This window comes from Streptomyces sp. BK022 (assembly GCF_004217355.1).
Classification (GTDB): domain Bacteria; phylum Actinomycetota; class Actinomycetes; order Streptomycetales; family Streptomycetaceae; genus Streptomyces; species Streptomyces griseoluteus.
On the sequence record NZ_SHKU01000002.1, the window covers coordinates 1 to 57,326 of the forward strand.

Consider the following 57,326-nt stretch of genomic DNA (forward strand, 5'->3'; position numbering starts at 1 on the left):
GGTTGATAGGCCAGATATGGAAGCCTGGTAACGGGTGGAGTTGACTGGTACTAATAGGCCGAGGGCTTGTCCTCAGTTGCTCGCGTCCACTGTGTTGGTTCTGAAACCACGAACAGCCTCATGTGCCACACATGACGGTTTGATTGTTTCATAGTGTTTCGGTGGTCATAGCGTGAGGGAAACGCCCGGTTACATTCCGAACCCGGAAGCTAAGCCTCACAGCGCCGATGGTACTGCAGGGGGGACCCTGTGGGAGAGTAGGACGCCGCCGAACTAATTTTGAGGGAGACCCCCGCACCTTTTGGTGCGGGGGTTTTCTGCGTTCCGGGTCATTTAGGGTCGGAGATATGCGCTACGACCTCATCCTCTTCGACAACGACGGCGTCCTCGTGGACAGTGAACCCATCTCCAACCGGCATCTCGCCGCCTATCTGACCGAGCTGGGACACCCGACGACCTATGAGGAGTCCCTCCGGGACTACATGGGCTCGGCCATGCACCGCGTGCACGACATCGTGCTGGAGCGGACCGGGGAGAGGCTGCCCGGGGACTTCGACGACGTCTTCCACGCAAGGGTGTTTGCGGCGTTCGAGGAGGAGCTGCGGCCCGTGGCCGGCGTCGAAGGGGTGCTGGAGAAGCTGACCGCCGGCGGGGTGCCCTACTGCGTGGCCTCTTCCGGGAGTCATGAGCGGATCAGGGTCGGGCACCGGGTTACCGGGCTGGACCGCTGGTTCGACGACGACCGTATCTTCAGCTCGCAGGACGTCGGCCGGGGCAAGCCCGCTCCCGACCTGTTCCTGTACGCGGCCGAGCGGATGGGGGTCGCCCCCGAGCGGTGCCTCGTGGTGGAGGACTCCCCGCTGGGCGTACAGGCGGCCGTGGCGGCCGGGATGGACGTGTACGGGTTCACCGGGATGACCCCTGCCGAAAAGCTGGCGGACGCCACTCAACTCTTCTCCACCATGGGTGAGTTGGCTGACCTGCTGGTGTGACCGTGGCCACCGGGCGGACCTGACGGATGTCATGCCGACCTCTGGACGTTCGTTCCTGTCGGCCGGGCCCCCTCGGCCGCCAAGCTGAGGGCATGACGAAGAACACGGGGAACCAGGGCCGGGGCGGCCGACGCCAGGACCAGCACCGCCCGCCGAGCGCGCTGGAGAACTTCGAGCCGCTCCTCATCGACGTGGCGCTGCCGCTCGGCTCGTACTACGTCTTCAAGGAAGCCTTCGGGATGAGCACGTTCGCCGCGCTCGCCTGGAGCAGTGTCGGGCCCGCGCTGCGGACGGTGTGGAGCCTGGTGCGGAAGCGGTCGGCCAATGGGCTCGCGCTGCTCATCCTGACCGTGAACGTGGTCGGCCTGGCGCTCAGTTTCGTCTCCGGGGACCCGCGGCTGATGCTCGCCAAGGACGGGGCGGTCAGCAGTACGGTCGCCCTCGGCATCCTGGTCTCCGTGGCGCTGGGGCGGCCGATGATGACCGAGGGGATGAAGCCGTTCCTGGTGAAGGGGGACCCCGCCAGGGAGGGGGCCTGGCAGCGGCTCACCGCGGGGACGGTCGCCGGGTCCGCCGGCTTCCGGCGCAAGGAGCGGGTGTTCTCCCTGGTGTGGGGGGTGGCACTGTTCGTCGAGTGCGTGGCCCGGGTGGTGGGGGCCTACACCGTGCCGGTCGACACCATGGTGTGGCTCGGTGGGGTGCTGATGGCCGTGGTGATGGTGGGGACCTTCGTGGTGAGCGGCGCGGTCGCGGTCGTCCCGATGGAGTGCCTGCTGAGCGAGGAGGCCGCCGCGGAACGCGGTGATGCCACGAAGCCCGCCGAGCCGGCCGAGGACAGCCGTGGCGAGCTCGCCGCCGCAGCCTGACGCGACCCGGACCGGCCGAAGATGAGCACAACTCATCTTTGGCCGGATCTGTTCAGCGCACCATCCGGGGCCCTACGCTCGCCGCCATGACTGACGTGCTGCGGCGGGGCAGGGCCTCGCTGGCGTTCGGTTTCTTCGTGCAGGGCGTCGCCTTCGCCCTGCTGGTGACGCGCATCCCGGCCATGCAGGACCGGTACGGGGTGTCCGACGGGCTGTTGCCGGTGTTCCTGGCGGCCGTGCCGATCCTGGCCGGGGTCGGCAGCGTGACGACCGAGCGGCTGGTGCGCCGGGTGCGGCCCAGCCGGCTGCTGCGCTGGTCCCAGCCGGTGGTGCTGCTGGCGCTGCTCGGCGTCGGTGCCGGGGACCAGGTGGCCGAGCTGGCGGTCGTCCTGGGGGTGTTCGGGCTGTCCGTGGGGATGCTGGACGCCTCCATGAACATGCTCGGGGTGAGCCTGCAGCGGGCGTACGGGCGCAGCATCATGCTCAGTTTCCACGCGGCGTACAGCCTGGGCGGAATCCTCGGGGCGTCGCTCGCCTGGGTGGGCGCGCACGAGGAGTTGGCGCTGTGGGTGTCGTATCTGCCGGTCGTGGTCGTGCTGTTGCCGGCCGTGCTGGTGGGGAGCCGCTGGTACGTCGACGGCGAGGCGGAGCCGGCGGAGGGGGGCGAGGCCAGGGGGGTCGCCTTCCGGTTGCTGCTGCCGCTGTGCCTGGTGATGACGTTCGCGTACATCGGGGACTCGACGGTCAGCAACTGGAGCGCGAAGTACGTCAAGGACGTCCTGGGCGGGTCGGAGCAGTTGGCGACCGTTCCCTACAACGTGTACATGGTGACCACGCTGGTGGGGCGGGCCGTCGGGGATCTCGGGGTGCGGCGGTTCGGGGCCGTGGCGGTGGTGCGGCTGGGGGCGCTGGTGGCGGCCTGCGGGTTCGCGGTGGTGGCGGTGGCGCCGGGGGCGTGGGTGGGGATGCTCGGGTTCACCCTGCTGGGGATCGGGCTGTGCGTGCTGGTGCCGCAGACGTTCGCGGCGGCGGGACGGCACGCTTTTGAAGGACACGGCCGGGGGGCGTCGGACGCGGCGGTGGCCCGGCTCAACATCTTCAACTACGTCGGTTTCCTGGTCGGTTCGCCGTTGGTGGGGGCGCTCGGGGACGCCTGGAGCTACCGGGGCGCGATGCTCGTACCGATGGCACTCGTGCTGGTGACGACGGTGTACGCCCGGTCGTTCGCGTCCGGGGGCGACCGATACGGTGGCGGGCATGAGCGGCCGCGCACAGTTGATGTGGGACGAGGCAGTAACGGGCTATGACTTCGGCCCGGACCATCCGATGGCTCCGGTGCGGCTGGAGCTGACCCGGAAGCTGGTGGCGGCTCTCGGCCTGGACCGGGAGCTGGAGATCGTCGCGGCCAAGCCGGCCGGGGAGTCGACGCTGCGGCTGGTGCACCGGCAGGACTACATCGACGCGGTGCGGACCGCGTCGGCCGACCCGCGCGCGGCGGACGGGTCGTACGGTCTGGGGACGGTCGACGATCCGGCGTTCGCCGGGATGCACGAGGTGTCCGCGCTGATCGCGGGGCAGTCGGTGGCGGCGGCCGAGGCGGTGTGGCGGGGGGACGCGGACCACGCGGTGAACTTCGCGGGCGGGCTGCACCACGCGATGCCGGGCGGGGCGTCCGGGTTCTGTGTGTACAACGACGCCGCGCTGGCCATCGCCCGGCTGCTGGAGCTGGGCGTGGAGCGGGTCGCCTACGTGGACGTGGACGTGCACCACGGGGACGGGGTGCAGGCGGCGTTCTGGGAGGACCCCAGGGTGCTCACCGTCTCGCTGCACGAGCATCCCCGGACCCTTTTCCCGGCGACCGGGTGGCCGCAGGAGACCGGTGCGGGCGCGGGGGAGGGGGCGGCGGTGAACGTGGCGCTGCCCGCCGGGACCGGGGACGCCGGGTGGCTGCGGGCGTTCCACGCGGTGGTCCCGGAGCTGCTGGCGGAGTTCCGGCCGCAGGTGCTGGTGTCGCAGCACGGGGCGGACACGCACTTCGAGGACCCGCTCGCGCATCTCGCGGTCTCGCTCGACGCGCAGCGGGCGGTGCAGCTGGCCTGCCACGAGCTGGCGCACACCTACGCGGACGGCAAGTGGCTGGCGCTGGGCGGTGGCGGGTACGCGGTGGTCGACGTGGTGCCGAGGTCCTGGACGCATCTCGTGGGCATCGCGGCCGGGCGTGAGATCGCGCCGGAGACGGTGATCCCCGAGGGCTGGCGGCAGGAAGCGTACGCGCGCACCCGGCAGTTGGGGCCGCAGCGGATGACCGACGGGCGCTCGCCGGTGAGCTGGGCGTCCTGGGAGTCGGGGTACGACCCGGCCGACCGGCTCGATCAGGCGGTCCTGGCCACCCGGCGCTCGGCGTTCCCGCTGCGGGGTCTGCTGGCCTGAGCGGGGCGTGGCGAGTAATCGTTACGCCAACCGTGCGGTCTTTCCCGGTTCCCCCTCCGGCCGTCGGCCCGATGGGCCACGATCGCACCCGTGTTGGACACCGGTGCCCTGCGCGCGCACCTGCTCGCCGCCCGTCTCGCCGGGGAGGTCGCCACCGCGCGGGAGGACAGCCTCCGCAACTACCGGCTGTTCGCCGCTCGCGACCCCCGCGCGCTGATCGGGATCGATCCCGAACGGTCCTGGGGGCAGCGGGAACTGCTCGGTCTGATGGCGGACCGGTGCGGCGTCTCGGCCGATCCGCTGCATACTTCGGGCCGGGACGTGATCGACCCGGAGCGGACGCTGGCCGCGCTGGACGCCTTCGCGCTGGCGATCGCCGGCGCGGCCCGGCGGGGGGTGCCGGTGCTGTTCGGTACCGGGCACCCGCGGCAGCTCCTGGGGTTCTACGCCGCCCTCGCGGACGCGGTGTCGGCGGCGGGATGTGAGATTCTCACCCCCGCGCAGGGTCGCTGTGTCGACATATTGACCCGGTTCGGTCTACGTACGCACCACCTCGACTACGTACGAGGGGTTGCCCTGGTGCGGGAACCGGCGAGCGGGCGCCGGGGTGGTGAGCCGGGTGCGCACAGCCATTCCCCGCTCCCGGTTCGGCTCGCGCTGGCGGCCGCCGCGGAGTCCGGCGGCCCCCTTCCCGGGCTGGTGGTCGGAGATCACGGATGGGTCTGCGGCGCAGGTCAGTTGGGGTTCGAGGCGATCGGCCTGGCCGACTCCGACGACCCCGCGCCCTTCGTCGGCGAGGCCGAGGGAACGGTGTCCGTGGTCGTTCCGCTTGACGACGCCGTACGGTCTGGTCACTACCGCCCGCTCACCCGCTACGTACTCAAACGAGCGTGTCTGTCACAGTAGGCCGCCGATGGGGACACCTCTTCCCCATTCGCATCACCCGCCCCTAGTCTGGGGAGTGAGCACGCAACGACGAAGAGTCACCGGAAGGGGAAGCCGGTGGCCGTCGAGTGCGGAAGGTTCAGGTGTGTCATGGCTGGTGCAGGCGAGAGGCCGTTGAACGAGGTCCAGTTCCTCACCGTGGCGGAAGTCGCCTCGGTGATGCGAGTGTCCAAGATGACCGTGTACCGCCTGGTGCACAGCGGTCATCTGCCCGCGATCCGGGTGGGGCGGTCCTTCCGCGTCCCCGAGCAAGCGGTTCACGAGTACCTCCGGGAGAGCTACGTGGGGGTGGAAACGGCCTGACGGCGGTCCGGAAGATCCCGGAACAAGCCCTCGATTACGACCTCGGCGCTCGGGCGGGTAGGCTGACCCCTCGTAGGTCGTATGGGCCCATGGCGCCCAGCAACCGAGTCATGAGAAGTGAGCGAGGGTAGTCGTGGGCTCTGTTATCAAGAAGCGGCGTAAGCGGATGGCCAAGAAGAAGCACCGCAAGCTGCTCAAGCGCACGCGCGTTCAGCGCCGCAACAAGAAGTAAGCGGCACCGCGCGAAGACGCGTTCCCGGTGGCCCCCCGTCCGACAAGGACGGGGGGCCACCGGCATGTCCGGGTCACCTCCCGGTGACAGTGACCCGATAGGTTGGCCGCACACGGGGAACGCGGACGAGGACGCGGTCCTCGTGCGCGCTCCCGCGAGGTCGGAAGAGAGGCGCTGGTCTTGGGAAAGGTCGTGCTCGTCACCGGAGCCGCCCGGCAGCTCGGCGGCCGGTTCGTGCGGCGCGTCCAGCGGGACCCGGAAGTCGACCGGGTGATCGCCCTGGACGCCGTACCGCCCGCGCACGACCTCGGCGGGGCGGAGTTCATCCAGGCCGACATCCGGCAGCCGACCGTCGCCCGGGTGCTCGCGGAGACCGGTGCCGACACGGTCGTCCACATGGACGTGACCGGCACCGCCCTGGCCGGCGGCAGCCGGGCCACGGTCAAGGAGACCAACGTCATCGGCACCATGCAGCTGCTCGGCGCGTGCCAGAAGTCGCCCGCCGTCAGGCGGCTGGTGGTGAAGTCCAGCACCAACGTCTACGGCTCCGCGCCGCGCGACCCGGCCGTCTTCACCGAGACCACCCCCGCCAAGTCGCTGCCCAGCGGCGGCTTCGCCAAGGACGCCGTCGAGGTCGAGGGCTACGTACGCGGGTTCGCCCGGCGCCGCCCCGACGTCGCGGTGTGCGTGCTGCGGTTCGCCAACATCCTCGGGCCCACCCCGGACACCCCCCTCGCCTCCTATTTTGCGCTGCCCGTGCTGCCGACCGTGCTGGGCTACGACCCCCGGCTGCAGTTCGTGCACGAGGACGACGTGATCGAGGTGCTGCGGATCGCCTCGCACGAGCCGCGCCGGGGCACCCTCAACAGCGGCACCTTCAACATCGCCGGCGACGGGGTGCTGCTGCTCTCGCAAGTCTCGCGCCGGCTCGGCCGGCCCACCGTGCCGCTGCTGCTGCCCGCGGTCACCTGGGCCGGGTCGCTGGTGCGTACGCTCGGTATGACGGACTTCTCACCCGAGCAGATCCGGCTGCTCACCCACGGCCGGGTGGTCGACACCGGCCAGATGCGCGACACCCTCGGGTTCGTGCCCACGTACACGACGGCGGAGGCGTTCGCGGACTTCGCGCGCGGACAGGGTCCCGGGCTGCTGCCGCCCGAGACGCTCGCGGAGGCCGTCGACCGGGTCGCCGTGCTGACCGCCGGGAGCGGCGCCCGTGTTCCGCAGCCCGGCGCCAACTGAGGAGCGGCAACGATGGCGGACGCCAAGGTCATTCCGTTCGACGACGACCGGTCCCGCGGGGGCGCGGGGCAGCGGCCGCAGCGCCGCCGGAGCACGGGCGGCCGGCCCGGCGCGGTCCAGCCGCTGCCCACCAGAGGGGACGCCCGTGACGAGAAGCCCCCGGCCGAGGAGCGCGCGCGGGAGGCGGCCGACGCCCTGGAGCAGCGCGTCGCCCGCGGCCTCGCCTTCCTGCGCCGCCGGCTCACCGGGGACTACGAGGTCGACGACTTCGGGTACGACGAGGAGCTGACCGACCAGGTCCTGATGTCCCTGCTGCGCCCGGTGTACGAGAAGTACTTCCGGGTCGAGGTGAAGGGCATCGAGAACATCCCGGCCGAGGGCGGGGCACTGATCGTCGCCAACCACTCCGGGACGCTGCCGCTGGACGGGCTGATGATGCAGGTCGCCGTGCACGACCGGCATCCGGCCGGCCGGCATCTGCGGCTGCTCGCGGCCGACCTGGTGTTCGTGCTGCCGGTCGTCAACGAGCTGGCCCGCAAGCTCGGTCACACCCTCGCCTGCGCCGAGGACGCCGAACGGCTGCTGGGCCAGGGCGAGCTGGTCGGGGTGATGCCGGAGGGGTTCAAGGGGATCGGGAAGCCGTTCGGGGAGCGGTACAAGCTCCAGCGGTTCGGGCGGGGCGGGTTCGTCTCCACCGCGCTCAGGCAGGGGGTGCCGATCATCCCGTGCTCGATCGTCGGCGCCGAGGAGATCTACCCGATGATCGGCAACGCCAAGACGCTGGCGCGGCTGCTGGGCTTCCCGTACTTCCCGCTGACGCCGACCTTCCCCTGGCTCGGGCCGCTCGGGGCGATCCCGCTGCCGACGAAGTGGACCATCCAGTTCGGCGAGCCGATCCGGACGGACGGGTACCCGCCGGAGGCGGCCGAGGACCCGATGCTGATGTTCAACCTCACCGACCAGGTGCGCGAGCAGATCCAGCACACGCTGTACAAGCTGCTGGTGCAGCGGCGTTCGGTGTTCTTCTGAGCTCCGGCTGAGGCAATGACAACGGGGCGCCCCTGCTCGGAAAGGGGCGCCCCGCTGTCGTACGCGCTACTCGGCGTCCTTGCTGTCGATGCCCAGGCCGGGCAGGAGACCCGGCAGGAGCGGCGGCAGGGTGACGTCCGGCTTGCCCGACGGGCCGGACGACTTGCCCTCGGACGGCGAACCGCCCTCGGAGCCACCGGCCTTCGGCGGGTCCAGCAGACCGCCGGTGTTGCCGCCGAGGAGTCCGTCGCCGCTGTCGCCGGTGGCGGAGCCGCTCGGGGTGCCGGGGCTGCTGTCCCGGTCCTTGCCCGCCGGGGGGGAGCCACCGGTGCTCGGGGAGCCGGACCGGTGGCCGCTCGCGGGGCCGGACGGGGCCACGCCGGGACGCCCGCCGCCGTGACCCTCGTCGCCCTTGGTGGCGGGCGGCTTGGGCAGCAGGGACTCCAGCGGGGCGACCTCTTCGTCTATGGCGTCGAAGACGGAGGACACCTCGTCCTTCACATCGCCGAGCTGGACCGGGAGCCGGTCGCTCAGCGTGCTCCAGACCTCGCGGTGGGAGCGGGAGAAGGCGGAGAGGGCCTGGATCGGGCCGAGGGAGTCCGGGTCCGCCTCATAGGCCGCGTGCAGCAGGCGGTGGCCTTCGGTGACGTCGTTGCGCATGCCGGAGAGGGTGCGGCGGATCTCGCCGATGGACTCGTGGTCCAGTCGGCCGCTCCGGTCGCGCTCCATCAGCCTGCGGGCCTCGTTCAGCCGGGTGGAGGCGTGGTCCAGGTACGCCTGGCCGCGCTCCCCGTCGCCCTCGCTGAGGTAGTTGAGCTGGAAGTCCTCGATGCCGCGCTTCAGTCCGTACAGCGAATCGCCGGGCAGGGCCTCGGAGCTGGCGGCGGCCACTCCGCCGAAAGCACCGGCGGCCACGCCCACGCTGAGTCCGCCCGCGGTGAGCCCCTTGGCCAGCCGGGACCTGGGCCGCAGCTTGCTCAGCGGGCTGGCCCGGTGCGCGCCCCGGCCGGGGGAACGCTGCTCGGGTACCGACGCCGGAGCCGCTCCGCCCAGCACGCCCTCCTGGACCATGGCCTCCATCGCGGCCACCAACTGGGCCCGCTGGACGACCTTGACCTCGGGGTCGAGCTGGGGCCTGGGCAGCTCACCGAGTCCTTCCGCCAGGGCCAGCAGCTCGCCCTGATCGGATCTGTTCTCGGCGGGCGGTGGTTCCGCCCGGGGTGCGTGCTCGGCCGCCGTGTCCCGGTCGGACTGCTCCTCCAGGGCCTGGGCGAAGGCGTTCGCCCGCCGGTGCGCCGATACGTTCGCAATCACTGGCGGCACCTCCTCTCGTCATGACGGTCGACTCACAGGGAGCCTGTATCCCGCACAACGAGCGGCTCGGCACTTGGGTTACGGACGACGGGCCGTCGGATCGCAAAACCAACTCACTTTCACCAAGCGTGAGTTGGGGGTCGCTCTGCGTCGCGGGGCGGGCGGTCTCAGCGGGCGTCTTCCGGGAGGAGCCGGGCGAGCGTGCGCACGGCCCGGTACTGGAGGGTCTTGATGGCCCCCTCGTTCTTGCCCATCACCCGCGCGGTCTCGGCGACCGACAGGCCCTGGAGGAAGCGGAGCGTCACGCACTCCTGCTGCTGGGGGTTGAGCCGGCGCACCGCGTCCAGCAGCGCGGCGTTGGAGAGCGACTCCAGGACGGAGTCCTCGGGGGAGCGCGCGACCTCGTTGGCGTCGAGCATCTCGCCGGTGGTGACCTCCAGCCGGAAGCGGCTGGACTTGAAGTGGTCGGCGACCAGGTTGCGGGCGATCGTCACCAGCCAGGCGCCGAAGTCGCGGCCCTGCCAGGTGAAGGTGCCGATCCGGCGCAGGGCGCGCAGGAAGGTCTCGCTCGTCAGGTCCTCGGCCGTGGCCTTGCCGCCGACCCGGTAGTAGATGTACCGGTACACGGTGTCGCTGTACTGGTCGTAGAGGCGGCCGAACGCGTCCGCCTCACCTGCCTGGGCGCGTTCGACCAGGTCCATCATGCGGGCGCTGTCACTGTCCGCGGCCGGCCGGCGGGCGGCGGGCGCGCCCGTGGAGCGGGCTCGTCTGCCGACGGCCGCGCCGCGTTCGGCCAGTGCGTAGCACGGACCGAGGGGCGCGGCGCCGGCGCCGGCGAAGGCGGGGACGGTGTGCGCGGTGGGGACGAGGCCGCGCAGCGTGTCTTTGACCGTTGCGACAGTTGCGCGCAGCGTAGCCAGGCCCGAGGCGTCAACCCCGACGTGTGGGTACACGGGACTCCCAGAGGCAGAGCTTCCATCACGTGCAGTACGGGCCCTTTCACCCGTCGTAGCGACGGAGGGGTACCGGTTTGCGTCTGAGGAGAATAACGCTTCGTGTAGACCCTGCTACACCCAGTTGCTCAAATCGTCGATTAGGTCGCCTGTGTTAGCGATTGACGACCTTTCAACTTACGGAATGTGATCGCTTGTTGATCGAAACTGGGCTGATTTCTGTGAAAGCTGGGGCGTGTTCGAAGACCGGATGCATACTTCGGGCGCGCGGGAGCCGCGGCCGGATCAGCGCCGGCGGCGGCTGAGCGCGATCGCCGCGGCCGTGCCGCCCGCCACCGCGCCGACCCCGGCGGCCGCCGGGATGCCGACCTTGGCGGCCTTGCGGCCGGTGCGGTAGTCGCGCAGCCGCCAGTCCTTGTCGCGGGCGTGCCGGCGCAGCTTGGTGTCCGGGTTGATCGCGTAGGGGTGGCCGACCAGGGAGAGCATCGGGATGTCGTTGTGGCTGTCGCTGTACGCGGCGCAGCGGGAGAGGTCCAGTCCCTCGGCGGCGGCCAGCGCCCGTACCGCCTCCGCCTTGGCCGGGCCGTGCAGCGGCTCGCCGACCAGGCGGCCGGTGTAGACGCCGTCGACGGACTCCGCGACCGTGCCGAGCGCGCCGGTGAGGCCGAGGCGGCGGGCGATGACCTGGGCGATCTCCACCGGGGCCGCCGTCACCAGCCAGACCTTCTGGCCGGCGTCCAGGTGGGCCTGGGCGAGCGCGCGGGTGCCGGGCCAGATGCGGTCGGCCATGTACTCGTCGTAGATCTCCTCGCCGATCGTCTCCAGCTCGGCCACGCGGTGGCCCTTGACGATGGAGAGCGCCGAGTCGCGGGCCTCCTGCATGTGCTCGGGGTCCTCGACCCCGGCCAGCCGGAACCACGCCTGCTGCCAGGCGAACCGGGCCAGCTCGCGGGTCTCGAAGAACTTCCGCTTGTACAGACCGCGCCCGAAGTGGAAGAGCGCGGCGCCCTGCATCACGGTGTTGTCGAGGTCGAAGAAGGCGGCGGCGCGGTCGTCGCCGAGCACGGGGAACTCCGGTTCCCGCTCGGCGCCCGCGGGTTCCGGGTGTTCCTGCGAGGACTTGCGGGCGGCCTCCGCGGAAGCCTCGCCTGCCAACACGCTCCGCGCCGTGGCGGAGCGCCTACGGGGGGTGAGCCATCCAAGAGCGGCCATGGCGTGAGCATAGCCAGTCCGTTCGGCGGTTCCGGAGCCGAGAGGTTCGGAGTCTGTGAACTCCGGGCATACGTATCGCTCCGGGCAAGGGCCGGGGCGGGGGCGCGGGGCGGGACAATGACCCGTATGAGTCCCCTCTTCCGGCGCAAGGCCGCCCCCCAGGAGCGGTTGGTCACCCTGATCCGCAAGCCCGGCTGTCATCTGTGTGACGACGCGCAGGCCGTGATCGAGAAGGTCTGCGGCGAACTCGGCGTGCCCTGGGAGGGGCGGGACATCACCGAGGACCGCGCGCTGCACGACCAGTACTGGGAGCAGATCCCGGTCGTGCTGGTCGACGGCGAGCAGCACACCTTCTGGCGGGTGGACGCGGGACGGCTGCGCCGCGCGCTGACCGGGTGACGGACGGCGCACCAGGGGCCGTCGGGGGCGCGAGACGCGGTGAGTGTGTAGCTTTGCCCCCAGGTAGGGCCCCGCAACGGGCATGCGTGACCCCGGTCACGTTGGCCGGGCAAATCGGACACCATCTTTGTGCACACGTTCACAAAGACATAGCCTTCTTGTCGACGGGGCGGTCCGGGGAAGCATGACCGCTCGCAGCCCCGCTCTACCCGCAGGAGCACCGTGGCAACTGGCCGAACTCACCGACCGGCGACCCGCAGCCGAGGGATTCCCGAGGCCACCGTCGCCCGGCTTCCGCTGTACCTCCGAGCGCTGACGGCCCTGTCGGAGCGCTCGGTCCCCACGGTCTCCTCCGAGGAACTGGCCGCGGCGGCGGGCGTCAACTCCGCCAAGCTGCGCAAGGACTTCTCCTACCTGGGCTCCTACGGCACCCGCGGCGTCGGGTACGACGTGGAGTACCTCGTCTACCAGATCTCCCGCGAGCTGGGCCTGACCCAGGACTGGCCCGTCGTCATCGTCGGTATCGGAAACCTCGGCGCGGCCCTCGCCAACTACGGCGGCTTCGCCTCGCGCGGCTTCCGGGTCGCGGCGCTGATAGACGCCGATCCCGCGATGGCGGGCAAGCCGGTCGCGGGCATCCCGGTGCGGCACACCGACGAACTCGAGAAGATCATCGAGGACAACGGTGTCTCCATCGGCGTCATCGCCACCCCCGCCGGCGCCGCCCAGCAGGTCTGCGACCGGCTCGTGGCCGCCGGGGTGACCTCCATCCTGAACTTCGCGCCGACCGTGCTGACCGTCCCCGACGGCGTCGACGTGCGCAAGGTCGACCTCTCCATCGAGCTGCAGATCCTCGCCTTCCACGAGCAGCGCAAGGCCGGCGAGGAGACCGCCTCCGGCGACGGAGCCGTACCCGCCAAGCGCGCGAGCGCCGACGGCCAGGGACCCGACGGGGACGTGCCCGCCGTGATGCCGGCATGAGCCTCCTCGTCGTAGGGCTGAGCCACCGCAGTGCCCCGGTCAGCGTGCTGGAGCGAGCCGCGCTGAACGCGGACGCCCAGGTCAAGCTGCTCCAGGACACCGTCGCCGCCGACCCGGCCACCGAGGCCGCGGTGCTCGCCACCTGCAACCGCATCGAGCTGTACGCCGACGTCGACAAGTTCCACGCCGGTGTCGCCGAGCTGTCCACGCTGCTCGCCCAGCACAGCGGGGTGGGTCTGGAGGAGCTGACGCCCTTCCTCTACGTCCACTACGAGGACCGGGCCGTGCACCACCTGTTCTCGGTGGCCTGCGGGCTGGACTCCATGGTCGTCGGCGAGGGGCAGATCCTCGGCCAGATCAAGGACGCCCTCGCCCGTGCCCAGGACCTGCACACCGCGGGGCGGCTCCTGAACGACCTCTTCCAGCAGGCGCTCCGCGTCGGCAAGCGCGCCCACTCCGAGACCGGCATCGACCGCGCCGGGCAGTCCCTGGTCACCTTCGGCCTGGAGCAGCTCGCCGCGGACACCGACGTGCCGGGCTGGGCGCGGGGCCGTACCGCGCTGGTCATCGGCGCCGGGTCGATGTCCTCGCTGGCCGCCGCCACGCTGGCGCGGGCCGGGGTCGGCGAGATCGTCGTCGCCAACCGCACCTTCGAGCGCGCCGAGCGGCTCGCGCGGAACCTCGCCGACGCCGAGGGCGCCACCGCCCGCGCGGTCCGGATGGACGCCGTCGGGGCGGAACTTACACGTGCCGACGTGGTCGTCTCCTGTACCGGCGCGACCGGTCTGGTGCTGACGGCGGACGCCGTCGCCGAGGCCGTCGCCGGCCGCACCGGGGAGCCGGCACCCGACGTGAGCGCCGAGGCCCCGGCCCAGGCCACCGCCCTGCCGCCGGCCAGTGCCGGCACCGACGAGAACTGCCCGCTGGACCTGGCCTCCGTCCAGGGCACGCCCGGCTTCTCCGTGCACGGCGAAGCCGCCGTCGCCGGGATGGACGCGGCCACCCTGGAGCAGCACGCCGCCTGGGTCGGCGAGGGCACCTCCCTGCGGGAGCACGGCCGCGAGCACGACGCGGGCGGCCGCTCCACCCCCGAGGCCGACGCCGTGCTGATCGCCGCGCTCGCCGAGACCGTCGCCGCCTCGGGCCGCGTCCCCGAGTACCGCAGGCCCGAACCGGTCGCCGGAATCCCGCGCCCGGCCCCGGCCGTCTTCCTCCTCGACCTCGCCATGCCCCGCGACATCGACGCGGCCGTGCACCGGCTGGCCGGGGTGCGCCTGGTGGACATCGAGTCGCTGGCCGAGGCGTCCGCCGACGCCCCGATGGCGTCCGACGTGGACCAGGTTCGGCGTATCGTCTCCGACGAGGTCGCGGCGTTCGGCGCGGCACAGCGGGCGGCGCACATCACACCCACCGTGGTCGCGCTGCGCACCATGGCCGCCGACGTCGTCGCCGCCGAGATCGCGCGGCTCGACGGACGCCTGCCCGGCCTGGACGACCGCCTGCGCGGCGAGATCCGGCAGACCGTGCACCGCGTGGTGGACAAGCTGCTGCACGCGCCGACCGTACGGGTCAAGCAGCTCGCGGCCGAGCCCGGAGGCACCGGGTACGCGGACGCGCTGCGCACCCTGTTCGACCTCGACCCGGAGACGGTCGCCGCCGTCTCGCGGGCCGTGGACAACACAGACGAGAAGGACCGACCGGCATGACTGACAAGGCACTGCGACTGGGGACGAGGCGGAGCAAGCTCGCCATGGCCCAGTCCGGGCAGGTGGCGGACGCCGTGAGCCGGGTGACCGGCCGGCCCGTCGAGCTGGTCGAGATCACCACGTACGGCGACGTCTCCCGGGAGGCGCTGGCGCAGATCGGCGGCACCGGGGTGTTCGTCACGGCGCTGCGCGACGCGCTGGTGCGCGGCGAGGTGGACTTCGCGGTTCATTCGCTCAAGGACCTGCCGACCACGCAGCCCGCAGAACTCGCGCTGGCCGCCGTGCCGGAGCGGGAGGATCCCCGCGACGTGATCGTGGCCCGCGACGCGCTGAAGTTCACCGACCTGCCGCGCGGCGCGCGCATCGGCACCGGCTCGCCGCGCCGCATGGCCCAGCTCAACGCGTACGCGCGGACCCACGGGCTGGACATCGAGACGGTGGCGATCCGCGGCAACGTGGACACCCGCATCGGGTACGTCCACGAGGGACGGCTGGACGCCGTCGTGCTCGCGGCCGCCGGACTCAACCGGATCGGCCGGATCGACGAGGTGACCGACTTCCTGTCGGTCGACACGGTCCTGCCCGCCCCCGGCCAGGGGGCCCTGGCGATCGAGTGCGCGGCATCCGACGCGGAGCTCGTCGCGGCCCTCGGCGAACTCGACGACCCGCACACGCGGGCCGCCGTCACCGCCGAGCGGTCACTGCTCGCCGCGCTGGAGGCCGGCTGCAGCGCCCCTGTGGGTGCGCTGGCCGACCTCTTGACCGACGGGCCTGTAATCAAGGAAATGCGCCTGCGCGGCGTCGTCGGCACGACCGACGGCTCGCGGATGGTGCAGCAGTCCACCACCGGTTCCGTGCCCCTCACGCACGACGGGGCGATGGCACTCGGGCGCGAACTCGCCACCGAGATGCTCGCCCAGGGCGCGGCCGGTCTGATGGGGGAGCGAGCACATTGAGCCCCACCGCCTTTCCCGCCTGTCCCGAGCACGGGCACGTCACCTTCCTGGGTGCCGGACCCGGAGATCCGGGACTGCTGACTCTGCGCGCCGTGGAGGCGCTGTCCCACGCGGACGTCCTGGTCGCCGAGCCCGAGGTGCTCGACGTGATCCGGACGCACGCCCGGCAGGGCGTCTCCGTCGTGCCGACGGAGGCGGTCTCCTCCCCGGACGCGCTTGCGGGCGCACCGCAGCTCACGGTCGTTGACGGTGCGTCAACTCCCGCTGTGGCCCCGGCTCCCGCCCAGGATGCGGCTCATCTTGTCATGGAGGCCGCACGGGGCGGCAGGCGGGTGGTCCGTGCGGTCGCCGGTGATCCGGGACTGGACACCGACGCCGCCGAGGAGATGCTCGCCTGCGCCGCCGCCGGGGTGCCCTTCGAGGTCGTCCCGGGTGTCGCGGCCGCGACCGGCGTGCCCGCGTACGCCGGTGTCCCGCTGCGCGACGCGCAGGGCGCCGACGTGCGGTTCGTGGACGCGCGTACCGCCTCCGACCGGTGCTGGACGGAGGTGGGTGCCTCGGACGGCACGGTGGTCGTCTCCGCCTCGCTGGACTCCGTCGCGGCCGCCGCCGCCGAGCTGGTGTCGGCGGGCCGCAAGCCGGACACCCCGCTCACCGTCACGGTCGCCGGTACGACGACCCGCCAGCGCACCTGGACGGCGACGCTGGGCACGATCGCGCAGACGCTGAAGCAGGCCAAGGTGCTGCCGTCCCCGGACGGCGGCCGCCCGGTCATAGCCGTGGTCGGCGAGCGGTCCGCCGCCGCCCGCCGCGACCAGCTCTCGTGGTTCGAGTCCAAGCCGCTGTTCGGCTGGAAGGTCCTCGTGCCGCGCACCAAGGAGCAGGCAGCCTCGCTCTCCGACCAGCTCCGCTCCTACGGCGCGGTGCCGCACGAGGTCCCGACCATCGCCGTCGAGCCGCCGCGCACTCCGCAGCAGATGGAGCGCGCGGTCAAGGGCCTGGTCACCGGCCGCTACGAGTGGATCGCGTTCACCTCGGTCAACGCGGTCAAGGCGGTGCGCGAGAAGTTCGAGGAGTACGGGCTGGACGCGCGTGCCTTCGCGGGCATCAAGGTGGCCGCGGTGGGCGAGCAGACCGCCAGCGCGCTGATCGCCTTCGGTGTGAAGCCGGACCTGGTGCCCAGCGGTGAGCAGTCGGCCGCGGGCCTGCTGGAGGACTGGCCGCCCTACGACCCGGTCTTCGACCCGATCGACCGCGTCTTCCTGCCGCGCGCCGACATCGCCACCGAGACCCTGGTGGCCGGGCTGATCGAGCTGGGCTGGGAGGTGGACGACGTCACCGCGTACCGCACGGTCCGCGCGTCGCCGCCGCCGCAGGAGACCCGCGAGGCGATCAAGGGCGGCGGTTTCGACGCGGTGCTCTTCACCTCGTCCTCCACGGTCCGCAACCTGGTCGGCATCGCGGGCAAGCCGCACAACGTGACGGTCATCGCCTGCATCGGCCCCGCCACGGCCAAGACGGCCGAGGAGCACGGGCTGCGGGTCGACGTGATGGCCCCGGAGCCGTCCGTCCACAAGCTGGCGGAGGCGCTGGCCGCGTTCGGCATGAAGCGCCGCGCGTCGGCGCTGGAGGCGGGCGATCCGGTGACCCGGCCGAGCGAGCGGCGGCCGGGGGCGCGCAGGCGCCGGTCGACGACCTGATGCTCTCCACGGCATGAGCGGGGCGTCCCGTCACAGGGGGCGCCCCGCTCCGCTTTTCACGGACGACCCCATGTGACTGGCTCTTGATGTCCAGCCTCACCGGTTGTCTCAAACCCCTTGCCACTGTCGTGTGTTCATGTCATCCTGCAAGGCTTTGCGCATGACATGACGACCAGAGAGCTGGGGGAAAGCATGGTGTCGGCGGCAGCTGGGAGCCCGTCCGGTGGGGATGCCGATCAGGTAGCGCGATTGGCGGCGGGCTCAGCCAACTTCGGGCACCTGCTTCAGCATGAGCCGCTGTTGGTGACGCTGGGGTGTGCGGCGGAGTCGTACGTCCATACCGATCCGCACGCGGCCATGGTGAAGGCTCGCCTCTACGGCGAGATCATGGCGCGGCATCTCGTGACCCTGCTCGGGATCACCGTGCCCGGTAACAAGCAGGTCGACCGGATCAACGCCCTGACCAGGGCAGACGTCCTCGTGCCGCAGGTGCGTGCCTGGTTCGAGGCGATCCGTACGACGGGCAACCGAGCGGTCCACGAGTACTACGCCAACGTCCGTGAGGCACTCCAGTCCGTGGAGATGTGCTTCCGCCTCGGCGACTGGCTGCACCGCTCCCTCGACCAGTCCGACACGACCCACAGGGTCTTCCTGGCGCCCGCCCCGTCCGAGGCGGCCCCCGCGCCCGCGACCGTCGCCGACCAGCAGGAGCTGGACAAGCTTCGCACCGAGCTCGGCGCCTACCGCCGTCGGCTGGAGGAGGCCCGCCTTCGCTACGACGGCAAGCACAGCCGCCTGGAGCGGGAGCAGGCGGCGCGCGCGCAGGCCGAGGCGGAACTGGCTCGTGCCGAGAAGGAGCGGGCCGCTCTGCATGATCTGGTCGCCGAACTGAGCGACAAGATCACCGAACTGACGGCTCCGGCCGTGGAGTCCCGTACGGTCGCCCGCCCGCTGGACGGGGCCTCGCAGCGTGACGAGTTCATCGCTCATGCGCAGAAGGCCGCCAAGCCTCCCATGAGCGAGGCGCAGGTCCGTACGGAGCTGGACCGCCTTCTCGAGAAGGCGGGCTGGGCCGTCCAGGACGACAGCGCGAAGAACCTGTACGCAGGCCAGGGCGTCGCCGTCCGGGAGGTCTCCACCGCCGTCGGCCGCGCCGACTACCTCCTCTACGTCGACCAGCGCCTGGTCGGCGTCATAGAGGCCAAGAGGGAGGGCGCCGACCTGGAGGCCGCCATGCAGCAGGCCGCCCGCTACGCCACCGGCCTCACCCGCAGCCAGCAGCTCAGCGCCTGGCGCGCCAGCCTGCCCTTCCGGTACGTCGCCGACGGCAACACGGTCCGTTTCCACAACGACCTCGACCCGTCCCCGCGTACTCGTGAGGTGTTCGCGGTGCACCGCCCGGACACGATCGCCCGCTGGGTCGAGGAGGCCGAGGCGGACCCGACGGCGCCGACCCTGCGGGCCCGGATGCGGCGCCTTCCGCAGACCTTCCTCGACTCGAAGGACCTGCGTCCGGCGCAGGAGAAGGCGATCAACGGCCTGGAACTCTCCCTGGCCAAGGACGACCCGCGCGCCCTGATCCAGATGGCGACCGGTGCCGGCAAGACGTACACGGTGGTCAGTGAGAGCTACCGGCTACTCAAGCACGCGAACGCCAAGCGCATCCTCTTCCTCGTCGACCGGAACAACCTCGGCACCCAGGCCGCCACCGAGTTCGAGAACTTCGACACCCCGGACGACGGCCGCAAGTTCACGGAGCTGTACGTCGTGCAGCGCATGGCGGGGGACACCGTCCTTGGCTCCGCGCATGTCGTGGTGTCCACGGTGCAGCGGCTGTGGCTCGCGCTGACGGGCCAGGCGGTGCCGAGCGCGGACGACGAGAACGAGGCTCTCGACCGCTACGACCTCGTCGACGAGCCGGTGGCGGTCGGCTACAACCCGGCCCTGCCGCCGGAGTCCTTCGACCTGATCGTGGTCGACGAGTGCCACCGCTCCATTTACGGCAAGTGGCGCGCGGTCCTGGAGTACTTCGACGCGCACCTGGTCGGCCTGACCGCCACCCCGGTCGCCCAGACCTTCGGCTTCTTCTTCCAGAACCTGGTCAGCGAGTACCCGTACGAGCAGGCGGTCGCCGACGGCGTGAACGTCGACTTCGACGTCTTCCGTATCCGTACGGAGCTAGGAGAGAAGGGCGGCACCATCCCGGCGGAGACGGTCGTTCCCATGCGGGAGCGCAAGACCCGCCGCGAGCGGTACCAGGAGCTGGAGGAGGACCTGGAGTGGAAGGCGACCCAGCTGGGCCGCCAGGTCATCAGCAAGGGCCAGTTGAAGCTCGTCATCGAGACCTTCCGCAAGCACCTGTTCACGGACATCTTCCCGCCGGTGGGGGAGGGGGACGCCCAGCGGACGCGTACCCACGTGCCGAAGACGCTGATCTTCGCGGTGGACGACAACCACGCCGACGAGATCGTCCAGATGGTCCGGCAGGTCTTCGGCGAGAGCGACGACTTCTGCAGGAAGATCACGCACGCCGCGAAGAAGCCCGCCGAACTGATCAAGGCGTTCCGTAACAGCCCCGAGCTGCGTATCGCGGTGACCGTCGACATGATCGCCACCGGGACCGACATCCCGCCGCTGGAGTGCGTGTTCTTCCTGCGGGACGTGAAGAGCTGGGCCTACTTCGAGCAGATGAAGGGGCGCGGCTCCCGGACCGTGGACGCGGCGGAGTTCCAGGCGGTGACGCCCGACGCCGAGGTCAAGGAGCGGTTCGTGATCGTCGACGCGGTCGGCGTCACGGACTCGCCCCGCGTGGACGCGCGCCCGCTGAGCCGGATCTCCGAGCGGAAGATCCCGCTGGAGCGGTTGATGGCCAAGACGGCGGGTCTGGCGATGACCGAGGACGAGGTCGCCACACTGGCGGGTCGCCTGGCACGCCTGGACCAGCAGCTCAAGCCCGAGGAGCGGGAGGAGATCGAGGAACTCGCCGGCCAGCCGCTCCGGGAGATCGTCGGCGGTCTGGTCCAGTCCGTCGACCCCGACCAGCAGGAGCGGGCCCGGCGCATCGGCGGCCAGGAGCAGGTGCGGCGGGACATGATGGACGCCCTGAAGCCGATCGCCTCGAACCGCGAGCTGCGGGACCGGCTGATGGCCATGCGCCGGGCGCACGACATCGTGATCGACGAGGTGAGTGTGGACGAGGTGAAGGAGGCGCGCGGCATCACGGCGGACGAGCTGGCGATGCGGCGGGTGACCTCGTGGAAGCAGTACATCAAGGACCACCAGGACGAGATCGCGGCGTTCAACCTCGCGTTCAGCGAGCGGCGGGAGCCGAAGGAGGTCTACCGGCGGCTGCGGGACCTTGCGCGCAAGATCGAGCGTCCCCCGTTCCAGTGGACTCCGGCACGGCTGTACGACGCGTACGTACAGCTCGGCAAGGCGACCCGGCATCCGCGGGGCGCGGCTGGTGTCGTCGACCTGATCGGGCTGCTGCGCTTCGAGTTGGGGCTGGACCAGGAGGTACGGCCTTACCGGGCGCTGGTGGAGGAACGGTACGCCGCGTGGCGGGCCCGGCAGGAGCAGGCGGGGGCAGTGTTCACGGCAGACCAGGTGTGGTGGCTGGACCGGATGGTGGACGTGATCGCCACCGATGCGGCCATCGAGCCGGACCATTTGAAGGACGTACCCTTCATTGAGCGTGGCGGTGTGGACGGGTTCCTGCGGGAATTCGGGGCCGATCGCGGGGCTGAGATTTTGAGTGAGCTGGGACGGGAGTTGGGCGCGTGAGCGGGTTGCCTAGCGGATGGGTGCGAGTGAACCTCGACGAGATCGCCGAGGTTCAGGGAGGTATCCAGAAGCAGCAGAAGCGGCGTCCGGTCGATAACAAGTTCCCCTTTCTTCGGGTCGCCAACGTCGGCAGTGGGTCGCTTGATCTCCGGGAGGTGCATGAGGTCGAGCTGTTTGATGGCGAACTGGAGAGGTTCGTTCTCCGTCCCGGCGATCTGCTTGTCGTGGAAGGGAACGGTAGTGTTTCTCAGCTCGGCCGGGCTGCTCGCTGGGGTGGTGAGATTGAGAACTGCGTGCATCAGAATCATCTGATTCGGGTACGGCCGGGCCCCGCGATCTCGGCCAAATTCCTGGAGCTTCTATGGAACTCGCCGGAGGTATCTGCGCAGCTTCGAAGCGTAGCGGCATCGACTAGTGGATTGCACACCCTAAGTACGGCAAAGCTGAAGAGGGTGAGTATTCCACTGCCTCCGCTGGAGGAGCAGCGGCGCATCGTTGCCGCGCTCGAAGAGCACCTTGTCCAGATGGCTCGGGCGGAGGGGCTTCTGCAAGTGAACCTGCGAAAGCTCTCGGCGTATGGCGAGCGTCTGCTGCTTCAGGCATGCAACGGGCATTTGCTCGGACTGCCTCCTGCGACAGGCCAGCCGGTGCCCCCTGCCGCCGATTGCGTCGACGGAGAGCTCCCGGCCTTGCCAGCAGGTTGGATTTGGGGTCGCCTCGGTGAAGTCGCCGATGTTGTAGGCGGTATCACGAAAGATGCCAAAAAGCAGTCAGATCCGAAGCTTCCGGAGGTTCCGTACCTTCGCGTAGCGAATGTGCAGCGCGGACATCTGAACCTGGCGACAATCGCCACCATTCGAACTTCACATGAAAAGATTTCCGCGCTGACCCTCCAGGCAGGTGATGTTCTGCTGAATGAGGGAGGAGACCGAGACAAGCTTGGGCGGGGATGGATCTGGGAAGGTCAAATCGAGAGCTGTATCCATCAGAATCACGTTTTTCGGGCCAGGGTGCGTAATGGTCTCCTTGATCCGAAGATCTTGGCCTGGCATGCAAACAGCTTTGGGCGTCGCTGGTTCGAGGTGAATGGGAAGCAAAGCGTAAACCTGGCGTCGATCAGCCTGCGAAAGATTAAGCAATTTCCGGTACCGATTCCTCCCTCGGATCTTCAAAAGCAGATCGTGCAGGAGGTCGAACGGCAACTGTCGGTCGTGGAGAAGACGGAAACGGCTGTCCGAGCCGCTCTCGCCAGGGGGACTGTACTCCGACGATCCCTCCTCGCTGAGGCGTTCGCTGGCCGTTTGGTCCCTCAGGACCCTGCAGACAGGTCCGCCGACGCGTTGCTTGACGACATCCGAGTCGAACGAGAGGCGGCCGGCGCTGCTAAGCCCCGGCGCCGAAGCCCCCGCCGGGCACCCGCTCAGCACCAGCGCACCCCCGACGCCGCACCCATGCCGGACGCACCGCCGCCCCCCACGGACGTCCCTACCCTCGCCACCGCCACCCAGCCCACTCTCGACATGGAGATCCCCTCGTGACCACGACCGAGGCCCGTCGGCTTGTCGACAAGCTCTGGAGTTACTGCCACGTTCTGCGTGACGACGGTGTCTCCACCATCGACTACGTCGAGCAGTTGACGATTCTCGTGTTCCTGAAGATGGCGCACGAGGCGCAGACCCGGCCCCCGATGTTCCGCGAGCAGATCATGCCCGAGGGGTCGGTCTGGGAGAACCGTGGCTGGCCCGAGCTGCTGAAGAACGACGGTGCCGCGCTTGAGGCCGCGTACACCCAGCTCCTCGAAGATCTCGGAAACCAGCTCAAGGGCACCACGTTCCACCTGATCTTCAACGGGGCCAGGAACCGCATCCACGACCCCGCCAAGCTCAAGCGCCTGGTCAAGGACCTGATCGATAAAGAGAACTGGTCGGGTCAGAAGACCGACATCAAGGGTGACGCATACGAGGAGCTGCTCGCGCGCGGTGCGGAGGACGTCAAGTCGGGTGCAGGGCAGTACTTCACGCCCCGCCCGCTGATCCAGGCCATCGTCGACTGTGTCCGTCCGACTCCGGAGGACTGGATCACCGACCCCGCCTGCGGAACCGGTGGCTTCCTGCTCGCCGCCGCCGAGTACATCCTCCACGAGTACGGCAGCCAGCTCACTCCCGAGCAGCGCAAGCACCTCAGCGGCGGTGGCATTTGGGGCACCGAGCTGGTGAGGAACACCGCGCGTCTCGCCGCGATGAACCTCTTCCTGCACGGCATCGGGCAGCCGACTGGCAACGCGCTGGTGCACACCACCGACGCCCTCGCCGCCCCGCCCACCCAGCGCGCCACCCTGATCCTGGCCAACCCGCCCTTCGGCAAGAAGTCGTCCATCACCGTTTACGGCGAAGACGGTTCCGCCGCCCGCGAGGCGATCGCCTACGAACGGCGTGACTTCTGGGTCACCACGACCAACAAGCAGCTCAACTTCGTGCAGCACATCGCGTCTCTGCTGGAGATCGACGGCCGCGCGGCAGTCGTCGTACCGGACAACGTGCTTTTCGAAGGCGGTGCGGGCGAGACCATCCGCCGGCGCCTGCTCAAGGAGTACGACGTCCACACGATGCTGCGCCTGCCCACCGGCATCTTCTACGCGGGCGGCGTCAAGGCCAACGTGCTGTTCTTCGAGCGCAAGCGGGCCCGGCCCAACGAGCCGTGGACCGAGAAGCTGTGGGTCTACGACTTCCGTACGGCCCAGCACTTCACGCTCAAGCAGAACCCGCTCACCCGGGCGTCTCTTGAGGACTTCGTCCAGTGCTACCGCCCTGACGAGGACCGCTCCAAGCGCGTCGAGACGGAGCGCTTCAAGGCGTACACGTACGAGGAGCTGATCGCCCGCGACAAGGCGAACCTCGACATCACCTGGCTCCGTGACCCGAGCCTCGACGACGCGGACAGCCTGCCCGCGCCCGAAGTGCTCGCCGCCGAGATCGTCGAGGACCTCCAGGCCGCGCTGGAGGAGTTCGCCGCGATCGCTGAGACGCTTCAGCAGGCTCGCGAGCAGAGCACCGATGCGGAGGAAGTCTCTGACGAGGAATGACAAACGCGCCTGAGGGCCGCGCCAGTGGACTCGGGCGCGGGCCTCAGGCGTTCGCCATGTCAGCGTGGGGAGATGTACGGCAGGAACGTGGCCCAGGCCGCGGGGGTGAGGGCCAGGCGGGGGCCGTCTGGGTTCTTGGAGTCGCGGATGTGGATGGTGGCGGGAGCGGCTGCGATCTCTATGCAGTCGGGGCCCTCTGCGGTGCTGTAGCTGCTCTTTATCCAACCAAGCCCTGATCCGGCCTCGGCGGAGGGGATGCGATTCATGTGTCTCCCAGCACTTTCTCGATGAAGGCCAGTGACTCACGCGGTGCGAGAGCCTGCGCCCGGATGATCCCATAGCGCATATCCAGGACCTGTACGTGTTTTGGGTCGGCGATCACGCGGCTGATCTCATGGATCTCGACGTGACCCACGGTGCTGCCGTCCTTGAGTCTGAGCAGCCTGAACGAACCACCGAGACCTGAGTTTTCCTCCTGGCTCAGAGGGAGGATCTGTAGGTCCACGTTACGGAACTCGCCGACCTTCAGCAGTCGTTCGAGCTGCGCTCGCATGACTGTCCTGCCTCCGACGGGGCGGCGGAGCGTCGACTCGCACTGGACAAAGCTGAAGACCGGGCGCCCCGCAGACTCGCTCACGATCTCCTGCCGGGACATACGGGCGGCCACCCGCTGCTCCAGCTCGTCTTCCATGAAGGGAGGCCGGCTTCCGGCGAACACCGCTCGCGCGTACGCCTCCGTCTGCAACAGGCCATGGATGACCGAGTTGTTGTAGGCGTCCAGCTCAACGGCGTCTTCCTCCAGCTTCTTCAGGTCCCGCACCTTCTTCGGGTACCGGGCCTCCGCCACGTCCCGCTGCATGGCGGCGACGCGGCCACCCGCTTCCAGTACCCGGTCGGCCGCGTCCAGGTACTCCGGGCGCGGAATGCGCCGTCCCTGCTCCACGGAGGAGACGAGGTCCTCCCCGTAACCGATGGCCGTGGAGAAGTCGGCCCGGGTGAGGCCGGTCGCCTCGCGCCACAGCTTCAACTGACGGCCGACCGCCCGGATGACCGCACCGGACTCGTCGTCCTCCAGCCCCGCGTCCCAGTTCCTCACGCTCGCCGTCCCTTCGTGCACTTCCTGTGCCCAACAGGGCTTTTTCACAAGGTACGCAGGAGTGAACACGCTGGGTGACGTGATTCAGTGAAATCGCCTCGCCCGTCGGCCCACCGGCGCCAGGGAGCCCGTAGGGCGGTCGGGTGGGAGCCGGGGCCGCGGGACGTAAAAAGACCAAAGAACCGGGGAAAAGAACCTGCCTACCGGCCAAACCCCGAGTCGATCACTCGGCCGGGTGAAAAGGCGTGAACCGGCTGGCGCGGCGCAGCCGTTGGGGTGCAATCTCGCTCCGAGGCGTTGACGCGCCTCCACAACCCCACACATGCTTCGGCCCCCGCCGGGACGGCAATCCCAGTGCGAGGGCCTGACCAACGAGGAAGAAGCACCTTCCCTATGGCTGAGAAAAATCCTAACCCTGCCCCGCCCCGGATTCATGAGGTTCGGCGGACCGACACCCCGTCCGGTGTGACCCACGTACGGGCCGTCCACCCGGACCGGTTCACGGTCGTCGGAAACCACCTGGTCCAGCACCCCGTGCTGTCGCTGACCGCCATCGGCCTTGCCGCGCACATCCTGTCGCTGCCCGAGGGCGCCCCCGTCGACATCCGCAGCCTCGCCGAGCGGTTCCCCGAGGGCCGGGAGCGGATCGCCTTCGCCCTGCGCGAGCTGGAGACGCACGGGTACCTCCGGCGGGTGCGGGAGCGTACGGAGAGCGGGCGGATCGCCACCCGCACCTACGCTCACCACCTTCCGGTCCACGTACCCGCCGTACCCGGTCCTGCCACGGCGCCCCCAGCCCGCAGGCTGGTATCCCGGCCCTCACGGGACGCCCGGACAGCGCCGCAGGAGGAGGACCGGGGCGCGGGCCATGCGGACCCGGTGCCTCCAGGGACGACCACCGTTCCCTCGGCGCCCTCCGCACCCGAGGCACCCGTCGTGGCAGCCACGCCACCCGCCTCCCCCGCAGGGGCAGACCAGCCCGACCCACCCGGCGCCGATGCCACACCACGCCCCCGCGACGACAAGGCCGTCGCGCTTCTCGCGGGCCTGCGCCGCACCGACGCCAGGCTCACCCTGTCCCGCCGGGACGTGTACCGGCTCGCGCCCGCCGTCACCGCCTGGTTCGACGTCGGCGCGGGCGCCTCCACCGTCATCCACACCCTGACGTCGGGTCTGCCGGCGGTCCTGGAGAGCCCGGCGGCGCTGATCGCCTACCGCCTGCGCGATCACCTCCCTCTGCCCCTGCCGAAGCCCACCGCGCCGCCTGCCCGGCCCGCCACCGCGCCCCACCCCATGTGGAACTGCGACGGCTGCGACCGGGGATTCCGGGCGGCCGAGCCGAGGCTCTGCAGGGACTGCCGGTCCGGGTTCGAGGCAGGTCGGGTGGCCTGAGCTCGATCGTCTCTTGAGCCTGGCCGCGGCGAGAGGGCGACTGGAGGTGGTGATGGGTCGGGTGATTCCGGCCGACTTGATGCCCCTTGACGTTCCATCAGGATGACTGCTGAGCTGACGAGGTCCGTTTCGTGGCATAGGGGGTGTGGGGTGTCCGGATCTGATCTGCGCGCACTGTTCCGGTCCAACGATCGTGAACTGAAGGCCGTCGACTTCTTCGCCGACCGGCAGGGCGAGTGGGCTTCCGTGGCCGAAAGCCTGGTGCGCCACACCGAACGGGTGCGTGCTCCTGGGTTCGACGTCCAGGATCTGGAAACCCCGCGCCGCAACGTCCTGGTCTTCTACGGTGTCGGCGGTATCGGGAAATCGACGCTGTCGCGTGGCGTGGCCGACCGGCTCGCGGACGGTATCGGCGGCAGGGAGGACTGGCCCCCGCTGCACCCGAGTGTGGGCCGCGTCCTACCCATACGCATCGACCTGTCCCGTGAGACAGGCTCGGACGTGGAGTCGCTGATGCTTGCCCTGCGGTTGGCGGTGGCGGATCTGGGGCACGCGATGCCCGCGTTCGACATCGCCTTTCAGCGCTACTGGCAAAGCGCGCACCCGGGCGAGCCACTTGAGGAGTACCTCCGGCACCGAGCGTGGTTCAGTCGACTGCCCGGCTCCAACGTGCTGCCGCAGCAGATGCAGTCGGTGCTCTCCGACGCCGCCCAGGCTGTGACCCTTCCCGGCACTGCGGGAGCCCTGGTGGGTGTCGGCCTGCGGGCACTCGTGGGAGCGCTGCGCGACCGACGTCATCGGGTGCGGACACTCGCCGGATGCCGGAGGCTGGCCGACCTGCTGGAGGCCGAGCCCAACCAGGACACGCTCAGCTACTTCGCCCACCTCTTCGCCTGGGATCTGGGACAACTCCCCGAGAAGCACCGCGTCACGCCGGTCGTCATGTTGGACACCTTCGAGGAGGCCGGTCACCGAGGACATCGCGACCTGGAGAAGCTGCTCCAGCGTGTCGTATGGCTGATGCCGAATGTGCTGTTCGTCGTCACCGGCCGGAACCGGTTGCAGTGGGCGGATGCCACCCTGGAGGGACAACTCGACTGGGCTGGACCGGAGTACTGGCCGCAACTCGTCGGCGGCGCCCTTGAGGAGCCCCGACAGCACACAGTCGGGTACTTGTCGGCCGAAGACTGCGAAATCTATCTGTGCGAGCGGCTGACCATCGGCGGGGAACCTCTGCTGGACGACCGCGCACGCCGATTCATCACCCGTAACTCCTACGGTCTGCCGCTCTACCTCGACCTTGCCGTCATGCGGTTCCTGGACCTGTACCGGCGCAGCGGACGCGCCCCCGACGTGCACGAATTCAATCTCGACTTTCCCGCACTGGTCGCGCGCACGTTCCGGGATCTGGCGCCGGAGACACGACGAGTCTTACGTTCGGTGAGCCTGCTCGACTCCTTCTCGATCAGCCTGGCCACGGCCGCCGCCGGCCTGGATCACGACGCGCCTGCGATGGATCTGGCCGAGCGTCCGTTCGTTGATGTCGACCCGGCCGCACCCTGGCCCTACCGGCTTCACGACTTGATCCGCGGAACGGTTCGAGAAGCGGACTCGACCAGTGAGGACCGCTGGAGCGAGGCCGACTGGCAGCGGGCAGCCCTGCGAGCCTTCCATGCCCTGGGCCTGGAGTCCGACCGGGACCGCACTCGGTTGGTCGCGTCCCTCCGCCAGGGATTGCGGTTGGCGAACGACTACCGCCTCGACCTCGGCTGGCTGGAAGATGCCGCTTTCCGTTACGTCGAGGACTTCATCTGGGAACCCCTCGGTACCGCGGGCACCGACATGAGCGACTCGGCCTCGATCATCACCCCGGCCCACGCGCTGTCGGTGACGCTGACCGCAGTCGCCGGCCGACAGCGCCGACACCGCAGCCTGACCGCCGAGACGCTGCGGCGCGTCCTCGCGTCCGGGCATCTCCCGGAGACACTGCGCGAGCTGCCGCAGTACTTCCTCGCCGAGTGCGACCGAGACCTGGGTAACTTCCAGGCGTCGCTGTCCGGGATGCAGCAGGTCATCGACATCGGCGGCAGGCTGGCAGCGACGGCCGCTCGTGGACAGGCGCACCTCGCCCGCCGAGTGGGGTGCTTCCCGCAGGTTCGCGATGCCGTCGGCACACTCGGAACCGAAGGGCGGCGCGATCGCGTACTGGGGGACCTGTGGTGGAGCCAGGGCTCCGTCGCCCTCGCGTGTGCCTCCTACGCCGCCAGCCGCGACGAGGCCCTGAGTACAGGGCAGTCCGGCGAGGCGGCACTCTCCCAGGCGTGTTTGTCCTTCGCCTCCGCCTTCCAGGACAGGCCCCGCGCCGCAGAGCAGATCGCTCGTGCGAAGGACCTGCTCGGGCACGCGTCCATCCGCTGGGCAGAGATCCAGGTGGAGATCGCCGCGCTGGTCCGCGACGCCGGCGTGGCGACAGATCTGCCGGAGCGCGCGGAGCAGGTAGCAGTGCTGGCGCGGGAAGCGGGACTGACCTCCTCGGTCGCCTACGTGCATCTCGCCGCCTGCTTCCATGCCGCCGTCCTCGACTCCCCCGCACTGTTGGAGGCTGCACGGGATCGGCTGGCTACCTCTGTGCGAGGCGAGGAATTCGCTTACCTGATGGAGCTCACCTATCTCATGACAGGTGACCAGCGCCCCAGTGAGCTGCCTGCCGCGCAATGGCTCGACGGTGTTCAGCAGACCCAAGCCCGTTGGGCGGCCCTTGTAGCCGATCGGCGGCGGGAAGCCGCAACGAACAGAGGAGCGTAAACCCGGTGGCGAACTACACCACGCTCGACCAGATCGACGTGTCCGCACTGGCCGATGGATACGGCATCGAGCAGCCGACGCTGACGGCCCTACCCGGCGGTGCCGCCAACTCGAGCTTCCGTGTATCCAGCCCGAGCGGTGCCTATGTCCTCACGATCCTGGACAACCACGATGCCCGTAGTGCCCGGCGCCTGGCCGCACACACTCAGGCCCTGTTTCGTGCCGGCATCCCCACCATCGAGGTCATCCCCGCCCGCGACGGGTCGCTGACTACTCCGCTGGGTGACTCCACTGTGATCCTGAAGAGGTGGGTGGACGGCAAGGTGGTCGAGCCTCTGCCGTTGGAGCTGCTCGCGGATGCCGGTCGTGCCCTGGCACAGCTCCACGCCGTGGACCCGACTTCCGCCGGGCTCACGGACGTACCGGTCGGCACCCGGCGCCTCTCCGCGGCTCATCTCGACTACATCCCGCGCTTCGAGGATCGTGCCTTCGCGGACTGGCTGACCGCAGGGCTCGATCGCGTCCGTTCCGCAGAGGCCGGGACCCAGCGGACCCCCAGGATCACTCACGGCGACCTGTTCGCCGACAACCTGGTGATCAGCGGGGGCTCCCGGCTGACGATCCTGGACTGGGAGACCCTGTCCCTCGACGACCCGCTCCTGGATCTGGGCATGGCCGTCGTCGGCCTCGCCCAGGAGGACAACGCACTCGTTCCCGCCCGGGCGCGAGCCCTGGTCGACGGCTACCGCTCCATTGCCACCCTGACCCGCGCTGACCTCACGGGGCTGCCGCTGGAGATCGAGCACGCCGCGTTGATCATCGCTTTTCACCGCTACTTCCGCCACAACATCCGCTTTCCCGACCCGGACAAGCGGACCATCCACCGTGCTTTGATCCGCTTCGTGGACTCGATCGAGGGGCACGTGCCCGGTGTCTGACAGAGCGGCCGACAGGCCGACTGCGCGTCGGTAAAGGCACCGGATGAGCGGGCGTAGCGTAGAAGCCATGTCGAAGTACGGTTCCTTTCCCGGTGCGCGGCCGCGGCGGCTGCGGACCTCGCCCGTCATGCGTCGGATGGTCGCGGAGACGCGGCTGCATCCGGCCGACTTCATCCTTCCGGCCTTCGTCCGGGAGGACGTGAGCGAGCCGGTGCCGATCGCGGCGATGCCCGGTGTCGTGCAGCACACCCGCGACAGCCTGAAGAAGGCCGCGCTGGAGGCCGCCGAGGCGGGCGTCTCCGGGATCATGCTCTTCGGGGTGCCGGAGGAGTCGAAGAAGGACGGGCTCGGCACGCCGGGCACCGACCCCGACGGCATCCTCCAGGTCGCCCTGCGCGACGTGCGGGCCGAGGTCGGCGACGACCTGCTGGTCATGGCCGACCTGTGCCTGGACGAGTTCACCGACCACGGCCACTGCGGGGTGCTGGACGCCGAGGGCCGCGTCGACAACGACGCCACCCTGGAGCGGTACGCAGAGATGGCGCAGGTCCAGGCCGACGCGGGCGCCCACGTGGTGGGCCCGAGCGGCATGATGGACGGCCAGATCGGCGTCGTCCGCGACGCGCTGGACCAGATCGGCCGGGAGGACGTGGCGGTCCTCGCGTACACCGCGAAGTACGCCTCCGCCTTCTTCGGGCCCTTCCGCGAGGCGGTCGGTTCCTCTCTCCAGGGCGACCGCAAGACCTACCAGCAGGACCCGGCGAACCTGCGCGAGTCGCTGCGCGAGCTGGAGCTGGACCTCGCCGAGGGCGCGGACATGGTCATGGTCAAGCCGGCCGGGCCCTACCTGGACATCCTGGCGCGGGTCGCCGACGCGGTGGACGTGCCGGTGGCCGCTTACCAGGTCTCCGGGGAGTACTCGATGATCGAGGCCGCCGCCGGGAAGGGCTGGATCGACCGCGACCGGGCCATCCTGGAGTCCCTGACGGGGATCAAGCGGGCCGGGGCGCGGAACATCCTGACGTACTGGGCGACCGAGGTGGCGCAGAAGCTGCGCTGAGGCTGCTGCAGAGTGGGCGGGGCCCGGTGGCTCCGCCCAGGTCCGTCAGTCCTGCGGACGGTAGACGTCGCAGGAGCCCCAGCTCTTGTCCTCCTGCTTGCAGGTCAGCTTGCCGTCGGTGGTGAAGTCGGCGGTGGGGGAGTACTTGGGGCCGCCGTTCTTGAGGTCGGTGTCCCCGTCGGGGTTCTCCACCGCCAGGGCGAAGGCCTGGAAGTTGCCTGTGGTCAGGTTGCGCGCGGAGCACAGACCCAGGTTGCTGTACCAGACCTGCCCGGCGTCGATTCTGACCTTGGTCATCGAGTAGGGCCCCTGAGGGCACTCCGTAGCCATTCCGCCGCGCAGGTACTTGACCGAGACGTCGACGACCACTTGGCCGCTGCTGACGTTCTTCACCCTGACGCCGAACGCCGCATCGGTTCCGGTGATCTGGGAGCAGGCGCTCGCTACGAGGCCGGACCCTGACGGGGAGCTCCGCCATTCACCGCAGTAGAGGCGGTCGCGGGCGTACGGGGTGCTGGGAGTCGCTGCTTTCCGCGTCACCTTCGGCTTGGCCTCCACGGCGGGCGGCTTCTCGTCCCGGGCCTCGCTCACAACGGACGGACTGGGCTTCGCCGAGGGCGAGTTGACCGACGGTGCGGGGGATGTGCCGGTGACCGCCGCGCTCTGCTGGGCTGCTCCGGCGAGCTGTCCCGCTCCGCCGCTGCCGGCGTTGGCGTGCACGACGAGGAACGTCAACGCGCCGACGGCGGCCAGCCCGACCGCGGTCAGGCCGAGCTGGCGGCCGCCGAAGTGCATGTGCTTGGCCTGGTACGCGTTGCCGCCGACCTTGGAGGCGCCGGAGATCTCGTTGCTGGTGCGGTCGGACGAGGTTGGTGCTTCCACGGGTCAGTCGCCCCTGCCCATGAGGCCGCGGAAGGTGAAGCGGCCCTTGATGTTCTGCCCTTGGATGACAGACCCGTGGACGGTGCCGGAGACCTGGTTGCTGTGCACGAGCTGGGTCGTCGGCGCGGCACCCCGGTTCGCCGCCTCCTTGAGCCAGTCGCGGAGATCGTCGGCGAAGGCGGGGTCGCTGTCGATGTACCGGTCCAGTGAGGCGATCAGCGGGGCGGGGTCCGTCGCCGCGCCGTCGAGCGTGGACAGCGCCTCCTCGTCGCGACGGAACCGGTGCCGGATCATGCCGAGCAGGGCTTCGAGCGCCCTCGCCCCCACGGCGTCCAGCGCTCCCTGGCCGACGGCCGAGGCCACCGACTGCGCGAGTGACACATCCATACGATCCTCCAACCGTGCTGCGCTGCACGGCACTTGACCAGACGGGGAGTCAGATCATGGCAGAGGGGACACCCTCTCCGCGACCGGGTGGCGGAGACGATGCCCGCGCCACGTGCCCCGCCGCAGGGGCACCTTCCGGCGACGGCATACGGCAACGGCACCGCCCCCGCTGGGACGGTGCCGTTCGTGTGCGGGGCCGGGAGACGGCTACTTCTCCTCGCCGGTCTTCCGCTCCTGCGCGGCCGGGCCCTGGATCTCCAGGCGGCCGTTGTGCTGCTCGGGGTGGTCGGACGGCTGGGCGGCGCCGTTCTGGCCGCTGAGGTTGTTGCGGACCGAGTCCAGGATCGTCAGGCCCTGGGCGACCAGCCCGGCCGCTATCTCGCCGAGGCCGTCCGCGCCGTTCAGGACGTTGACGTTGGCGCCCTTGAGGCCGCCCGCGGCCTCCTTCACGATCTGCGGGAGCTGGTCGATCAGCATCCGGTCCAGCGCGACCCGGTCGTGCGAGGCCGCCGCCTCCGCCTGGATCTTCATCCGCTCGGCGTCCGCGATGGCGAGCACCCGGACCCGCTCCGCCTCCGCCTCCGCGGGCTTCACGATCTCCGCGACCAACTCCTGCTGACGCAACTTCGCCTTGCGCAGCGCCAGTTCGGTCTGCGCGGCCAGCACCTCCTGCTGCGCGTGCGCCTGCGCCAGCGGACCGGCCTGGGCGGCCTCGGCCTGCGCGCGGTCCACCTGCGCCGAGTACTCCGCCTGCACCACCGCGGTCTGCCGGGCGTACTCCGCCTGCTTGCGGGCCGCGACCTGCTCCGCCTCGGCGGCGGCCTGGTTGGCCTGGGCCTGGGCGATCTGGGCCTGGCGCCGGATGGCCGCCTTGTGCGGGGCGGACATCGCGTCGATGTACCCGGTGTTGCCGTCGTCGATCGACTGGATCTGGAGCGAGTCCACGGTCAGACCGATCTTCGCCATCTCCGTCTTCGAGGTGTCCAGCACCTCGGCGGCCAGCTTCTGCCGCTCGGTGACGATCTCCTCGACCGTCATGGAGCCGATGATCGCGCGCAGGTGGCCCGCGAAGATCCGCCCGGTCAGCACCGACATCTGCTCCTGGTCGGAGAGGAAGCGCTGGCCGGCGTTGATGATGCTCTCCGGGTCGTTGCCGACCTTGAACGCGATCACGGCGCGGACGTGCAGCGCGATGCCCTGCCTGGTCACACAGGTCTCGGTGACCTCGGCCTCGCACATCGACAGCGTGAGGAAGCGGACCTTGCGGAACACGGGGAGCACGAACTTCCCGTGCCCCGTCACCACCCGGAACGGCGCGCCCCCCAGTCCCCGCCTGCCACCCGAGATCAGCATCGCCTCGTCGGGAGCGGGAACGCGGTAACCGAACATACTGCTCGTCTCCTCAGTCGACGCCGGCGGACAGCCCGCCCAGCGTGTCCAATGGATCGCCCCACGCGATGACATCGACCTCACGCAGCCCCCGTGACTCGATCACGAGTACGGTCGCCCCGCGCGGCAGCGGCTCCTGCGACCAGGCGAGGAAGGTCTCGGAGCCGCCTCTGACCCGCACCAGGATCTCGCCGGGACCGGCGGAGCCACGCGTGCCGATGAGCAGTTCCCCCGTGCAGCCGATCACGGCTTCGTCCTGTGCCATCGCCCGGCTGCCTCCCGTCGTTTCTGGTCCTCCGGTCCGACGATAGACCTGCTGTTGACGGGCGTACACCAAGGTTCTCTCTGGCTTTTGAAGGGCCGCCGGTCATGCGAATCGGCCCGGTCCGCACAGGGCGGGCCGGGCCGATCGGTGTCGTACGGGTCAGAGCTTGTCGGGCGTCCGGATGCCCAGCAGCGCCATGCCCTCGTGCAGGGTGCGCGCGGTCAGGTCGACCAGGAACAGGCGGTTCTCCACCTGGGCGGGGGAGTCGGCCTTCAGCACCGGGCACTGGTCGTAGAACGAGGTCAGCAGCGAGGCGAGCTGGTAGAGGTAGGCGGCCATCTTGTGCGGCTCGCGGGCCGCGGCCACCTCCAGGACCGTCTCCGCGAACTGGTCCAGGTGCAGCCCCAGCGCGCGCTCCGCCGGGGCCAGCGCCAGCTCCGGGTGGGCGGCGGGGCGGGCCTCGCCGGCCTTGCGGAGGATGGACTGGATACGGGCGTACGCGTACTGGAGGTACACCGAGGTGTCGCCGTTGAGCGAGACCATCTGGTCCAGGTCGAACTTGTAGTCCCGCACGGCCGAGGTGGACAGGTCGGCGTACTTCACGGCGCCCACGCCGACGTACCGGCCGTTCTCGACGATCTCGTCCTCGGTCAGGCCCACCTTCTGGGCCTTCTCCCGGACCACGGCGGTGGCCCGCTCGACGGCCTCGTCCAGCAGGTTCTCCAGCTTGACCGTCTCGCCCTCACGGGTCTTGAACGGCTTGCCGTCCTTGCCGAGGACCGTGCCGAAGGCGAGCTGGAGCGCGGTCACGTCGTCGTTCAGCCAGCCCGCGCGGCGCGCGGTCTCGAAGACCATCCGGAAGTGCAGGGCCTGCCGGGCGTCCACCACGTACAGCAGGGTGGTCGCCTTGAGGTTGAAGACGCGGTCACGGATCGCGGAGAGGTCGGTGGCCGCGTAGCCGTAGCCGCCGTCGGACTTCTGGACGATCAGCGGGACCGGGTTGCCCTCCGGGCCCTTGATGTCGTCGAAGAACACGCACAGCGCGCCCTCGGAGCGCACGGCGACGCCGGACTCCTCCAGCAGGCGGCAGGTCTCCGCGAGCATGTCGTTGTACCCGGACTCGCCGACGATGTCGGGGTCGCGGACCTCCATGTCCAGCTTGTCGAAGACGGAGAAGAAGTAGATCTTCGACTCGTCCACGAACTTCTGCCAGATGGCGAGGGTCTTCGGGTCGCCCGCCTGGAGGTCGACCACCCGGCGCCGGGCACGGGTCTTGAACTCCTCGTCGGAGTCGAACAGCCGGCGCGCGGTCTTGTAGAGGCGGTCCAGGTTGGACATCGCCTCCTCGCCGGACACCTCGGACTCCTTGTGGTCCAGCTCGTGCGGGTGCTCGTCCAGGTACTGGATGAGCATGCCGAACTGGGTGCCCCAGTCGCCGATGTGGTGCCGGCGGACCACGTTCTCGCCGGTGAACTCCAGCAGCCGCACCATCGCGTCGCCGATGACCGCCGAGCGCAGGTGGCCGACGTGCATCTCCTTGGCCACGTTCGGCTGCGCGTAGTCGATCACCGTGGTGCCGGGGTGCGCGGCGTAGGGCACGCCGAGACGGCCGGTGTCGTCCGCGTACCGGGCGGCCAGGTTCTCGGTGATCGCCCGGTCCGCGACGGTGATGTTGAGGAAGCCGGGGCCGGAGACCTCGACGTCCGCGATCACCTCGCCGGTGACGATGCCGGAGACGACCTGGGCCGCCAGCTCGCGCGGGTTGGCCTTGGCCTTCTTGGCGAGCGCGAGGATGCCGTTGGCCTGGTAGTCGGCCCGGTCACTTCGTCGCAGCAGCGGGTCCGCACCGGCGGCCTCCGGCAGGGCGGCCGAGAGCGCGGAAGCGAGGTGCTGCTGGACGGAGTCGCTGAGGGACGTGACCGAGGCCATAGGTAAGGGTGCCGTTCTCCTCGTGGGAATGGATGGTCCCGGCCAGTATCCCATGGGGGGTAAAGCCGTTTTTCGCGTGCGCGGCCGTCTGGGAGTATGAGAGGAGGCCGGCGGACGAGCGACCGCCGGACTCCCAACGCTCCGAATTGAACCGAAGGACGTGCCGACCGTGGCTCAGAGTGCCGAGACCACCGACTGGGTCTCCCGTTTCGCGGATGACGTCATCCAGGAGTCGGAGCGTCGGGCTCCGGGCAAACCGGTCGTCGTCGCCTCGGGGCTCTCCCCGTCCGGCCCGATCCACCTGGGCAACCTGCGCGAGGTCATGACCCCGCACCTGGTCGCGGACGAGATCCGGCGGCGCGGGTACCAGGTGCGGCACCTGATCTCCTGGGACGACTACGACCGCTACCGCAAGGTCCCGGCCGGGATCGCGGGCGTCGACGAGTCCTGGGCCGAGCACATCGGCAAGCCGCTGACCTCGGTCCCGGCGCCGGCGGGTTCCGCCTACCCGAACTGGGCCGAGCACTTCAAGGCCGCCATGGTCGAGGCGCTCGCCGAGCTGGGGGTGGAGTTCGACGGGATCAGCCAGACCGCGCAGTACACCTCGGGCGTCTACCGCGAGCAGATCCTGCACGCGATGAAGCACCGCGGTGACATCGACGCGATCCTCGCCCAGTACCGCACCAAGAAGGCGCCGGGCAAGAAGCCGCAGCAGAAGGCGGTCGACGAGGCCGAGCTGGAGGCCGAGGAGGGGTCCGGCGCGGCCGCCGAGGACGACGGCAGCTCCGGCTCCGCCGGGTACTTCCCGTACAAGCCGTACTGCGGCGAGTGCGGCAAGGACCTCACCACCGTCACGTCCTACGACGACGACACCACCGAGCTGGCCTACACCTGCACCGCCTGCGGCTTCGGCGAGACGGTCCGGCTGAGCGAGTTCAACCGGGGCAAGCTGGTCTGGAAGGTCGACTGGCCGATGCGCTGGGCCTACGAGGGCGTCATTTTCGAGCCCTCCGGTGTCGACCACTCCTCGCCGGGCTCCTCCTTCCAGGTCGGCGGCCAGATCGTCGGGATCTTCGAGGGCGAGCAGCCCATCGGCCCGATGTACGCCTTCGTCGGCATCTCCGGCATGGCCAAGATGTCGTCCTCGCGCGGCGGTGTGCCGACCCCGGCCGACGCGCTGAAGATCATGGAGCCGCAGCTCCTGCGCTGGCTGTACGCCCGCCGCCGCCCCAACCAGTCCTTCAAGATCGCCTTCGACCAGGAGATCCAGCGCCTCTACGACGAGTGGGACAAGCTCGCCGGCAAGGTCGCCGAGGGCTCCGCGCTCCCCGGTGACGTCGCCGCGTACACCCGCGCGGTGGGCACCGCCGCCGGTGAGCTGCCGAGGACCGCGCACCCGCTGCCGTACCGCACGCTGGCCTCGGTCGCGGACATCACCGCCGGACACCAGGACCAGGCGCTGCGCATCCTGTCCGAGCTGGACCCGGCCAACCCGATCACCGACCTCGCCGACGCCCGCCCCCGGTACGACAAGGCCGAGGCGTGGATCAACACCTACGTCCCCGCCGACCAGCGCACCATCGTGCGCGAGGAGCCGGACGCCGAGCTGCTGAAGTCGCTGGACGACGAGGCACGCGAGTCGCTGCGCCTGCTGCTCGACGGGCTCGCGGACAGCTGGTCCCTGGACGGCCTGACCCACCTCGTCTACGGCGTCCCGAAGGTGCGCGCCGGCTTCTCCGCCGACGCCACGCCCAAGGAGCTGCCGCCGGAGATCAAGACGGCCCAGCGGACCTTCTTCGCCCTGCTGTACCACCTGCTCGTCGGCCGGGACACCGGCCCGCGCCTGCCCACCCTGCTGCTGGCGGTCGGTCAGGAGCGGGTGCGGGCCCTGCTCGGGGAGTAGGACGCGCATACGAGGAGGGGGCGCCCGGTGTCACACCGGGCGCCCCCTCCTTCGCGTGTCACGCGATGTGGTCCTCCTCCAGCTCCGCCATGTGGCGCTGCTGGAAGCGCTCCACCAGGACCTTCAGCCGGCCGGGGTCCGGTGAACTGCCGTAGGTGGCCTGGATGTTGTCGCCGAGCACCAGCGGGGTCGGGTAACTGCCGTCTATCGACTGGCGGAAGACCTGGTACAGCTCCTCCTCGTCCGGCTCCGCGGGCCCGCCGCCCTCGCCCAGCTCGCGGGTGCGGTGGGGGCCGACGGGTATCGGGAAGCTGCCCGTCTCCTCCGGGGAGGGCTGCTGGAACTGCTCCGGGGGCTGCTCCTCGTACCAGTCCCCGTACTGCTCCTCGGGGAAGTACTGGGGGTCCGGGCCGGGTTCGAAGGCCGGGTCGTAGCCGCCGTGGTAGTCGACGTCACGCGGGGGCGTCTGGAACCAGGGGCTGTTCTCGTCCTCGGCCTCCGGGGGCGGAGGCTGCTGCTCGGCCTGGGCCGGCGGTGCCGGAACGGCCTGCGCCGGGGCCGGAGTCTGCGCGGGCGCCGCCTGGAGCGCGGCCGGGGCCGGCTGGGGGAGTGCGGGGGACGGGGCCGGTGCCGGGGGCAGCAGGACCGGCTCGATGCCCGCCGCCGCGAGACCCGCCGGGGCGGTCTCCGCGAGCGGGACGCCGTAGCGGGCCAGGCGCAGCGGCATCAGGGACTCCACCGGCGCCTTGCGGCGCCAGGCGCGGCCGAAGCGGGAGCGCAGCCGGGCCTGGTAGACGAGACGTTCCTGCTCCAGCTTGATGACCTGCTCGTAGGAGCGCAGCTCCCACAGCTTCATCCGCCGCCAGAGCAGGAAGGTGGGCAGCGGGGAGAGCATCCAGCGGGTGAGGCGGACGCCCTCCATGTGCTTGTCGGCGGTGATGTCCGCGATCCGGCCGACCGCGTGCCGGGCCGCCTCGACGGAGACCACGAACAGGATCGGGATCACCGCGTGCATGCCGGTGCCCAGCGGGTCGGGCCAGGCGGCGGCGCCGTTGAAGGCGATCGTCGCGGCCGTGAGCAGCCAGGCCGTCTGACGCAGCATCGGGAAGGGGATGCGCATCCAGGTCAGCAGCAGGTCGAGGGCGAGCAGTACGCAGATGCCCGCGTCGATGCCGACCGGGAACACGTACGAGAAGTTCCCGAACCCCTTCTTGAGGGCCAGCTCCCGGACGGCCGCGTACGAACCGGCGAAGCCGATACCGGCGATGACCAGCGCGCCGGTGACGACCACGCCGATCAGAACGCGGTGCATCCGAGTCAACTGCATTGGCGCGGCCACTCGTACTCCCCTCCCTTGCGTGTTGTTGCGCGCAACAGAGTGGCACAGGTGTGCGCCGAACGTGGTGTCGGTCAGCCCTTCTTGGGGGCGCCGGAGGACGCCGAGCCCTTGGGGGAAGGAGACTTGGAGGTGCCCTTGGAGGGGCTGGCCGAGGGGGAACTGCCCTGCGCCGCACGGCCGTTGGCACTGGCCACCGCCGTGACGACCTCCTTGGCCGCCTTCTTGGCGTCCGCCGTCAGGTCGTCCGCGTCCGGGGTCTTGTCGCCCGCGAGACCGGCGCCGTTGTAGTCGAGGGTGACCACGACGTTCTCCACGCGCGCCACCACCGTCTGCTGCTTGAAGGCGCCTTCCTTCTTCTTCAGGTCGTAGCGCACCGCGGTCGCCTCGTCGCCGGTGCCGCCGAGCGCCTCCGTCTTGGTGTTCTTCGCACCCGAGGCGGCCTTGGCGTCCTGGACCTGGCGCGTGTAGTACGCGTGCGCCTGGTCGTTGCCGCTGCCGCGCGAGGTGTCGGAGTCGAAGCGGAGCAGGGAGACGTTCAGCCAGCGGAACTGCGATCCCTTGACGCCGTTGTTGTCCAGGCTGGTCCAGGAGCAGGAGGACCGGTTCGCGGTGTCGTCGCCCGAACCCTTCTTGCCGTCCGTGTCCGCCTCCGGGGCCAGGTCGCCCAGCGTCTTCTTGGGCAGCACCTTGCACGGCTCGGGCAGCTTGCGGAACACCGACGCCTGCACGGTCGGGGAGGGCTTCACCGACGGCTGTGCGGAGCCGCCGCCGGCCGACGGCTCGGCGGAGGCGCCCGCCTTGCCCGGGGCGTCGCCGGAGTCCGAGGAACAGGCCGCGGTGATCAGTACCGCGGGAACGGCTGCCGCGCACACCAGGGCACGGCTCAGACGCGTGGCACGCGGTCCACGCTGGGCACGGTCGTATCGCTGGGCTGCTCGCTGCATGGTTCCTTCACTCGTGACGCTCGGTGTTCGTGCGGGTTCCTGCGGGGCCACCGTACGCGGTACGCGCGGCCCGCGGTCGCCGGTCGAGCACCTTCGGGGAGGGGGACCAAGGCGGGCGAAGAGGCGTCAGCCGTCCAGCACGTCGGCCAGTTGAGAGGCCAGATCGCGGGCCCTGTCCTGCATTTCCTTGCTGTCCGGGACCGTGCCGACGGCCATCGGCTGCTCCTCGTAGTCGATGGTGACGACCACGTTGGACGTGCGGAACACCACAGTCACCGTCCGGGGTTCGGCGGTCGAACCGGACGAGCCGAGCTGGTCGTCCAGGTACGCCTCGTCACCGAGGTCGGGCAGGACGCGGGGCTGGAGATCGGTGGGCGCGGCGCTGCCGGAGTCACCCGCCGCCGGGTCGGTGGAGGCGCCCGAGGAGGGGCTGCCGGAGGGGTCGGCGGACGGGGAGGGGGTGCCGCTGCCGCTCGGGCCGGTGCTGGGGGAGGCGGGCGCGGAGAGGGAGGGCACGGGGAGGTCGGCCGCCTTCGCCATGCCCTGGAACAGCTTCTGCGCCTGGGTGTCGTCGCTGACCGCGCCGTCGTACGACACCACGCGCTCGAAGTCGACCGCGAGGCGGTCGGTGGCGAGGGCGGACTCCACCTTCCAACGGCAGCCCACCTTGCGGTCGGTGTCGTAGGTCAGCGCGGGCACGCCCCGGTACGCCTTGTCGCGCTGGTCGGTGTCGGTGAGCTGCTGGATGCCGGGGAGCAGGGTGCCGAGGGTGTCGTGGCCGACGGCCCCGCAGGGCTCGGGCAGCGTGCGGTACCGGCCGGGCTGGGCGGCGGCCGGGGCGGAGGCGGCGTCACCGGGGTTGGCGTCGTCGGTGGGCGTGCCGCCGCCGGAGCCCGAGCTGCAGCCTGCCAGCAGGGCCGCGAGGAGGGCGGCGGTGCCGGTGATGTACGCCTTCCGCTGCACGGTCGGGCTCCTTAAGGACGGTGTGCGACCCGACGGCGGTGCCCGGTCGATGCTCCAGTGTCCCCGCTGGTTAATCGCTTGCCGCGGCGGGGCGCCTGCTGGACACAATGTGTATCGCACGCACTGCCGTGGTCGCCGGTCCCCTGTCCCATTTCACCGGCCCTGGCGCCGCTTTTGCGTTCTGCCGGTTCGGGTGACTTCCGTGAGCAATGACCCTTGCCCGGCATACGAGTTGTCATGTCACCTTTGGGGGATTGATCGGTTATGTCGTACGTGGAGATACCGGGCGCCCGCGTCCCGGTGCGGATGTGGACCGACCCGGCCACCGTGGAGGACGGCGCGCTGCGCCAGCTCCAGAACGTGGCCACGCTGCCCTGGATCGAGGGGCTCGCCGTGATGCCGGACGTGCACTACGGCAAGGGCGCGACGGTCGGCTCGGTCATCGCCATGCGCGACGCGGTCTGTCCGGCCGCGGTGGGCGTCGACATCGGCTGCGGCATGTCCGCGGTCAGGACCTCCCTCACGGCCAACGACCTCCCCGGCGACCTCACCCGCCTCCGCTCCCGCATCGAAGAGGCCATCCCGGTCGGCCGGGGCGCGCACACCACCGCCCTCGACCCCTCCCGCTTCCACGCTCTGCCCACCGCGGGCTGGGACGCCTTCTGGTCCCGCTTCGACACGGTCGCCCAGCCGGTCCACTTCCGCCGGGACCGGGCGGCTCTGCAGATGGGGACGCTGGGTGGCGGCAACCACTACATCGAACTCCTGCTCGACACGGACGGCGCGGTCTGGCTCACCCTGCACTCCGGTTCCCGGAACATCGGCAAGGAGCTGGCCGAGCACCACATCGGCGTCGCGCAGAAGCTCCCGCACAACCAGGGCCTGGTCGACCGCGACCTCGCCGTCTTCGTCGCCGACACCCCGCAGATGGCGGCCTACCGCAACGACCTGTTCTGGGCGCAGGAGTACGCCAAGTACAACCGCACCCTGATGATGGCGCTGCTGAAGGACGTCGTCCGCAAGGAGTTCAAGAAGGCCCGGCCGGTCTTCGAGCCGGAGATCTCCTGCCATCACAACTACGTGGCGGAGGAGCGGTACGACGGCAAGGACCTGCTGGTGACCCGTAAGGGCGCGATCCGCGCGGGCGCGGGGGAGTACGGCATCATCCCCGGCTCCATGGGGACGAGTTCGTACATCGTGAAGGGCCTCGGCAACAGCGCCGCCTTCAACTCCGCCTCGCACGGAGCAGGCCGGCGCATGAGCCGCAGCGCGGCCAAGCGCCGGTTCGGCACCCGGGACTTGGAGGAGCAGACACGGGGCGTGGAGTGCCGCAAGGACGCCGGAGTGGTGGACGAGATCCCCGGTGCCTACAAGAACATCGACCAGGTGATGGAGCAGCAGCGCGACCTGGTCGAAGTGGTCGCCAAGCTCAAGCAGTTCGTCTGCGTGAAGGGCTGAGGCGCCTCACAGCTCCCGGTGGATCTTCGTGTTGCTGGCCTGGGCCCGGGGGCGGAGGACCAGCAGGTCGACGTTGACGTGGCTGGGGCGGGTCACGGCCCAGGTGATGGCGTCGGCCACGTCGTCGGCGACGAGGGGGGCCGCCACGCCCGCGTAGACCTTGGCGGCCTTCTCCGTGTCGCCGGCGAAGCGGGTGAGGGCGAACTCGTCGGTCTTGACCATGCCGGGGGCGATCTCGAGGACCCGGACCGGCTTGCCGACGATCTCCAGGCGGAGGGTCTCGGCGAGCACGTGCTCGGCGTGCTTGGCGGCGACGTAGCCCGCGCCGCCCTCGTAGGTGGAGAGGGCGGCGGTCGAGGAGACGACGACCACCGTGCCGTCGCCGCTCGCCTCCAGACTGGGCAGCAGGGCCTGGGTGAGGTTGAGGGTGCCGAGGACGTTCGTCTCGTACATCGTGCGCCACTGCTCCGGGTCGGCGCTGGCCACCGGGTCCGCGCCGAGCGCGCCGCCCGCGTTGTTGACCAGGACGCCGATGGTGCGGAACGCCCCGGCGAACTCGTCCACGGCCGCCCGGTCCGTCACGTCCAGCGGGTACGCGGTGGCCGAGTGGCCCGCCTCGGTCAGCTCCTTCGCCAGCGCCTCGATACGGTCCGCCCGGCGCGCGGTGAGCACCACCCGGAACCCGGCCTCGGCGAGCTGCCGCGCGGTGGCCGCGCCGATACCGCTGCTCGCGCCCGTGACGACGGCGATACGGGAGGCGGCGGAGGGGGCGCTGGCCATGGGCTACTCCTCGGGAGAGAGAACGCGGACTGGCGTCCAGCCTAGGGCCTGTCTTCCGGACCTTGCCGGGGTCGCGGGGTCTGGCACGCACATCTGCGGCGTTGTCGTCACTCGCCGACGCTCCGCGTCGACTCCCTCCTCCGCCTTGCAGCTGCACGCACCAGACCCCGCTCGGGTCGGCCGAGAGGCACCCTCTGCCCACCCCGGCCTTATCCGGAAGAAAGGCCCTAGGCGAGCCTCAGCCGCCGCTTCTCGGGGCCCACATGATCACGGCCATGCCGGCCAGGCAGATGAGGGCGCCGGTGAGGTCGAAGCGATCGGGGCGGTAGCCGTCGGCGACCACGCCCCACAGGATCGACCCGGCGACGAAGACGCCGCCGTACGCCGCGAGGATGCGGCCGAAGTGGGCGTCCGGCTGGAAGGTGGCGACGAACCCGTACGCACCCAGCGCCAGCACCCCGCCAGTCGTCCACAGCCAGCCGCGGTGCTCGCGCACGCCCTGCCAGACGAGCCACGCGCCGCCGATCTCGAAGAGCGCGGCGACGACGAACAGGGCGGCGGAGCGCAGGATCAGCATGGGGGAAGCCTGGCACGTGCCCCCCGTTCACCTGTTGGAGGGCGCCTGCGGTCCAGCTCGCGTGGCATACATCGGGTGGGCGGAACGGTGACGGAGACAGGAGTGGTCGGCGTGCGCGTACGGACGAGGGCATGGCTGCTGCTGGTCGGCTGCGCGGGCGGCGTCCTGTGGACCGGGGGACCGGCCCAGGCGACGGGCCGGCCCGGCCCCGCCTCCCCGGCACCCGGCCCTGGCACCGTGGCGCCCGGTGGCGTCTTCCCGGCACCCCGTCCCGGCTCGGTGGCCGCGCCCCGTGTCGTCTCCGCGGCCGTCTCCCCGCCGCGCACCGGCCCGGCGCCGGCCGCCGCCCCACGCGCCGACCTCGCCTTCCACGGCCACGCCGTGATCGACGGCGACCGGATGGAGGTGCGGCTCACCCCGCGCGACCACGGGCCGGCCGCCGTGCCGGAGGCGAGTGTGCGGGTGCGGTGGTCGGTGGGGCCCGCCGGGGCGGTGACGTCGTCGCCGGGATGCGCGCGGACCGGGGAGCGGACGGTGGTCTGCGGGACCGGCGCGCTCGTCGCGGGCCAGGCGGGTCAGGAGATCCGGCTGGGCGTCCGGCTGCGGGTGCCCGCGCCGGAGGTGACCCTGGAAGTGGAGACCGCGTGGAACGGCGGGGTCACCGACCCCGACCGCACCAACGACCGGCTGCGGGTGCTGGTCCTGCCCACCGGCGACGAGTACTCGTTCTGACCCGCGACGCGAGGAGGCCCGCATGGCCGGGAACGACAGCGCGCGGCCCCGGCTGCTCGCGGAGCTGGACGCGGTGTCCCGCCGCTACATCGCCTCCTACGCCCTGTTCAACCAGGCCGTCGCCGACCGCATCGGCCTGCACCCGACCGACCTTCAGTGCCTGAACCTGCTCACCCTGGAGCCCGAGCCCGTCACCACCGGCCGCGTCGCCGCGCTGACCGGCCTCACCACCGGCTCCGCGACCCGCCTGGTGGACCGGCTGGAGCGCGCCGGGTACGTCGTACGGCGCCGGGACGCGGGCGACCGGCGCCGGGTGCTGGTCATCCCCGTGCCGGAGAGGATCGCGGAGTTCCGGCGCGTCTGGGAGGAGCTGTCCGGGGACTGGTCGCGCATCTTCGGGGAGCTGGACGACACCGAACTCGCCGTGATCATCGGGCACATGCAGCGCACGGTGGAGTTCACCAAGGAGCGGATCGCCCGGCTGCGCGAGGGCCGGGACGCCGACGGCGCGGGGTGAGAGCCGGGTAAAAAGGGCGCCCCCTGGCCCCCGGCCCAGGCCGGAGCGCCGCCGCCCTTGGCAGACTGGGGGCGTGCCCCACACCGTGCCCCACACCACGCCCCCGACCGTGCTCCTCGCCGAGGACGACCGCGCCATCCGCCATGCCCTGGAGCGGGCCCTGACCCTGGAGGGCTACGCGGTGACGGCGGTCGCCGACGGCGTCGAGGCGCTGGCGCAGGCCCACCGCACCCCGCCGGACGTGCTGCTGCTGGACGTGATGATGCCCGGCATCGACGGCCTCCAGGTCTGCCGGGTGCTGCGCGCCGAGGGCGACCGCACCCCGATCCTGATGCTCACCGCGCTGGTGGAGACCGCCGACCGGATCGCGGGCCTGGACGCGGGCGCCGACGACTACGTGGTCAAGCCCTTCGACGTCGAGGAGGTCTTCGCCCGCCTGCGCGCCCTGCTGCGCCGCACGAGCCCCGCCCCCGCGGGCGAGCCCGGCCCGGCGCGCGAGGCGCAGCTCTCCGACCGGCAGATCGAGGGCGCGGGCATCCGCATGGACCTCCAGGCCCGCCGCGCCTGGCGCGCGGGTCGTGAACTGGAGCTGACCCGCACCGAGTTCGAGCTGCTGGAGCTGCTGGTGCGCAACGCGGGCATCGTGCTCGACCACGCCACCATCTACGACCGCATCTGGGGCTACGACTTCGGCCCCGGCTCCAAGAACCTCGCCGTCTACGTCGGTTATCTGCGCCGCAAGCTGGACGCGCCCGGTGCCCCGCAGCTCATCCACACCGTGCGCGGTGTGGGGTACGTGCTGCGGGAGGAGTAGTGGGCCGCACCTGGCGGCTGCCGGGCGGCTCCCGCACCGGGCTGCGCTCGCTGCGCGCCACGTTCGCCGTGTCGTTCGCGGCCGTCACCGCCGCCGTCACGATCCTGGTCGGCATCCTGTCGTACGGCTCGGCGGCGCGGCTGGTCCGGGTGGACCAGCAGTCGGTGTTCACCCAGGTCGTGCGGGACGTCCAGGCCGAGGTGCGGCAGCACCCGATGACCCCGGAGGACTTCTCCTCCGCCCGGCCCGGTCACGACCTGGTGCGGCCCGCCCGTACGGACGTGCAGGTGCTCGGGCCGGGCGGCGAGGTCGTGGACCACGGCTCCCCGGGCCTGCCCGTCACCGCCCGCGACCGCGAGGTGGCGGGCGCGCCGGGCGCGGGCAGGCTGGCCGAGCACAAGGACGTACGGGTCGGTGAGGATCTCTTCCGGGTCGCCACCGTCTCGCTCGGCGGGGGGCGGGGCGCGGTGCAGGTGGCGCAGGAGTTCAGCGACACCGAGGACCTGCTGCGCACCCTCCAGCAGCGCACGCTGATCCTGATGGCGGCCGTGGTGGTGGCCGCCGGACTGTTCGGCTGGTGGCTGGCCCGCCGCATCACCCGGCGTCTGGTCCTGCTGACCTCGGCCGCCGAGGACGTGGCCCGCACCCGCCGCCTCGGCATCCAGGTGCCGGTCGCCGGGCCGGACGAGGTGGGGCGCCTCGGCCGCGCCTTCGACCGGATGCTGGGCCGGCTCGCCCAGTCCGAGGAGGACCAGCGGCGGCTGGTGCAGGACGCCGGCCACGAGCTGCGCACGCCGCTGACCTCGCTGCGGACGAACATCTCGCTGCTGCGCCGGATCGACGAGCTGCCGCCGGAGACGCGGGAGGACCTGGTGACGGACCTCACGCTGGAGGCGCGGGAGCTGACCGACCTGGTCAACGAGCTGGTGGACCTGGCCGCCGGGCAGTCCGACTCCGAGCCGCCGCAGCGGGTGGACCTCGCGGACGTCGCGGAGGACGTGGTGGGTCTGGCGGGGCGCCGTACCGGGCGGCGGATCGTGCTGGCGGTGAGCGGGGACACGTGCGCCGAGGGCCGTCCCGGGCTGCTCCAGCGGGCGCTGTCCAACCTGGTGGAGAACGCGGCCAAGTTCGACCGCGAGGGGACGGAGCCCATCGAGGTGCGGGTGACCGGGGCGGCGGCGGGGACGGTCCGGGTGGAGGTGCTGGACCGGGGGCCCGGCATCGCCGAGGTCGACCTGCTCCGCGTCTTCGACCGCTTCTACCGGGCCGCGGACGCGCGCTCCCAGCCCGGCTCGGGGCTCGGGCTGTCCATCGTCCGGGAGATCGCGATGTCCCACGGCGGGGCGCCGTTCGCCTACCGCAGGGAGGGCGGCGGCGCGGTGATCGGGTTCACGGTCGGCGGGGGAGCCGGTCCCGCGGAGGGCTAGGGCGTGCCCTGCGGGCAGACGGCGCTACTTTGCTTAACACGCCCTAGGAGCGCTCGTCCTCGGGCCCCCGGCGGGCCGCCGAGAGGGTCCAGGCCAGGTTGCCGAACGCCGCTCCGGCCGCGACCGCGGCGACGATCACCCCGCCGGTGGTCAGGCCGTCGCTGAACAGATGCGGGCGCTGGTCCAGGCTGTGCAGGCCGAAGCCGCACAGTTCGTAGACGCCGATGGCCGCGATGGCGAGGCTGACGAAGAGCAGGGTCAGGGTGGGTTTCAGGTCCCGCACATCGACGACCGGCGTCGACGCGGTCCCCGCCGGTTCGGACTCGGATCGTGTCTGGTGCATGTCTCCCCGATGAACTGGCTTGTGGCTGGGGGCGGTTGAAAACCTACGATACGTAGGCTGAGCCCGGTGCGGGCGGGATTGCCGTGCGGTTGCTCCCTGGGTGTGGACAACGACGGCCGGCCCCTCCGGGCGACGGCTCTGGCGTCCGGACTGGCGAGCGAGGCCGTGTGTACGACCCCCTCCATCATGGCCGACGGCTCAGTGCCGCAGCGCCGTCCCCACGTCGGCCCGTATGTCGCCGGACAGCTCGCGGTGGCTGCGGGCGGTGGCCCGGCCGGTCGCCCCGGCCGCCACGTCGTCGACGTCCACGATCACCGTGTCCTGCAGATCACCCTTCGCGTCACGGAAGTTGACCTGCACGGTGAAGGACTTCTTCCCGCCGGCGGTGTTCCTCGCGGACACCTCGGCCGTGGGTACGCCGTCCTTGCCGGTGGTGACCTTTCCCACCGAAACGTCCTTCTTGGCGTCCACCCCGCCCTTGACCTGGTCCAGCTTCCGCTTGGCCTCCGCCGTGGCCGAGGCCACCGTGCCGGAGGCGCGCGAGGCGAGGGAGGAGGCGGCCGAGGCGGCCTTGCTGGCCTGGCCGGAGGGGCTGCTGCCGTCCGAGCAGCCGGTCACCGCGACCGCGAGCGCCACCACCAGGGCCGCACCGGCCGCCCGCCGTGTCCCGCACCCAGCCATGCCAGCCTCCCGAATTCGGCTCCGCTGCCCCCAGTGAAGGCGGGGTCACCGCCGTCCGCACGCCGGGTGCGGCAGGCGTGGGGCGCGCACACCTGAACGGCCCACCGTCGCTCGCGCCCGCTCCGGGCCCGGGGTGTGCTGCTCCTAGGGCGCAGGGCACGGCTTCGAGGGAGGTGGACCGGCATGGCGGATCGGGAGCCGGGCGGCGACGAGATGGCCCGGCTGCGGGAGCGCGTCGACGCGCTGGAGTCCCGCCCGGCGCCCGTACGGCACCGCGCGCGCTCGGCGTGCGCGGCCGTCCTGATCGTTCTGGGCTGCCTGCTGGCCCCGCTGGCCCTGGTCGCCACCTGGACGGCCGACCTGGCGGACGACACCGACCAGTACGTCGCCACCGTCGCGCCCCTGGCCCACGACCCCGCCGTGCAGGACGCCGCCGCCGCCCGGATCACCGACGAGCTGATGCGGTACCTGGACCTGAGCGACCTGCTGAAGGACGTGGCCCCGGCCGACCGGCCCCGGCTGGAGAAGGCCCTCGGCGCGCTCGGGAAGTCGCTCGACGACGCGATCTCCGGGTTCGTCCAGGACAAGGCGCGCGAGGTCGTCGCGTCCGACACCTTCGCCCGCTTCTGGACCGACGCCAACCGCCGGCTGCACACCACGGTGGACAAGGCGCTGACCGGCAGCGGCGGGGGAGCGGTACGGATCGAGGGCGACGCGGTGACGGTCGATCTGGCCCCGGTCATCGAGCAGGTCAAGTCCCGGCTGGTGGACGCGGGTCTGAAGCCCGCGGCGAAGATCCCGGACGTGCACACGGACTTCACGGTCCTGCGGACGGAGAAGGTCGCCGATCTCCAGACGTACTTCCGGCTGCTGCAACTGGCCGGGGTGTGGCTGCCCGTCGTCGCCGCGCTGCTGCTCGCCGGCGGGGTGCTGCTGGCGGTCCGCCGCCGCCGGGCGCTGGTCGCGGCGGCCCTCGGCTTCGCCGTCACCGCCCTGCTGCTGGGCGTGGGCCTGACCGTCTTCCGGGCCTTCTACCTGGACGCGCTGCCCGCCTCGGTGTCTCAGCCCGCCGCGGGCGCGGTCTACGACACCCTGACCCGCTTCCTGCGCACGGCGGTACGGGCGGTGGTCGCCCTCGGTGTGGTCCTCGCCGTGGCCGCCTGGCTCAGCGGTCCCGGCCGCCATGCCCGCGCCCTGCGGCAGATCTGGCACGCGGGCATCGGCGCGGCCCGCGCCCAGACCGACCGCCTCGGCCTGCGCACCGGCCCGGTGGGCCCCTTCGTCCACCGCCACCGCGTCTGGCTCGGCTGGCTGCTGGTGGCGGGGGCGGTGGTGGCGTTCGTCCTGTGGCCGCATCCCACCGGCTGGGTGGTCGTGGGCATCGCCCTGGTCCTGCTGTTCGCGCTGGCGGTGGTGGACTTCGTGGGGGAGGAGCGGACGGGCTGAGCCGTCAGACGGCGTCGCGGCGGAGGCGGAGGCACGGGTGAACCCGCCCCCGGAGCCCTCCGCTCACGGCCACACCAAGCAGTACGGCTGATGCCCCGCCTCGTGCAGCCGGTGGCTGAAGTCCTGCCACTCGTGCAGGAGTTGGTACACGTTGAACGCGTCGCGGGGGCCCCCGCGGTCGGGGACGGTGGACCAGATGAAGGCGGCGGCGCCGACCGCTTCCTCGCCGATGTCGCGGAGGGGGTCGACGACGGTCATGGGGAGCTTGACCACGGCGTAGTCGGGGTGGAGGACGACGAGTTCCAGGGGCGGGACCTTGTGGAGGGGGACGCCCTCGATGCCGGTCAGCACCATCGCGGCCATCGTCTCCGGCTTGATCTTGGTGAACATGCCGTTCATGCCCAGCTCGTCGCCGCCGAGTTCCTCGGGACGCATCGAAATGGGGACGCGGGCGGCGGTCGCGCCGTCCGGCGCACCGAAGTATTTGTACGTCACCCCCACCCGACCACCATTTCTGCTCCCCGCCCCGAGGTCGGCGGTCCGGTCGCCCCGCTCGGGCTCACTCGGTAGACCCTGTGCCTGACGCGCGTCGGCCTGACGTGTTTCGGTCGCTTCCTCCGCCTCGCGCCGGTGCCTTCCCCGCCGGGCTCGTCGAGGACCCAGGTCGTCAGTCCCCTCGCCCAGTCCGCCACCGCGATGCATATCTCCACCCGAGTGCTTTTCTAGGACGCGTGGCCCCCGCCGCGCAACCCGATCATCGTGTCAGTGACCTCCCCCACGGCCGCCCGCCGAAACGTGCGGTGAAACCGAAGTCCGCAGGATCTTCCCGGTCTCAGATCACTACGTGCCGCGGAGGTGTGTGTATCAGGTGTCAGTCTCGCAGATCGTGAAACACCGGCCAGGAAGGTCGGCCGGATCGGCCCGCGGGAGCGACGGGAGGAGCGCCGGACCCCGCCCCGACGGGGCACGGCGCCGCCGCCGGGCCGCTCCGCCTACCCTGAGGGGGTCACCACCCCACCGGAGTCCGAGAAGTCGGAGAAGCCGCACGTCATGAGCGAAACGCCCTACCCCTACGACGCGCCCGCCTCGCAGGCGCTCTTCGACCGCGCCTCCGAGGTCACGCCGGGTGGCGTGAACTCGCCGGTGCGCGCCTTCCGCGCGGTCGGCGGCACGCCCCGGTTCATGGTCTCGGGCAGCGGGCCGTACCTGACCGACGCCGACGGGCGGGAGTACGTCGACCTGGTGTGCTCCTGGGGTCCGATGATCCTGGGCCACTCGCACCCCGAGGTCATCGCCGCCGTCCAGGAGGCGGTCGCGCGCGGCACCTCCTTCGGCACGCCCGGTGAGGGCGAGGTCGCGCTCGCCGAGGAGATCGTCGCCCGCGTCGAGCCGGTCGAGCAGGTCCGTCTCGTCAGCAGCGGCACCGAGGCCACCATGTCGGCGATCCGGCTGGCCCGCGGCTTCACCCGGCGGTCCAAGGTGATCAAGTTCGCCGGCTGCTACCACGGCCACGTCGACTCCCTGCTGGCCGCCGCCGGCTCGGGCCTCGCCACCTTCGCGCTGCCGGACACCCCCGGTGTCACCGGCGCGCAGGCGGGCGACACCATCGTGCTGCCGTACAACGACCTCGAGGCCGTGCAGGAGGCGTTCCACCGGCACCCCGGCGAGATCGCCTGCGTGATCACCGAGGCGTCGCCGGGCAACATGGGCGTCGTCCCGCCGGAGCCCGGTTTCAACCAGGGACTGAAGGACGCCTGCGCCAAGAACGGCGCGCTGTACATCTCCGACGAGGTGATGACCGGCTTCCGCACCTCCCGCGCCGGCTGGTACGGCGTCGACGGGGTGAAGCCCGACCTGATGACCTTCGGCAAGGTGATGGGCGGCGGCTTCCCCGCGGCCGCGTTCGGCGGGCGCGCCGACGTCATGGCGCACCTCGCCCCGGCCGGCCCGGTCTACCAGGCGGGCACCCTCTCCGGTAACCCGGTCGCCACCGCCGCCGGCCTCGCCCAGCTCCGGCTGCTGGACGACGCGGCGTACGACAAGGTCGACGCGGTCTCCGCGCAGATCCAGTCGCTGGTCACCGAGGCGCTCACCAAGGAGGGCGTGGCCCACCGGCTGCAGCACGCCTCCAACATGTTCTCGGTGTTCTTCACCGACCGGCAGGTGCGCACCTACGAGGACGCCAAGCGGCAGGAGTCGTTCCGCTTCACCGCGTTCTTCCACTCGCTGCTGGCGAACGGCGTGTACCTGCCGCCGTCGTCCTTCGAGTCCTGGTTCGTGTCCACGGCCCACGACGAGCGGGCCATCCAGAAGATCGCCGACGCCCTCCCGGCGGCGGCCCGAGCCGCCGCGGAGGCGACCGCGTGACCACCCCCGAGAGCAACACCGGTGAGAAGGACGTCACCGTCGTCCACCTGATGCGCCACGGCGAGGTGCACAACCCCGACGGCCTGCTGTACGGGCGGCTGCCCGGCTACCACCTGTCCGAGCTGGGCCGGAAGATGGCCGAGCGGGTCGCCGAGCACCTGGCCCCGCGCGACATCACCCATGTCGTCGCCTCCCCGCTGGAGCGGGCGCAGGAGACGGCCACCCCGATCGCCAAGGCGCACGGTCTCGACCTCGCCACCGATGCCCGGCTCATCGAGGCGGACAACGTCTTCCAGGGCAAGGCCTTCGGGGTCGGGGACGGCGCGCTGCGCAACCCGGACAACTGGAAGCACCTGGTCAACCCGTTCAAGCCGTCCTGGGGCGAGCCGTACGTCGACCAGGTGGTGCGGATGATGGGCGCGCTGAACGCGGCCAAGGACGCGGCGCGCGGGCACGAGGCGGTGCTGGTGAGCCATCAGCTCCCGATCTGGATCGTGCGCAGCTATGTCGAGCGGCGCCGGCTCTGGCACGACCCGCGCAAGCGGCAGTGCACGCTGGCCTCGCTGACGTCCTTCACCTACCTCGGCGACAAGATCGTGTCCGTCGGCTACAGCGAGCCCGCGATCGACCTGGTCCCGGCGCATCTGCGCGCGGGGGCCAAGCCGCAGAAGGGCTCCGGGGCGCAGGGCAAGGCTTTCGGCGCCTGAACCGGCCGATCGAGGAACCTCCCCGTTCGTCACATCATCTGACTGGGTGAATCCAGTGAGCGTGACGAATCGGGGAGCTTCATGCAGACCATCACCCGGCGGGGAATACTCGGCCTCGGCGCGGGTGCGGCGGCGGCCGGACTCGCCGGCTGCGGCACCTCCGCCTCCGTGGGCGGCGGCAAGCACCCGAGCGGTTCGGACAAGCCCTCGCCCAGCGGCAGCACCCCCGCCAAGGCCCGCCCCATCGGCGACGGCTCCACCGCCTTCACCGGCAGGCAGCCCCACCAGCCCGCCCGCCCCCAGCCGCTGGAGCCGGGTCAGACCCCGCCCCAGTTCGTGGTCTTCTCCTGGGACGGCGCCGGCGAGGTCGGCAACGGCCTCTTCCCGCGCTTCCTGGACCTGGCCAAGGAGCACGGCGTGAGCATGACCTTCTTCCTCTCCGGGCTGTACCTGCTGCCCGAGTCGAAGAAGCGCCTCTACCACCCGCCGAACAACCCGCGCGGCGCCTCCGACATCGGCTACCTCACCGACGAGCACGTTAAGGCCACGCTGACCAACGTGCGCCGGGCCTGGCTCGAGGGCCACGAGATCGGCACCCACTTCAACGGGCACTTCTGCGGCGGCTCCGGCACGGTCGGCAACTGGACGCCCGCCCAGTGGCGCAGCGAGATCGAGCAGGCCAAGAAGTTCGTCAAGGAGTGGCGCACCAACACCGGCTGGACCGACCTGCCCGCGCTGCCCTTCGACTACGACAAGGAACTCGTCGGCGGCCGCACCCCCTGCCTGCTCGGCCAGGACAACCTGCTGCCGACCGCCCGCGAGCTGGGCTGGCGCTACGACGCCTCCTCGCCCGGCGGCCGCCAGACGTGGCCGGTCAAGCGCCAGGGCATCTGGGACCTGCCCCTCCAGCAGGTGCCGTTCCCCGGGCACTCCTTCGAGGTGCTGTCCATGGACTACAACATGCTGGCCAACCAGTCGGTCAACTCGACCAAGGCCCCGTCCTACAACTACCCGGGCTGGCGCAAGCAGTCGGCGCAGGCGTACATCAGCGGCTTCCAGCGCGCGTACGAGACCAACCGGGCGCCGTTCTTCATCGGCAACCACTTCGAGGAGTGGAACGGCGGGATCTACATGGACTCCGTCGAGGAGGCGTTCAAGCACATCGCGCGCGAGAAGGAGAAGGGCGCCGACGTGCGGCTGGTCTCGTTCCGGCAGTTCACCGACTGGCTGGACGTCCAGCGGCCCGAGGTGCTGGAGAAGCTGCGCACCCTGGAGGTCGGCCAGAAGCCGGCCGGGGGCTGGAGGACGTTCCTGGCGGCGGAGAGCCCCACCGCGGGCGACAAGAGCCCCGGCCCGGACGCCGCGTGACGATACGTCCGTAATGTCCGGTGTAAATGCCCCCTGAAAGGCACTTTTCGGCCCGGCAGGGGGGCGGGCGAAACTGCCGGAACCGCCATGCGAAACTTTTCACATGAGTACCCGTAGCCGCGCCGCCCTGCTCGGTGCCGTGGCCGCCGCCGCGGCCCTGACCCTGTCCGCGTGCGGCAGCGGCGGGACCTCCGGCGGTGGCGGCGACACCAACTTCGTCACCGGCCACAACGGCATAGACACCGCCGCGAAGAGCGAGCGCGCCAAGGCCCCCGCCCTGTCCGGCAGGACGATCGACGGCAAGACCCTCGACATCGCCGACTACCAGGGCAAGGTCGTCGTCCTCAACGTCTGGGGCTCCTGGTGCGGACCGTGCCGGGAGGAGGCCAAGTACTTCTCCAAGGTCTCCATGGCGTACGCCGGCAAGGGAGTGCAGTTCGTCGGGATCAACACCCGTGACACCAGCACCACCCCGGCCCTCGCCTTCGAGAAGGCCAACGGGATCACGTACCCGAGCCTGTACGACCCGACCGGCAAGCTGATGCTCCGCTTCCCCAAGGGCACGCTCAACCCGCAGCTCATCCCCTCCACGCTGATCCTGGACCGGGACGGGAAGGTCGCCGCGCGGGCGCTGGAGGCGCTCGACGACACGGGCCTGCTGAAGATGCTCAAGCCGGTCCTGGCGGAGAAGTGACGTGAGCGCCCTGCTGACGCTCGCCGCCGTGACGAGCCGGAACGAGACCGTGCTCAACGGCGCCCTGCTGCTCGCCCTGCCCGTCGCGGTGCTGGGCGGGCTGGTCTCGTTCTTCTCGCCCTGCGTGCTCCCGCTGGTCCCCGGCTACCTCTCCTACGTGACCGGCGTCACCGGCACCGACCTGGCCGACGCCCGGCGCGGCCGGATGACCGCCGGCGCCGCCCTCTTCGTCCTCGGCTTCACCGTGGTGTTCGTCTCCGGCGGCGCCCTGTTCGGGTACTTCGGGCAGACGCTCCAGGGCTACAAGGACGTGCTCACCCACGTCCTGGGCGTCCTGATGATCCTGCTCGGCATCTTCTTCATGGGCCTGATGCCCTGGCTGACCCAGCGCGAGTTCCGCTTCCACAAGCGCCCCGCGACCGGCCTGATCGGCGCGCCGGTGCTCGGCGCGCTCTTCGGGATCGGCTGGACGCCCTGCATCGGCCCGACCCTCGCCTCCGTCGTCGCCCTCTCCTCCCAGCAGGCGAGCGCGGGCCGGGGCGCGATACTGACCGTCGCGTACTGCCTCGGGCTCGGCGTGCCCTTCGTGCTCACCGCGATCGCCTTCCGCAAGGCGCTCGGCGCCTTCGGCTGGGTCAAACGCCACTATGTCTGGGTGATGCGCGCCGGCGGCACGATGATGATCGTGACCGGCGTGCTGCTGCTGACCGGTGCCTGGGACAGCCTGGTGCAGGAGATGCAGACCTGGTCCGACGGCTTCTCTGTGGGGATCTGAACGATGAGCGACACCGAAACCGAGCAGAGCCAGGACCAGGAGGGTCTCGGCGCGGCCGGACAGCAGCTCTCCACCGCGCCCCAGGAGGACACCGGCGCCCTGCCGGGCTTCGGCGTCATCGGCTGGGCCCGCTGGTTCTGGCGGCAGCTCACCTCCATGCGGGTCGCGCTGCTGCTGCTCCTGCTGCTCTCCCTCGGCGCGATCCCCGGCTCGCTGATCCCGCAGACCGGCGCGGACGCGAGCAAGGTCGAGGCGTTCCGGGTGGCGCACACCACGCTGGCGCCGGTCTACGACAAGCTCGGGCTGTTCCACGTGTACAGCTCGGTGTGGTTCTCCGCGATCTACATCCTGCTGTTCGTCTCGCTCATCGGCTGCATCGTGCCGCGCACCTGGCAGTTCGTCGGCCAGCTCCGCGGCCGCCCGCCGGGCGCCCCGCGCCGCCTGGACCGGCTGCCCGCGTACACCACCTGGCGCACCACCGCCGACCCCGAGCAGGTGCGCGCCGACGCGCTCGCCCTGCTGCGGAAGCGCCGCTTCCGCGCGCACACCGCGGGGGACGCGGTCGCCGCCGAGAAGGGGTACCTGCGCGAGCTGGGCAACCTGGCCTTCCACATCGCGCTGATCGTGCTGCTGATCGCCTTCGCCTCCGGCCAGCTGTTCAAGTCCGACGGCACCAAGCTGGTGGTCGAGGGCGACGGCTTCTCCAACGCGCTGCCGATGTACGACGACTTCAAGTCCGGCAGCCTGTTCCGCAACGACGACCTGGTGCCGTTCAGCTTCGACCTCAAGGACTTCAAGGGCACCTACGAGCTGTCCGGCCCCAACCGCGGTACCCCGCGCACCTTCGAGGCGAAGATCGACTACAGCGTCGGCGCGGACGGGAGGACCCGCGCCAAGACGGTGCAGGTCAACGAGCCGCTGAAGATCGACGACTCCAAGGTCTACCTGGTCAGCCACGGCTACGCGCCCGTCATCACCGTCCGCGACGGCAAGGGCAAGGTGGTCTACAAGGACGCCGTGCCGCTGCTCCCGCTGGACGGCAACGTCACCTCGCAGGGCGTCATCAAGGTCATGGACGGCTACCACGACGCCAAGGGCCGGTACGACCAGCTCGGCATCCGGGCCTTCTTCCTGCCGACCTACGGCGGCGGCGCCTCCGTCCTCTCCCAGTTCCCCGCGCTGCTCAACCCGGTGCTCAACCTGGAGCCGTACCACGGCGACCT

At 70.8% G+C, this 57,326-nt stretch carries 52 protein-coding genes and 1 rRNA gene (1 of these 53 running past the window's edge); 35 read left to right on the forward strand and 18 right to left on the reverse strand.

Going from position 1 to position 57,326, the window contains the following annotated elements; genetic code table 11:
- Positions 1–157: 157 nt before the first annotated feature.
- The 10 genes from rrf (at position 158) to EV284_RS06005 (ending at position 8,039) form a co-directional block, all read left to right on the forward strand.
- A 5S ribosomal RNA gene (rrf, locus tag EV284_RS05960) occupies positions 158–274 on the forward strand.
- Between the two features lie 73 nt (positions 275–347).
- Positions 348–992 carry an HAD family hydrolase gene (locus tag EV284_RS05965; RefSeq protein WP_130331159.1) on the forward strand — a complete coding sequence of 215 codons (645 nt, stop codon included), beginning with the start codon at positions 348–350 and terminating at the stop codon, positions 990–992.
- Positions 993–1,084: 92 nt separating this feature from the next.
- Positions 1,085–1,858 carry a VC0807 family protein gene (locus tag EV284_RS05970; RefSeq protein ID WP_130331161.1) on the forward strand — a complete coding sequence of 258 codons (774 nt, stop codon included), beginning with the start codon at positions 1,085–1,087 and terminating at the stop codon, positions 1,856–1,858.
- A gap of 38 nt (positions 1,859–1,896) precedes the next feature.
- Positions 1,897–3,165: an MFS transporter gene (locus EV284_RS05975; RefSeq protein ID WP_130331163.1), complete on the forward strand. Its 1,269-nt coding sequence runs from the start codon at positions 1,897–1,899 to the stop codon at positions 3,163–3,165.
- Positions 3,116–4,288, forward strand: coding sequence for an acetoin utilization protein AcuC (locus EV284_RS05980; RefSeq protein WP_130331165.1), 1,173 nt, complete (start codon positions 3,116–3,118; stop codon positions 4,286–4,288). The genes EV284_RS05975 and EV284_RS05980 overlap by 50 nt, the downstream gene beginning before the upstream one ends.
- Positions 4,289–4,378: 90 nt before the next feature.
- Positions 4,379–5,194, forward strand: a complete 816-nt coding sequence (locus EV284_RS05985; protein ID WP_130331167.1) for a phosphatase — start codon at positions 4,379–4,381, stop codon at positions 5,192–5,194.
- A gap of 129 nt (positions 5,195–5,323) precedes the next feature.
- On the forward strand, positions 5,324–5,536 hold the full coding sequence (locus tag EV284_RS05990; RefSeq protein ID WP_051781202.1) for a helix-turn-helix domain-containing protein: 213 nt from the start codon (positions 5,324–5,326) through the stop codon (positions 5,534–5,536).
- A gap of 133 nt (positions 5,537–5,669) precedes the next feature.
- On the forward strand, positions 5,670–5,768 hold the full coding sequence (locus tag EV284_RS05995) for an AURKAIP1/COX24 domain-containing protein (protein ID WP_003948845.1): 99 nt from the start codon (positions 5,670–5,672) through the stop codon (positions 5,766–5,768).
- A 180-nt stretch (positions 5,769–5,948) separates the two neighbouring features.
- Positions 5,949–7,010 carry an NAD-dependent epimerase/dehydratase family protein gene (locus EV284_RS06000; protein WP_130331169.1) on the forward strand — a complete coding sequence of 354 codons (1,062 nt, stop codon included), beginning with the start codon at positions 5,949–5,951 and terminating at the stop codon, positions 7,008–7,010.
- A gap of 12 nt (positions 7,011–7,022) precedes the next feature.
- Complete coding sequence (locus tag EV284_RS06005; protein ID WP_130331171.1) at positions 7,023–8,039, forward strand: lysophospholipid acyltransferase family protein; 1,017 nt, start codon at positions 7,023–7,025, stop codon at positions 8,037–8,039.
- 66 nt (positions 8,040–8,105) lie between these two features.
- On the opposite strand, the gene EV284_RS06010 is transcribed toward EV284_RS06005, so the two are convergent.
- The 3 genes from EV284_RS06010 to EV284_RS06020 all read right to left on the reverse strand — a co-directional run bounded on the left by EV284_RS06010 (position 8,106) and on the right by EV284_RS06020 (position 11,518).
- On the reverse strand, positions 8,106–9,353 hold the full coding sequence (locus tag EV284_RS06010; RefSeq protein WP_130331173.1) for a DUF5667 domain-containing protein: 1,248 nt from the start codon (positions 9,351–9,353) through the stop codon (positions 8,106–8,108).
- 167 nt (positions 9,354–9,520) lie between these two features.
- Entirely contained in the window at positions 9,521–10,306 is a 786-nt protein-coding gene (locus EV284_RS06015) for an ECF subfamily RNA polymerase sigma factor, BldN family (RefSeq protein ID WP_130331175.1), read from the reverse strand.
- A 285-nt stretch (positions 10,307–10,591) separates the two neighbouring features.
- Entirely contained in the window at positions 10,592–11,518 is a 927-nt protein-coding gene (locus tag EV284_RS06020; RefSeq protein WP_078858561.1) for an HAD-IB family hydrolase, read from the reverse strand.
- Positions 11,519–11,635: 117 nt separating this feature from the next.
- Between EV284_RS06020 and EV284_RS06025 the strand changes: the two genes are divergently transcribed.
- The 8 genes from EV284_RS06025 (at position 11,636) to EV284_RS06060 (ending at position 24,125) form a co-directional block, all read left to right on the forward strand.
- A complete protein-coding gene (locus EV284_RS06025) occupies positions 11,636–11,917 on the forward strand; it encodes a glutaredoxin family protein (RefSeq protein WP_207228951.1) in 282 nt (93 codons plus the stop codon).
- A gap of 222 nt (positions 11,918–12,139) precedes the next feature.
- Positions 12,140–12,898, forward strand: a complete 759-nt coding sequence (locus EV284_RS06030) for a redox-sensing transcriptional repressor Rex (protein ID WP_130331179.1) — start codon at positions 12,140–12,142, stop codon at positions 12,896–12,898.
- The gene (locus EV284_RS06035) at positions 12,895–14,604 is read left to right on the forward strand and encodes a glutamyl-tRNA reductase (protein ID WP_130331181.1); all 1,710 of its coding nucleotides are present in this window, start codon (positions 12,895–12,897) and stop codon (positions 14,602–14,604) included. Before EV284_RS06030 ends, EV284_RS06035 begins: the two co-directional genes overlap by 4 nt.
- Positions 14,601–15,560, forward strand: a complete 960-nt coding sequence (gene hemC, locus EV284_RS06040) for a hydroxymethylbilane synthase (protein ID WP_130331183.1) — start codon at positions 14,601–14,603, stop codon at positions 15,558–15,560. Before EV284_RS06035 ends, hemC begins: the two co-directional genes overlap by 4 nt.
- On the forward strand, positions 15,557–17,260 hold the full coding sequence (locus tag EV284_RS06045; protein WP_130331185.1) for a bifunctional uroporphyrinogen-III C-methyltransferase/uroporphyrinogen-III synthase: 1,704 nt from the start codon (positions 15,557–15,559) through the stop codon (positions 17,258–17,260). Before hemC ends, EV284_RS06045 begins: the two co-directional genes overlap by 4 nt.
- Before the next feature lie 192 nt (positions 17,261–17,452).
- The gene (locus EV284_RS06050) at positions 17,453–21,043 is read left to right on the forward strand and encodes a DEAD/DEAH box helicase family protein (RefSeq protein WP_278045816.1); all 3,591 of its coding nucleotides are present in this window, start codon (positions 17,453–17,455) and stop codon (positions 21,041–21,043) included.
- 20 nt (positions 21,044–21,063) lie between these two features.
- Positions 21,064–22,581, forward strand: coding sequence for a restriction endonuclease subunit S (locus EV284_RS06055; RefSeq protein ID WP_278045817.1), 1,518 nt, complete (start codon positions 21,064–21,066; stop codon positions 22,579–22,581).
- Positions 22,578–24,125 (forward strand): class I SAM-dependent DNA methyltransferase, encoded by a 1,548-nt coding sequence (locus EV284_RS06060; protein WP_130331189.1) that lies wholly within the window; start codon positions 22,578–22,580, stop codon positions 24,123–24,125. The genes EV284_RS06055 and EV284_RS06060 overlap by 4 nt, the downstream gene beginning before the upstream one ends.
- A gap of 59 nt (positions 24,126–24,184) precedes the next feature.
- Here EV284_RS06060 and EV284_RS06065 read toward each other — a convergent pair whose 3' ends face one another.
- Both EV284_RS06065 and EV284_RS06070 read right to left on the reverse strand, forming a co-directional pair.
- Entirely contained in the window at positions 24,185–24,391 is a 207-nt protein-coding gene (locus EV284_RS06065) for a DUF397 domain-containing protein (RefSeq protein ID WP_130331191.1), read from the reverse strand.
- Positions 24,388–25,221 carry a helix-turn-helix transcriptional regulator gene (locus tag EV284_RS06070; protein WP_130332892.1) on the reverse strand — a complete coding sequence of 278 codons (834 nt, stop codon included), beginning with the start codon at positions 25,219–25,221 and terminating at the stop codon, positions 24,388–24,390. Before EV284_RS06070 ends, EV284_RS06065 begins: the two co-directional genes overlap by 4 nt.
- A gap of 465 nt (positions 25,222–25,686) precedes the next feature.
- Here EV284_RS06070 and EV284_RS06075 point away from each other — a divergent pair, with 465 nt between their 5' ends.
- The 4 genes from EV284_RS06075 (at position 25,687) to hemB (ending at position 31,416) form a co-directional block, all read left to right on the forward strand.
- Positions 25,687–26,613 (forward strand): helix-turn-helix domain-containing protein, encoded by a 927-nt coding sequence (locus EV284_RS06075; protein WP_347402179.1) that lies wholly within the window; start codon positions 25,687–25,689, stop codon positions 26,611–26,613.
- 150 nt (positions 26,614–26,763) lie between these two features.
- The gene (locus tag EV284_RS06080) at positions 26,764–29,418 is read left to right on the forward strand and encodes an ATP/GTP-binding protein (protein ID WP_130331195.1); all 2,655 of its coding nucleotides are present in this window, start codon (positions 26,764–26,766) and stop codon (positions 29,416–29,418) included.
- Between the two features lie 5 nt (positions 29,419–29,423).
- Positions 29,424–30,356, forward strand: a complete 933-nt coding sequence (locus tag EV284_RS06085) for a phosphotransferase (RefSeq protein ID WP_165425472.1) — start codon at positions 29,424–29,426, stop codon at positions 30,354–30,356.
- A gap of 67 nt (positions 30,357–30,423) precedes the next feature.
- Positions 30,424–31,416 carry a porphobilinogen synthase gene (hemB, locus tag EV284_RS06090; RefSeq protein WP_130331199.1) on the forward strand — a complete coding sequence of 331 codons (993 nt, stop codon included), beginning with the start codon at positions 30,424–30,426 and terminating at the stop codon, positions 31,414–31,416.
- 45 nt (positions 31,417–31,461) lie between these two features.
- Here the strand turns inward: hemB and EV284_RS06095 are convergent, their stop codons facing one another.
- From EV284_RS06095 to argS, 5 genes are all read right to left on the reverse strand, one after another.
- Positions 31,462–32,298 carry a hypothetical protein gene (locus EV284_RS06095; RefSeq protein ID WP_130331201.1) on the reverse strand — a complete coding sequence of 279 codons (837 nt, stop codon included), beginning with the start codon at positions 32,296–32,298 and terminating at the stop codon, positions 31,462–31,464.
- Positions 32,299–32,301: 3 nt separating this feature from the next.
- Entirely contained in the window at positions 32,302–32,685 is a 384-nt protein-coding gene (locus tag EV284_RS06100; protein ID WP_130331203.1) for a hypothetical protein, read from the reverse strand.
- A gap of 207 nt (positions 32,686–32,892) precedes the next feature.
- Complete coding sequence (locus EV284_RS06105; RefSeq protein WP_242625609.1) at positions 32,893–34,074, reverse strand: flotillin family protein; 1,182 nt, start codon at positions 34,072–34,074, stop codon at positions 32,893–32,895.
- Positions 34,075–34,087: 13 nt separating this feature from the next.
- Positions 34,088–34,339, reverse strand: coding sequence for a hypothetical protein (locus EV284_RS06110; protein WP_130331205.1), 252 nt, complete (start codon positions 34,337–34,339; stop codon positions 34,088–34,090).
- Positions 34,340–34,498: 159 nt separating this feature from the next.
- Positions 34,499–36,268 (reverse strand): arginine--tRNA ligase, encoded by a 1,770-nt coding sequence (argS, locus tag EV284_RS06115; RefSeq protein WP_130331207.1) that lies wholly within the window; start codon positions 36,266–36,268, stop codon positions 34,499–34,501.
- A 160-nt stretch (positions 36,269–36,428) separates the two neighbouring features.
- On the opposite strand from argS, the gene lysS reads away from it, so the two are divergent.
- On the forward strand, positions 36,429–38,171 hold the full coding sequence (lysS, locus tag EV284_RS06120) for a lysine--tRNA ligase (RefSeq protein WP_130331209.1): 1,743 nt from the start codon (positions 36,429–36,431) through the stop codon (positions 38,169–38,171).
- A gap of 58 nt (positions 38,172–38,229) precedes the next feature.
- Here the strand turns inward: lysS and EV284_RS06125 are convergent, their stop codons facing one another.
- From EV284_RS06125 to EV284_RS06135, 3 genes are all read right to left on the reverse strand, one after another.
- Entirely contained in the window at positions 38,230–39,483 is a 1,254-nt protein-coding gene (locus tag EV284_RS06125) for a DUF2637 domain-containing protein (protein WP_130331211.1), read from the reverse strand.
- Positions 39,484–39,581: 98 nt separating this feature from the next.
- On the reverse strand, positions 39,582–40,454 hold the full coding sequence (locus EV284_RS06130; protein ID WP_207228953.1) for a DUF3558 domain-containing protein: 873 nt from the start codon (positions 40,452–40,454) through the stop codon (positions 39,582–39,584).
- 126 nt (positions 40,455–40,580) lie between these two features.
- On the reverse strand, positions 40,581–41,417 hold the full coding sequence (locus tag EV284_RS06135) for a DUF3558 domain-containing protein (protein WP_130331213.1): 837 nt from the start codon (positions 41,415–41,417) through the stop codon (positions 40,581–40,583).
- A 264-nt stretch (positions 41,418–41,681) separates the two neighbouring features.
- On the opposite strand from EV284_RS06135, the gene EV284_RS06140 reads away from it, so the two are divergent.
- Positions 41,682–42,875, forward strand: a complete 1,194-nt coding sequence (locus tag EV284_RS06140) for an RtcB family protein (protein ID WP_130331215.1) — start codon at positions 41,682–41,684, stop codon at positions 42,873–42,875.
- Positions 42,876–42,881: 6 nt separating this feature from the next.
- Here the strand turns inward: EV284_RS06140 and EV284_RS06145 are convergent, their stop codons facing one another.
- Positions 42,882–43,655 (reverse strand): SDR family NAD(P)-dependent oxidoreductase, encoded by a 774-nt coding sequence (locus tag EV284_RS06145; protein ID WP_130331217.1) that lies wholly within the window; start codon positions 43,653–43,655, stop codon positions 42,882–42,884.
- 238 nt (positions 43,656–43,893) lie between these two features.
- Positions 43,894–44,232: a YnfA family protein gene (locus tag EV284_RS06155; protein WP_130331219.1), complete on the reverse strand. Its 339-nt coding sequence runs from the start codon at positions 44,230–44,232 to the stop codon at positions 43,894–43,896.
- A gap of 111 nt (positions 44,233–44,343) precedes the next feature.
- On the opposite strand from EV284_RS06155, the gene EV284_RS33175 reads away from it, so the two are divergent.
- From EV284_RS33175 to EV284_RS06175, 4 genes are all read left to right on the forward strand, one after another.
- Positions 44,344–44,964, forward strand: a complete 621-nt coding sequence (locus EV284_RS33175; RefSeq protein ID WP_242625610.1) for a hypothetical protein — start codon at positions 44,344–44,346, stop codon at positions 44,962–44,964.
- Between the two features lie 22 nt (positions 44,965–44,986).
- Positions 44,987–45,481 carry a MarR family winged helix-turn-helix transcriptional regulator gene (locus EV284_RS06165; protein WP_130331221.1) on the forward strand — a complete coding sequence of 165 codons (495 nt, stop codon included), beginning with the start codon at positions 44,987–44,989 and terminating at the stop codon, positions 45,479–45,481.
- A 109-nt stretch (positions 45,482–45,590) separates the two neighbouring features.
- The gene (locus EV284_RS06170) at positions 45,591–46,295 is read left to right on the forward strand and encodes a response regulator transcription factor (RefSeq protein ID WP_130332898.1); all 705 of its coding nucleotides are present in this window, start codon (positions 45,591–45,593) and stop codon (positions 46,293–46,295) included.
- Positions 46,295–47,722, forward strand: coding sequence for an ATP-binding protein (locus EV284_RS06175; RefSeq protein ID WP_130331223.1), 1,428 nt, complete (start codon positions 46,295–46,297; stop codon positions 47,720–47,722). Before EV284_RS06170 ends, EV284_RS06175 begins: the two co-directional genes overlap by 1 nt.
- A 43-nt stretch (positions 47,723–47,765) precedes the next feature.
- On the opposite strand, the gene EV284_RS06180 is transcribed toward EV284_RS06175, so the two are convergent.
- On the reverse strand, positions 47,766–48,065 hold the full coding sequence (locus tag EV284_RS06180) for a hypothetical protein (RefSeq protein ID WP_130331225.1): 300 nt from the start codon (positions 48,063–48,065) through the stop codon (positions 47,766–47,768).
- Between the two features lie 198 nt (positions 48,066–48,263).
- On the reverse strand, positions 48,264–48,746 hold the full coding sequence (locus tag EV284_RS06185; RefSeq protein ID WP_130331227.1) for a hypothetical protein: 483 nt from the start codon (positions 48,744–48,746) through the stop codon (positions 48,264–48,266).
- Between the two features lie 183 nt (positions 48,747–48,929).
- Between EV284_RS06185 and EV284_RS06190 the strand changes: the two genes are divergently transcribed.
- Positions 48,930–50,192: a hypothetical protein gene (locus EV284_RS06190; protein ID WP_207228954.1), complete on the forward strand. Its 1,263-nt coding sequence runs from the start codon at positions 48,930–48,932 to the stop codon at positions 50,190–50,192.
- A 63-nt stretch (positions 50,193–50,255) separates the two neighbouring features.
- Here the strand turns inward: EV284_RS06190 and EV284_RS06195 are convergent, their stop codons facing one another.
- Positions 50,256–50,894, reverse strand: a complete 639-nt coding sequence (locus EV284_RS06195) for a hypothetical protein (protein WP_202460864.1) — start codon at positions 50,892–50,894, stop codon at positions 50,256–50,258.
- Between the two features lie 348 nt (positions 50,895–51,242).
- On the opposite strand from EV284_RS06195, the gene hemL reads away from it, so the two are divergent.
- The 6 genes from hemL to EV284_RS06230 all read left to right on the forward strand — a co-directional run.
- Positions 51,243–52,559, forward strand: coding sequence for a glutamate-1-semialdehyde 2,1-aminomutase (gene hemL / locus EV284_RS06205; RefSeq protein WP_130331231.1), 1,317 nt, complete (start codon positions 51,243–51,245; stop codon positions 52,557–52,559).
- Positions 52,560–52,609: 50 nt separating this feature from the next.
- The gene (locus tag EV284_RS06210) at positions 52,610–53,266 is read left to right on the forward strand and encodes a histidine phosphatase family protein (protein ID WP_130332900.1); all 657 of its coding nucleotides are present in this window, start codon (positions 52,610–52,612) and stop codon (positions 53,264–53,266) included.
- A gap of 81 nt (positions 53,267–53,347) precedes the next feature.
- A complete protein-coding gene (locus EV284_RS06215; RefSeq protein WP_130331233.1) occupies positions 53,348–54,634 on the forward strand; it encodes a hypothetical protein in 1,287 nt (428 codons plus the stop codon).
- Between the two features lie 103 nt (positions 54,635–54,737).
- The gene (locus EV284_RS06220; RefSeq protein ID WP_207228955.1) at positions 54,738–55,328 is read left to right on the forward strand and encodes a TlpA disulfide reductase family protein; all 591 of its coding nucleotides are present in this window, start codon (positions 54,738–54,740) and stop codon (positions 55,326–55,328) included.
- Position 55,329: 1 nt separating this feature from the next.
- Positions 55,330–56,103, forward strand: a complete 774-nt coding sequence (locus tag EV284_RS06225; RefSeq protein WP_207228956.1) for a cytochrome c biogenesis protein CcdA — start codon at positions 55,330–55,332, stop codon at positions 56,101–56,103.
- Positions 56,104–56,106: 3 nt separating this feature from the next.
- A protein-coding gene (locus EV284_RS06230; protein ID WP_130331235.1) for a cytochrome c biogenesis protein ResB crosses the window boundary here: on the forward strand, positions 56,107–57,326 show its 5' portion. The gene runs 472 nt beyond the window's last position; the window shows 1,220 of its 1,692 coding nt (coding positions 1–1,220); the start codon lies at positions 56,107–56,109; its stop codon lies off the right edge, out of view.

What these genes read in the sequence shown, in the direction of transcription:
- EV284_RS06025 (WP_207228951.1), top strand. Translation starts at nt 11,636, where the DNA reads ATGACCCGTATGAGTCCCCTCTTCCGGCGCAAGGCCGCCCCCCAGGAG.
- EV284_RS06130 (WP_207228953.1), bottom strand. Translation starts at nt 40,454, where the DNA reads ATGCAGCGAGCAGCCCAGCGATACGACCGTGCCCAGCGTGGACCGCGT.
- EV284_RS06050 (WP_278045816.1), top strand. Translation starts at nt 17,453, where the DNA reads ATGGTGTCGGCGGCAGCTGGGAGCCCGTCCGGTGGGGATGCCGATCAG.
- EV284_RS06155 (WP_130331219.1), bottom strand. Translation starts at nt 44,232, where the DNA reads ATGCTGATCCTGCGCTCCGCCGCCCTGTTCGTCGTCGCCGCGCTCTTC.
- hemL (WP_130331231.1), top strand. Translation starts at nt 51,243, where the DNA reads ATGAGCGAAACGCCCTACCCCTACGACGCGCCCGCCTCGCAGGCGCTC.
- EV284_RS06210 (WP_130332900.1), top strand. Translation starts at nt 52,610, where the DNA reads ATGCGCCACGGCGAGGTGCACAACCCCGACGGCCTGCTGTACGGGCGG.
- EV284_RS06065 (WP_130331191.1), bottom strand. Translation starts at nt 24,391, where the DNA reads ATGAATCGCATCCCCTCCGCCGAGGCCGGATCAGGGCTTGGTTGGATA.
- EV284_RS06020 (WP_078858561.1), bottom strand. Translation starts at nt 11,518, where the DNA reads ATGGCCGCTCTTGGATGGCTCACCCCCCGTAGGCGCTCCGCCACGGCG.
- EV284_RS06100 (WP_130331203.1), bottom strand. Translation starts at nt 32,685, where the DNA reads ATGGATGTGTCACTCGCGCAGTCGGTGGCCTCGGCCGTCGGCCAGGGA.
- EV284_RS05965 (WP_130331159.1), top strand. Translation starts at nt 348, where the DNA reads ATGCGCTACGACCTCATCCTCTTCGACAACGACGGCGTCCTCGTGGAC.
- EV284_RS06195 (WP_202460864.1), bottom strand. Translation starts at nt 50,894, where the DNA reads ATGCATCGCGGTGGCGGACTGGGCGAGGGGACTGACGACCTGGGTCCT.
- EV284_RS06215 (WP_130331233.1), top strand. Translation starts at nt 53,348, where the DNA reads ATGCAGACCATCACCCGGCGGGGAATACTCGGCCTCGGCGCGGGTGCG.
- EV284_RS06125 (WP_130331211.1), bottom strand. Translation starts at nt 39,483, where the DNA reads ATGCACCGCGTTCTGATCGGCGTGGTCGTCACCGGCGCGCTGGTCATC.
- EV284_RS06180 (WP_130331225.1), bottom strand. Translation starts at nt 48,065, where the DNA reads ATGCACCAGACACGATCCGAGTCCGAACCGGCGGGGACCGCGTCGACG.
- EV284_RS06005 (WP_130331171.1), top strand. Translation starts at nt 7,023, where the DNA reads ATGGCGGACGCCAAGGTCATTCCGTTCGACGACGACCGGTCCCGCGGG.
- EV284_RS06145 (WP_130331217.1), bottom strand. Translation starts at nt 43,655, where the DNA reads ATGGCCAGCGCCCCCTCCGCCGCCTCCCGTATCGCCGTCGTCACGGGC.
- EV284_RS06110 (WP_130331205.1), bottom strand. Translation starts at nt 34,339, where the DNA reads ATGGCACAGGACGAAGCCGTGATCGGCTGCACGGGGGAACTGCTCATC.
- EV284_RS05990 (WP_051781202.1), top strand. Translation starts at nt 5,324, where the DNA reads ATGGCTGGTGCAGGCGAGAGGCCGTTGAACGAGGTCCAGTTCCTCACC.
- EV284_RS06165 (WP_130331221.1), top strand. Translation starts at nt 44,987, where the DNA reads ATGGCCGGGAACGACAGCGCGCGGCCCCGGCTGCTCGCGGAGCTGGAC.
- hemC (WP_130331183.1), top strand. Translation starts at nt 14,601, where the DNA reads ATGACTGACAAGGCACTGCGACTGGGGACGAGGCGGAGCAAGCTCGCC.
- EV284_RS05970 (WP_130331161.1), top strand. Translation starts at nt 1,085, where the DNA reads ATGACGAAGAACACGGGGAACCAGGGCCGGGGCGGCCGACGCCAGGAC.
- EV284_RS06190 (WP_207228954.1), top strand. Translation starts at nt 48,930, where the DNA reads ATGGCGGATCGGGAGCCGGGCGGCGACGAGATGGCCCGGCTGCGGGAG.
- EV284_RS06105 (WP_242625609.1), bottom strand. Translation starts at nt 34,074, where the DNA reads ATGTTCGGTTACCGCGTTCCCGCTCCCGACGAGGCGATGCTGATCTCG.
- EV284_RS06140 (WP_130331215.1), top strand. Translation starts at nt 41,682, where the DNA reads ATGTCGTACGTGGAGATACCGGGCGCCCGCGTCCCGGTGCGGATGTGG.
- argS (WP_130331207.1), bottom strand. Translation starts at nt 36,268, where the DNA reads ATGGCCTCGGTCACGTCCCTCAGCGACTCCGTCCAGCAGCACCTCGCT.
- EV284_RS06035 (WP_130331181.1), top strand. Translation starts at nt 12,895, where the DNA reads ATGAGCCTCCTCGTCGTAGGGCTGAGCCACCGCAGTGCCCCGGTCAGC.
- EV284_RS05980 (WP_130331165.1), top strand. Translation starts at nt 3,116, where the DNA reads ATGAGCGGCCGCGCACAGTTGATGTGGGACGAGGCAGTAACGGGCTAT.
- EV284_RS06220 (WP_207228955.1), top strand. Translation starts at nt 54,738, where the DNA reads ATGAGTACCCGTAGCCGCGCCGCCCTGCTCGGTGCCGTGGCCGCCGCC.
- EV284_RS06185 (WP_130331227.1), bottom strand. Translation starts at nt 48,746, where the DNA reads ATGGCTGGGTGCGGGACACGGCGGGCGGCCGGTGCGGCCCTGGTGGTG.
- hemB (WP_130331199.1), top strand. Translation starts at nt 30,424, where the DNA reads ATGTCGAAGTACGGTTCCTTTCCCGGTGCGCGGCCGCGGCGGCTGCGG.